At 49.2% G+C, this 45,334-nt stretch carries 40 protein-coding genes, 2 tRNA genes and 3 pseudogenes; 17 read left to right on the forward strand and 28 right to left on the reverse strand.

The annotated features are described in order from the left end of the window. Positions 1 to 60: 60 nt before the first annotated feature. Together HRU10_06565 and ggt are read right to left on the reverse strand one after the other, a co-directional pair. Positions 61 to 1,845 carry a hypothetical protein gene (locus tag HRU10_06565; GenBank protein ID NRA26898.1) on the reverse strand — a complete coding sequence of 595 codons (1,785 nt, stop codon included), beginning with the start codon at positions 1,843 to 1,845 and terminating at the stop codon, positions 61 to 63. Positions 1,846 to 2,058: 213 nt separating this feature from the next. Further along, a pseudogene (gene ggt, locus HRU10_06570) lies at positions 2,059 to 3,792 on the reverse strand (gamma-glutamyltransferase). A 258-nt stretch (positions 3,793 to 4,050) separates the two neighbouring features. Between ggt and HRU10_06575 the strand changes: the two are divergent. Continuing rightward, positions 4,051 to 4,127, forward strand: a tRNA-His gene (locus HRU10_06575). Positions 4,128 to 4,171: 44 nt separating this feature from the next. Here the strand turns inward: HRU10_06575 and HRU10_06580 are convergent. The 4 genes from HRU10_06580 to HRU10_06595 form a co-directional block, all read right to left on the reverse strand. Next, complete coding sequence (locus tag HRU10_06580) at positions 4,172 to 4,924, reverse strand: hypothetical protein (protein NRA26899.1); 753 nt, start codon at positions 4,922 to 4,924, stop codon at positions 4,172 to 4,174. A 170-nt stretch (positions 4,925 to 5,094) separates the two neighbouring features. Next, a complete protein-coding gene (locus HRU10_06585) occupies positions 5,095 to 5,877 on the reverse strand; it encodes a sugar phosphate isomerase/epimerase (protein NRA26900.1) in 783 nt (260 codons plus the stop codon). A 5-nt stretch (positions 5,878 to 5,882) separates the two neighbouring features. Further along, positions 5,883 to 6,974 carry a Gfo/Idh/MocA family oxidoreductase gene (locus HRU10_06590; protein ID NRA26901.1) on the reverse strand — a complete coding sequence of 364 codons (1,092 nt, stop codon included), beginning with the start codon at positions 6,972 to 6,974 and terminating at the stop codon, positions 5,883 to 5,885. An 8-nt stretch (positions 6,975 to 6,982) separates the two neighbouring features. Next, the gene (locus HRU10_06595; protein ID NRA26902.1) at positions 6,983 to 8,158 is read right to left on the reverse strand and encodes a Gfo/Idh/MocA family oxidoreductase; all 1,176 of its coding nucleotides are present in this window, start codon (positions 8,156 to 8,158) and stop codon (positions 6,983 to 6,985) included. Between the two features lie 157 nt (positions 8,159 to 8,315). On the opposite strand from HRU10_06595, the gene HRU10_06600 reads away from it, so the two are divergent. The 7 genes from HRU10_06600 to HRU10_06630 all read left to right on the forward strand — a co-directional run bounded on the left by HRU10_06600 (position 8,316) and on the right by HRU10_06630 (position 16,221). Continuing rightward, positions 8,316 to 9,023 (forward strand): helix-turn-helix transcriptional regulator, encoded by a 708-nt coding sequence (locus HRU10_06600; protein ID NRA26903.1) that lies wholly within the window; start codon positions 8,316 to 8,318, stop codon positions 9,021 to 9,023. A gap of 169 nt (positions 9,024 to 9,192) precedes the next feature. Further along, positions 9,193 to 10,632: a hypothetical protein gene (locus tag HRU10_06605; GenBank protein NRA26904.1), complete on the forward strand. Its 1,440-nt coding sequence runs from the start codon at positions 9,193 to 9,195 to the stop codon at positions 10,630 to 10,632. A gap of 132 nt (positions 10,633 to 10,764) precedes the next feature. Further along, a complete protein-coding gene (locus HRU10_06610; GenBank protein ID NRA26905.1) occupies positions 10,765 to 11,415 on the forward strand; it encodes a 3'-5' exonuclease in 651 nt (216 codons plus the stop codon). Between the two features lie 49 nt (positions 11,416 to 11,464). Continuing rightward, positions 11,465 to 11,538: transfer RNA gene (locus HRU10_06615), tRNA-Gln, on the forward strand. 41 nt (positions 11,539 to 11,579) lie between these two features. Next, positions 11,580 to 13,091 (forward strand): PLP-dependent transferase, encoded by a 1,512-nt coding sequence (locus HRU10_06620; protein NRA26906.1) that lies wholly within the window; start codon positions 11,580 to 11,582, stop codon positions 13,089 to 13,091. Positions 13,092 to 13,107: 16 nt separating this feature from the next. Then, entirely contained in the window at positions 13,108 to 14,463 is a 1,356-nt protein-coding gene (locus HRU10_06625; GenBank protein NRA26907.1) for a hypothetical protein, read from the forward strand. A gap of 27 nt (positions 14,464 to 14,490) precedes the next feature. Beyond that, a complete protein-coding gene (locus tag HRU10_06630; GenBank protein ID NRA26908.1) occupies positions 14,491 to 16,221 on the forward strand; it encodes an ABC transporter ATP-binding protein in 1,731 nt (576 codons plus the stop codon). Positions 16,222 to 16,300: 79 nt separating this feature from the next. Here the strand turns inward: HRU10_06630 and HRU10_06635 are convergent. Continuing rightward, positions 16,301 to 16,720: pseudogene (locus tag HRU10_06635) on the reverse strand (hypothetical protein). A 337-nt stretch (positions 16,721 to 17,057) separates the two neighbouring features. Beyond that, positions 17,058 to 17,387, reverse strand: coding sequence for an STAS domain-containing protein (locus HRU10_06640; GenBank protein NRA26909.1), 330 nt, complete (start codon positions 17,385 to 17,387; stop codon positions 17,058 to 17,060). A gap of 51 nt (positions 17,388 to 17,438) precedes the next feature. Between HRU10_06640 and HRU10_06645 the strand changes: the two genes are divergently transcribed. The 3 genes from HRU10_06645 (at position 17,439) to HRU10_06655 (ending at position 19,998) form a co-directional block, all read left to right on the forward strand. Beyond that, on the forward strand, positions 17,439 to 19,181 hold the full coding sequence (locus HRU10_06645) for a SpoIIE family protein phosphatase (protein ID NRA26910.1): 1,743 nt from the start codon (positions 17,439 to 17,441) through the stop codon (positions 19,179 to 19,181). Further along, complete coding sequence (locus HRU10_06650; GenBank protein ID NRA26911.1) at positions 19,160 to 19,549, forward strand: response regulator; 390 nt, start codon at positions 19,160 to 19,162, stop codon at positions 19,547 to 19,549. Before HRU10_06645 ends, HRU10_06650 begins: the two co-directional genes overlap by 22 nt. A 62-nt stretch (positions 19,550 to 19,611) precedes the next feature. Continuing rightward, positions 19,612 to 19,998, forward strand: a complete 387-nt coding sequence (locus HRU10_06655; GenBank protein NRA26912.1) for an Hpt domain-containing protein — start codon at positions 19,612 to 19,614, stop codon at positions 19,996 to 19,998. 52 nt (positions 19,999 to 20,050) lie between these two features. Here HRU10_06655 and HRU10_06660 read toward each other — a convergent pair whose 3' ends face one another. The 3 genes from HRU10_06660 to HRU10_06670 form a co-directional block, all read right to left on the reverse strand. Further along, positions 20,051 to 22,351, reverse strand: coding sequence for a polysaccharide biosynthesis tyrosine autokinase (locus tag HRU10_06660; GenBank protein NRA26913.1), 2,301 nt, complete (start codon positions 22,349 to 22,351; stop codon positions 20,051 to 20,053). Between the two features lie 15 nt (positions 22,352 to 22,366). Next, positions 22,367 to 22,978, reverse strand: coding sequence for a polysaccharide biosynthesis/export family protein (locus HRU10_06665; protein ID NRA26914.1), 612 nt, complete (start codon positions 22,976 to 22,978; stop codon positions 22,367 to 22,369). A 76-nt stretch (positions 22,979 to 23,054) separates the two neighbouring features. Then, positions 23,055 to 24,167: an outer membrane beta-barrel protein gene (locus HRU10_06670; GenBank protein NRA26915.1), complete on the reverse strand. Its 1,113-nt coding sequence runs from the start codon at positions 24,165 to 24,167 to the stop codon at positions 23,055 to 23,057. Positions 24,168 to 24,346: 179 nt separating this feature from the next. On the opposite strand from HRU10_06670, the gene HRU10_06675 reads away from it, so the two are divergent. Next, on the forward strand, positions 24,347 to 25,969 hold the full coding sequence (locus tag HRU10_06675; protein NRA26916.1) for a hypothetical protein: 1,623 nt from the start codon (positions 24,347 to 24,349) through the stop codon (positions 25,967 to 25,969). Here the strand turns inward: HRU10_06675 and HRU10_06680 are convergent. After that, entirely contained in the window at positions 25,966 to 27,246 is a 1,281-nt protein-coding gene (locus HRU10_06680) for an HlyC/CorC family transporter (GenBank protein NRA26917.1), read from the reverse strand. The two genes, HRU10_06675 and HRU10_06680, sit on opposite strands and share 4 nt — an antisense overlap. 25 nt (positions 27,247 to 27,271) lie before the next feature. Continuing rightward, the gene (locus tag HRU10_06685; GenBank protein NRA26918.1) at positions 27,272 to 28,381 is read right to left on the reverse strand and encodes a histidinol-phosphate transaminase; all 1,110 of its coding nucleotides are present in this window, start codon (positions 28,379 to 28,381) and stop codon (positions 27,272 to 27,274) included. A gap of 46 nt (positions 28,382 to 28,427) precedes the next feature. Between HRU10_06685 and HRU10_06690 the strand changes: the two genes are divergently transcribed. Together HRU10_06690 and HRU10_06695 are read left to right on the forward strand one after the other, a co-directional pair. After that, positions 28,428 to 29,339 carry an SDR family oxidoreductase gene (locus HRU10_06690; GenBank protein NRA26919.1) on the forward strand — a complete coding sequence of 304 codons (912 nt, stop codon included), beginning with the start codon at positions 28,428 to 28,430 and terminating at the stop codon, positions 29,337 to 29,339. Beyond that, positions 29,323 to 30,012, forward strand: a complete 690-nt coding sequence (locus HRU10_06695; GenBank protein ID NRA26920.1) for a hypothetical protein — start codon at positions 29,323 to 29,325, stop codon at positions 30,010 to 30,012. Before HRU10_06690 ends, HRU10_06695 begins: the two co-directional genes overlap by 17 nt. 63 nt (positions 30,013 to 30,075) lie before the next feature. Here the strand turns inward: HRU10_06695 and HRU10_06700 are convergent, their stop codons facing one another. From HRU10_06700 to rpmB, 6 genes are read right to left on the reverse strand one after another with little or no spacing between them, the layout of a single operon-like run. Further along, a complete protein-coding gene (locus tag HRU10_06700) occupies positions 30,076 to 30,324 on the reverse strand; it encodes a type B 50S ribosomal protein L31 (protein ID NRA26921.1) in 249 nt (82 codons plus the stop codon). Between the two features lie 23 nt (positions 30,325 to 30,347). Further along, the gene (gene rpmJ, locus HRU10_06705) at positions 30,348 to 30,473 is read right to left on the reverse strand and encodes a 50S ribosomal protein L36 (GenBank protein NRA26922.1); all 126 of its coding nucleotides are present in this window, start codon (positions 30,471 to 30,473) and stop codon (positions 30,348 to 30,350) included. Positions 30,474 to 30,494: 21 nt separating this feature from the next. Further along, entirely contained in the window at positions 30,495 to 30,872 is a 378-nt protein-coding gene (gene rplS, locus HRU10_06710) for a 50S ribosomal protein L19 (GenBank protein NRA26923.1), read from the reverse strand. Continuing rightward, on the reverse strand, positions 30,869 to 31,570 hold the full coding sequence (gene trmD / locus HRU10_06715; protein ID NRA26924.1) for a tRNA (guanosine(37)-N1)-methyltransferase TrmD: 702 nt from the start codon (positions 31,568 to 31,570) through the stop codon (positions 30,869 to 30,871). Before trmD ends, rplS begins: the two co-directional genes overlap by 4 nt. A gap of 50 nt (positions 31,571 to 31,620) precedes the next feature. Beyond that, a complete protein-coding gene (gene rpsP / locus HRU10_06720; protein ID NRA26925.1) occupies positions 31,621 to 31,899 on the reverse strand; it encodes a 30S ribosomal protein S16 in 279 nt (92 codons plus the stop codon). A gap of 12 nt (positions 31,900 to 31,911) precedes the next feature. Next, the gene (gene rpmB / locus HRU10_06725; protein ID NRA26926.1) at positions 31,912 to 32,142 is read right to left on the reverse strand and encodes a 50S ribosomal protein L28; all 231 of its coding nucleotides are present in this window, start codon (positions 32,140 to 32,142) and stop codon (positions 31,912 to 31,914) included. Here rpmB and HRU10_06730 point away from each other — a divergent pair. Further along, positions 32,141 to 33,439, forward strand: coding sequence for a PDZ domain-containing protein (locus tag HRU10_06730; GenBank protein NRA26927.1), 1,299 nt, complete (start codon positions 32,141 to 32,143; stop codon positions 33,437 to 33,439). The genes rpmB and HRU10_06730 overlap by 2 nt on opposite strands. Positions 33,440 to 33,482: 43 nt before the next feature. Next, entirely contained in the window at positions 33,483 to 34,565 is a 1,083-nt protein-coding gene (gene tsaD / locus HRU10_06735; GenBank protein ID NRA26928.1) for a tRNA (adenosine(37)-N6)-threonylcarbamoyltransferase complex transferase subunit TsaD, read from the forward strand. Here the strand turns inward: tsaD and HRU10_06740 are convergent. The 4 genes and pseudogenes from HRU10_06740 to HRU10_06755 form a co-directional block, all read right to left on the reverse strand. Beyond that, positions 34,541 to 35,863 (reverse strand): NCS2 family permease, encoded by a 1,323-nt coding sequence (locus HRU10_06740; GenBank protein ID NRA26929.1) that lies wholly within the window; start codon positions 35,861 to 35,863, stop codon positions 34,541 to 34,543. The genes tsaD and HRU10_06740 overlap by 25 nt on opposite strands. 316 nt (positions 35,864 to 36,179) lie before the next feature. After that, positions 36,180 to 36,677, reverse strand: a complete 498-nt coding sequence (locus HRU10_06745; GenBank protein NRA26930.1) for a hypothetical protein — start codon at positions 36,675 to 36,677, stop codon at positions 36,180 to 36,182. Between the two features lie 474 nt (positions 36,678 to 37,151). Further along, a pseudogene (locus tag HRU10_06750) lies at positions 37,152 to 37,253 on the reverse strand (prepilin-type N-terminal cleavage/methylation domain-containing protein). A gap of 55 nt (positions 37,254 to 37,308) precedes the next feature. Further along, a complete protein-coding gene (locus HRU10_06755) occupies positions 37,309 to 39,126 on the reverse strand; it encodes an amidohydrolase family protein (protein ID NRA26931.1) in 1,818 nt (605 codons plus the stop codon). Positions 39,127 to 39,574: 448 nt separating this feature from the next. Between HRU10_06755 and HRU10_06760 the strand changes: the two genes are divergently transcribed. Continuing rightward, complete coding sequence (locus HRU10_06760) at positions 39,575 to 40,708, forward strand: response regulator (protein ID NRA26932.1); 1,134 nt, start codon at positions 39,575 to 39,577, stop codon at positions 40,706 to 40,708. A gap of 353 nt (positions 40,709 to 41,061) precedes the next feature. Here the strand turns inward: HRU10_06760 and HRU10_06765 are convergent, their stop codons facing one another. The 5 genes from HRU10_06765 to HRU10_06785 all read right to left on the reverse strand — a co-directional run. Next, the gene (locus tag HRU10_06765; protein ID NRA26933.1) at positions 41,062 to 41,973 is read right to left on the reverse strand and encodes an ATP-binding protein; all 912 of its coding nucleotides are present in this window, start codon (positions 41,971 to 41,973) and stop codon (positions 41,062 to 41,064) included. A 171-nt stretch (positions 41,974 to 42,144) separates the two neighbouring features. Beyond that, positions 42,145 to 42,783: a hypothetical protein gene (locus HRU10_06770; GenBank protein ID NRA26934.1), complete on the reverse strand. Its 639-nt coding sequence runs from the start codon at positions 42,781 to 42,783 to the stop codon at positions 42,145 to 42,147. Between the two features lie 6 nt (positions 42,784 to 42,789). Beyond that, positions 42,790 to 43,635 (reverse strand): phosphate/phosphite/phosphonate ABC transporter substrate-binding protein, encoded by an 846-nt coding sequence (locus HRU10_06775; protein ID NRA26935.1) that lies wholly within the window; start codon positions 43,633 to 43,635, stop codon positions 42,790 to 42,792. A 13-nt stretch (positions 43,636 to 43,648) separates the two neighbouring features. Beyond that, a complete protein-coding gene (locus tag HRU10_06780; protein NRA26936.1) occupies positions 43,649 to 44,839 on the reverse strand; it encodes an HDOD domain-containing protein in 1,191 nt (396 codons plus the stop codon). Between the two features lie 30 nt (positions 44,840 to 44,869). Next, the coding region (locus HRU10_06785) for an IS630 family transposase (GenBank protein ID NRA26937.1) at positions 44,870 to 45,334 on the reverse strand (465 nt) is incomplete at its 5' end.

The raw sequence follows: 45,334 nt of genomic DNA on the forward strand, positions 1-45,334 counted from the left end.
CTGACTTCCTTGATCGGAAGTCCGCCAGAGCCAACCACTTTTTAATTTTTTAGCGCATCCCTATGGGATGGCTGTGACCTTAGTTAAGGTTTCTTCTTCGACCCGACGTCCCACAATCCGGAGGACACTCCAAGCCATGACTGGGAATAGAGCGAAATAAACGAGGGCGCTCATGCCAGTGACCGCGACCAAAGTATAGCCACACAGGCTCGCGATCACCATCGTCGTAACCGCATAGGGCAGTTGGGTCGCAACGTGGTGAAGATGATCGCTACCGGTTGCCAAAGAAGAAAGCACTGTCGTATCTGAAATGGGACTGCAGTGATCGCCAAAAATTGCCCCGTCGAGCACCGCAGCCGCCGTAAGAATGAAAATGGCCATCTGAGATGGATTATCCATGCCCAGCGTCCAAGCAAAGGGCAGCATGATCGGGATCATCACGCCCATCGTCCCCCAGCTAGTCCCCATAGCCATGGCCATACCGGCCGCCAGTATAAACGTCAGCAACGGCACAGCGGCAAGCGGCAGCACATCACCCACCAGCGAAAGTAGATAGTAGCTCGTACCCAAGGCTTCGCAAATCGATTTCATCGCCCAAGCCATAGGCAGAATGAAAAGCGTGACTGCCAGAGTCGGGATCGAGCCAGCATAGGCAAACACAGCTTCTCTCACTTTGAGTATGCGTTGAGCCACCGGCATCGCGATAGCGAGCACGCCGCCAACGACCGCAGCCCAAAAGAGGATTAACGGCACACCAGGCCCCCCTTCCGGCAGACTCGGGTCGTAAACGGTGATACCGAAAATATCGCGCAGCCCGGCAGCACTGAAAAATTCAGGATCAATCCCATCCCGAGCCAAACGACTCGCCCCCACATATAAGATGCCAGCAATGAGACAAAACATGACGGTCGCCAAGGGTAACGCAGCGTTGATCCAGCGGTAAGGCGTTCCTTCAGGTGGATCCAGTCGCTCACTATTTTCACGCAATAAAGGACGTGCATTCTCTGCGATGATGGCACCTGTATCCCGCGCGCGTTGCTCTGCTTTGAGCATCGGACCAAAGTCCCGGCGCGTCATAATATTGATGAAGATAAAAATCAGCGTTCCCCAGCAATAGAAACGCACTGGAAGCATCTGGACAAAGATCTCATACCCTCCCGTTTCAAGTCCCAGCGATTGGGCTGTCGAACCAAGTAGCCAGACCTCAAAAGCGATCCAACTGGAAATCAACGCTAAGCCCGCAACCGGCGCCGTTGTAGAGTCGACAATATAAGCAAGCTTTTCGCGCGAGATACGGAAACGATCTGTAAGAGTCCGCATCGTTTGACCGACCACGACCGTATTGGAATAATCATCAAAAAAGATCATTAGGCCCGCACCGAATGTCGCCATTTTTGCAGAACGCGAGCTCTTGGCCACACGCATAAAGATCGCTGCTAATCCCTGAATACCCCCGCTTTTATAGAGCACGTGAAACATACCCACGAGGGCGAATAGAAATCCAAAAATATAGAGTGAGAACTGCCCAAGTATATTGGCTATCAAAAACTCGCGAATCGAAGCCGGGACAAAGACCACCGGGTTCACACCAAATTGAAGCATCGCACCGGTGACGAATGCCAGACTGAGCGCGCCCACCAGGGAACGGAAACCAATAGCAAAAACCACGGCTACCAATGGTGGCAGCAATGAGCTCCAGTGCCCCTGTCCCTCAGTAACTCCATCAGGAATCTCGCCCGTTGGGATAGAGGCCAAGATGACACAGATTCCTGTCAGAGCCAGTATACTGATAACCCATCGAACTGGCTGAACCCATAGGTTTACTTTTGTCTGCGATTGAGACATTAGATCTGTATCAATCTGTTTTATATACAGCGCAACACTTTGCATTAATATTTACTGTAATCGGTTCACAAATATCCCATAATTTTGACCAGTAGAGTAGAGAGCAACAAGTTGGCGAAAGCCACTTGTTGCTCTCTACTCTACTGGTCCAGGAAAAATTAGAGTTCCTATGGGATGACTGTGTATTCGATTCAGTAAATGGCCTCAAACTGCTCAAGGAATCCCCACAGTCAGGGCATTTTCGCGACGGGTATCGGAGGCACCATAGAAGATACCATCGATGAGCATGATACTCTGGGTACTACCCGAAGCAGAGCTGCTCTCTTTAACGGTGTGACCCATGGCTTCCAGGAGGCGGCGGGTATCGTAATTAAGGGTCTTTTCAACCCCGAGGGCATCAGGAAGCCATTGGTGGTGAATTCGTGGAGCCGACGTGGCTTCCGCGATGTTCAGTTCGTGATCAATGACGTTCATGATCACTTGCATCACGACAGTGATGATGCGTGAGCCCCCGGGTGATCCAGTGACCAGGTGCGCTTTGCCATCTTTCAACACAATAACGGGCGTCATCGAACTGAGCATGCGTTTGCCGGGCTCGATAGCGTTAGCCTCTGCCCCAATGAGCCCAAAGGCATCCGCTGTGCCGGGCTTGGCCGCGAAATTACCCATGTTGTTGTTATAGAGAAAACCCAAGCCCTTAGCCGCGATCCCATTTCCATAGCTGAAACGGAGTGTCGTGGTACAGGAGACGGCATTTCCTTTAGCATCGACGACAGAATAGTGCGTGGTCTCCGGGCTTTCATTAAAGGGATGAGGGTCGCTCGGGCCCAGGTCAGCGCTGACCCTCGCCGAATCTATTGGGATGCTAGAGCGTAGATCCGCGGCGTAGGCCTTCGAGGTGAGTCCAGCCATCGGCACATCTACAAAGTCTGTATCACCCAAAAACCTCGACCGATCGGCATAGGCGCTGCGCATCGCTTCAGCCATAAGGTGTATGGTCTGCGCTGTATTATGCCCATATTCCGAGATGGGATAGCCCTCAAGGATGTTGAGCATTTGAATGAGATGCACACCACCTGAACTTGACGGAGGCATCGATTGGATTGTGTAACCCCGATAATCCCCTTCCACCACCGGACGCCAGGCTACTTCATAGTCTTTGAGATCCTTAAGGGAAATTAGCCCCCCATGGGCAGCCATGTCCTCAGCGATTTTTTCAGCGATATCACCTGTATAGAACGCATCAGGCCCCGCATCTGAGAGGGTTTGGAGCGTCTGTGCCAGATCGGGAAGTTTAAGCGTGGTTCCCACCGCCGGCACTTCATTGCCGGTGCCGTAATAGAGCTCTTGAGTGTAGCTACTCTTAGACAAACGCTCCTGAGCACGCTTTAAATTGTAGTGGAGGTCTTGGGTGACTGTGAAGCCATCGCGGGCGAGTATAAGCGCGGGTTCGATCACCTCGCGCCATGACATAGAACCATAACGCTCGAGTGCCGCTTGCATCCCTCTAACCGTTCCTGGGACTCCAGCAGACAGATAACTAAAGTTAACCGATTGGCGGTCCACATTGCCCTAGCTATCGAGATACATGTCACGAGACGCAGCCGCTGGCGCCGTCTCACGGTGATCCAATGCCCATGTTTCTCCCGACTCGGCATCGTGTATGAGCATGAATCCTCCCCCACCTAGGTTGCCTGCTCGGGGCAGCGTCACCGACAAAACAAAGCCAGCAGCCACTGCAGCGTCGACCGCATTGCCCCCTTTCTTCAATACTTCAGCAGCGGCTTCGGTTGCGTAGAAATTTTGCGTCGACACCATACCCTCATAGCCCACGACCGGTTTGAAGATCGAAGAGGTTTCATAGATCGGATCTCGACCAGACTGAGCGAAAGCACCGAATTGGGACAGAATCAAAATGCTTAAGCAGCCATGCAAAAGAGCCTTCATATTCAACCTCCATGCGAAAAGTGCGCCAGAATGGGCATCGGGGTATCAAATTTTGAGCTTAGATCATACGCGTGGAGTGATGGCGACAGCCATTGCTTGACTTGAACTTTGATCCGTTCGAAGGCAATCGCTCTCGCGATCACCCTACAAAACATGAGTATGCCCCGCACTTCTGGTCACACCCCAATAAGAAATCTTCAGATAATCAGCCATTGACACGCTCTTAGACCAGATATTTCCTCCACAAATCTTTTTATGGTGGTCGTAGCTCAGCTGGTTAGAGCACCTGATTGTGGTTCAGGGGGTCGCCGGTTCGAATCCGGTCTTCCACCCCATTTTAATTTGATGGAATCGGGTCTACGCCAGAGGTCAGCTTTGGTCAAAAATCATATTTAAGGCTAACCACAGCATAGGTGACATCCTCATCAGTCAGCTCGTCTGATAGCGAAAATTGATGATAGACTGCCGAAGCCAGTGAGAGGCTTTCAATAATCTCAAACTGGGTATCCAATCCAACGGTGACATGAGTCCACGCGTTGATACCCCCAAGTCCGTCCCTGTAGGCGATATCCGCAAAGAAACCGATAGGTGCTGGAATGCTTTCAAACTCAAAACTCTTAGAAATTGCGAATTGGTGCCAGAAATCCGCATCAGCGATGGTGTCGCCGATTCCGTGCTCGGCGGCTATCTTATAGGAAGGCACCCATCCACCAGGAAGTAATTTGGGGAACTTGAGAGACAGCTCCCATTCATGGTAGTTGGGGTAGACGCTTCCTCCATTGTGATGATGGTGATACACCCAGCCCATGCCATAATTGACCTGGAAAGCCTCGCCGTCGAAAACTGTGTTCCCGTATCCGATCTTGTAATCGATTCGCTCTTTTGCCGCAAACTCTCCGCCCAATGCACTGCGGTGGGCTACAGTAATGCCTAAGCCCGTGTCTCCAATGTTGAGATGGACCGACTGAAGGAGCGCGGCTTCGTCGCCATAATATTTGCCTCCTTTATCCATGAGGCGACTCATGTATGTTACATCAGCAGATCCGTTCAGATCGATATCCACAGCGCGCGCAGCTTGGATAAGAAATAGGATCGATGTTACAAGGCAGATAGTCGGCAGGTCTAGTTTCATGACATTAATTGATTAATTAGTACCTCGAATAAGGCCCCACGTAGGTCGACCTAGACGCGCCAAAATGTAATATATTAACCAGATCGATACTTAACTCCCGATCTGCCATGTACACAAAAAACGGACCCCAACAAAATCAGGGCCCGCCAAAAAGCTATACTCTCAAGATCTCAGCTCAACAGATCACTGAGGTAAGCATAACTCGTTGCGATTGAATCAAAGGGATCTCCATCACACGTGTCTTGCTCTACAATAACATACTTGGTGCCAGCCTCTGACGCTGCCTGTAGGATGCCAGGGATGTCCAGATTGCCCTCACCGATCTCGCAATAATCAGGGTCTTTATTTCCTTTGATTTTGTAGTCTTTAAGATGAAGTACGGGGAGTCTTCCCGTTAGTTTCTTGCACCAAGCAGCTGGGCTCTGACCTCCCAACTGGACCCAGTATGTATCGATCTCTCCTTGTAAATTAGCAGAGGTAGTTTCGGCATACAGATATTCCAAAATCGTCGATTTTGACCCAGGAAATTTGCGGAATTCCATAGCATGGTTGTGATACATGAGCACTTTACCCTGCTCCGACAAAACCTTCCCCGCACGCTCGAGATCTTGGGCAAATTTTTCGATTGATGAACGATCGTCCAGATCTACTTCAGCCGGATAAGGATAAGCTGTATAGCGGCATCCCAAACGCTTAAGGCGTTCTGCTACCAGTTCGGGCTCGTTAATTATATCGAGGGCTGGCTCATGCGTCGCTACGATCTTCAGATCATTCTCAGAACACAGTTCAACAAGTGCTTCTGGCTCGATTAAATCCTTAGCGATCCCACTAATTTGGACATTCTGATAGCCGATATCAGCGACACGCTTCAGGGAGTCTTTGAGATCTGGAAGCGTTCGCTGATATTCCCGCGTGGTGTAAAGGGTTAGGCCAATTTGATCTAGTGTTATCATAGCATCTAAGAGGATCGACTTTCGTCAGCAAACTTTTGGGCAAGCATAGAAAGCTCAGCTGCCTTGAACACATAGTCTTGGTCCATCGCGTGCTCGGTCCGATTTAAACAATCCAGGACAAACTGACCGTAAAATGGATAGCCGATACGCCCTTTACATGGAATTCTGTGCTCACCTTTGTGGTCACACAAGTAGATGATTTGTTTTTCGTGAGGATCTGTTGCTAGGTCGGTGTATTTCCGAATTTCAATTGATCCCTCAGTCCCAAGGACAAACACTCGGCCATCTCCAAATGCCCGCACTCCGTCAGCAGAAAACCAGTCGATACGTGTATAGCAAGATACTCCATTACTGAGAGTCAGCGACGCCTCACCAAAGTCCTCTAAACCGGGCTTATCGGGATTCTCAAAGTTGTCGACACGGGCGTAATTAATCGTGGCGTCTCGAGCACCTCCATAAGCTAAAAACTGTTCGAATTGGTGAGAGCCTATGTCAGTCAAGATTCCGCCATACTTTTCTTTATCAAAAAACCAATCCGGTCGGAGGTTCTTGTTCAAGGTATGTGGCGCTAAAATCAACACCTGCAAGACTCTGCCGATGGCTCCTTGGTTGATCAAATCCGTAGCATGCCAAGCAGACTCGGTGTGTAGACGCTCAGAAAAGTCACAGAAATACTTTTTCTTCGTATCCGCGACCACTTTTCTGACCTCCTCAAGCTGCTCCAATGTCGTAAATGGAGACTTGTCTGTGTAATAATCCTTGCCGGCTTGCATTACTTGAATCCCGATCGATGAGCGCTCGCTCGGGACCGCAGCGGCAGTGACCAGATGAACCTCAGGGTCTTCCAATATCTGCTCAAAACTGGAAGCTCGAGCGACTTCTGGGTGTTTCTCAAGAAATTGATCTAGCTTTTTCGGATCTGGATCCCACGCCCACTTGCACACGCCGCCCGCATCACGCAGACCATTAGTTTGACCGTTAATATGACCGTGGTCAAAAAACGCAGCGGCAAAGATAAATTCACCCGTCTCGACTACGGGCTCAGGCTTCTCAGCCTTGGGTGCCCGCATCATTCCTTTCATGTCGTCATCACTCATAATAATTTCTATGCGCCTCCAAACGAGTTCTCAAAATCTGCACTGCTTGCAGCATTTTTATTCACCTTCTTCTCAAACGTCGATTCATCGATTTTGCGCTGAAGTTCAGCGACATAAGCCTCACCGTCCAGAGGAAGTTCTACCGTCTGGTCGGTAAAGCTAGAGTAAAGCATCGCATTACATAGTTCGACAGCATCACGGCCCTCTGAGGCCGGTGCTATCAGGTCTTCGCCTTTTAGAATAGCCTCGGCGAAATTCTTTAGGATCCCGACATGTTGCTCGCCCTTACCTTTTACCGGAATGTCTATGTTCCAGACTCCCGGGCGCGTAAATCCTCCGGGTTCGTTATTAATATGCTCCTGAACGCTCGTTTCCGTGCGCGTCCAGCGGATGCCGCTTACTCCGGTTTCGATTACAACCTTGCCTCGATCCGCCGCGATTTCCAGTCGGTTGGTTCCAGGTGCCTCTCCTGTCGTCGTAATGAAAACGCCCGTAGCGCCATTTGGAAACTCCATGTAGGCCGTTGCAGAATCTTCGGTCTCAATGTCGTGAAATTTGCCATACTGGCAAAAGGCGCGAACTCTCTCAGGCTTACCAAATAGCCAGCAGAGCAAATCAAGCTGATGCGGACACTGATTCATCAATACAGCTCCGCCTTCACCTTTCCAAGTCGCTTTCCAGCCAGCTCCATCATAATAACTTTGCGTGCGGTACCAGTCTGTAATGATCCAGTTAACCCGCCGGACTTCGCCCAGTTCCCCACTCTGAATCAATTTGCGTAATTTCACATAATGAGGGTCGGTACGTTGATTCAGCATCGCTGCAAATACTTGATTTGTATCTCTGTGGGCGGCTAACAGCTGGTCGCAATCTGCGATGTGCACGGACACAGGTTTTTCCACGATCACGTGCAGGCCAGCGTCGAGGGCTTGGATGCCGACAGTCGTGTGTGCAAAGTGAGGGGTGGCGATGATGACGGCGTCAACTTCGCCCGACTCAAACATCTCCTTTGGGTCTGTGAAACGTGCAAACTCTTCGTAATTTGCAAGGCGTTCTTCATCTGCATCGCAAACAGCGGCGAGTTCCAATTGAGGAACTTCCCCAGCCTTTAATTTGTTGGCATGATTCACCCCCATGGCACCCATCCCCACTATTCCAAATCGAACGGTTTTCTTTTCTTCCATCCCACTAAGATACAATAGTACACCTAATATTTAGAATGGATTCACATGCTATTTTTTGCATTATTGAATCATGAATTCGTCGCCAATTGGGAATTTTACAATAAAGAGCCTGAACCTTTTTAGACATCCTAAACGCTATTGGACCTGGCGGAAGAAAATGAATAACCACTTCAACCTCTGGGTAGCCATTGAAGGTTCAGGGATTATGTCTATCGATGGCATAAGATACCCATTTCAGCCTGGAACAGGATTCATTTTGAACCCAGGAGCACAGATCAGTGCCGAACAAAAAGTCGGCGACTGCCTCTGGAATCTCGCTATTCACTTCCTCTTGGAAAAAACACAAGCCGTCCAAGGTGGGCCTCTCGTAGAAACTTGTCATGGATTTCAAATTCGCGACATGGTCACGTTTCGTGCGCTCGCTGACTATGGAGAAAGTCTTAATAATACCAATGATCCCGTAACAGTCTCACAAAAATCTGGGATAGGCGAACAATTGTTGCTCATGGCTTATAAGGATTTCAGAGAGGCTGGCCAGAACCCCATGAGCAGAAAGATGGATGAACTTATGGCGCATATATACCGCTCCTTAGGGGATACGATCAACGACGTGGATGCTATGGCACGCTTCTGCGGCCTTTCGCGTTCCCACTTTTCACGACTGTTTAAACAACATGCCGGTCAATCTCCAAACTCTTTTCTCATCAACACGCGCATCATGGCTGCACGCAACCGTCTCCGCAATAGCTCCGCGACCCTAGAAACAATCGCTCACGAACTCGGTTATCGCGACGTCTACTTCTTCTCGCGTCAGTTCAAACAAAAGACTGGCATCACGCCTAATAATTATAGAAATCATGCCTGAGGGCTGTTTGGAGCTTAAGCGGCGGGACGCGTAACGAGCGTTAGACTTCCTCTATACATCAGCTCCTCCACCACTGATTTCCAGTGACTTACCAAAGCTGCCTTCAATTTATTTTAACAATCGATCAAAGAGAATATTGTCATCCAAAGCCTTTTTCATTTACACAGTAATGATGATAAAAGGCCCCCTTAACACCTATTTATTGATCTCCCTTCTATTGCCTACGCTGGCTACTACCGTCAAAGCCCAAGAATCTAATCTAGGATTTTACCCGCAGCTCACTCAGCCCGAATGGACTGCAAGCGATAGATACAACAACTTCGGGGGTATCTCTTCATCGAACTCTGAAAATCTTTATGACGGTTCTGGAGTCCAGGTGATTTATCCAGGCATGGAAGGTGCGTTCGTTGTGCAGGATGACTCACTGGAGCTCGGTGGTTTCTCTGATTTCCCACTGACGCGGACCCAGCAAGACTACTCTCTCACGAGCGAGGGAGTCGCGCAATTCGGATTCCGAGTGTACTCCTACAATGCAAACACCCCAACAGATTCGACAGCTAGTTTCTTCTATGATGAAAACACTGAAGAGGTGGTATTGGGGCAGCGCACAGGCAACCCACCCATCATTATTTTGCCTACTGCTACCATCGGACAAGTCTACAGCTACGACACGGTGGGTGAAAGTATCACCGAGATCGAAGGGGAGGCTCTAAACCTGACCCTAGGAGAAAATCACGGCTTCGACCTATCGCGCACCACCACGATCAGTAATTCATCAGTGCGCTATGTCTATGCCGGCTTCCAGACAGTGGATAACTTGCTTTTGGGAGCCGAAGATCCGAGCGAAACGACAGACGCATATGTAGCACTCGTAAGAGTCACTGAAATTACTAGTAATACCACCACCACGACCGAGTTAATCGGCGGTGACCTACAGACAGACCCCCTCACTATTCCCGGAGAAGACATTACCTCAACCAGCGTGGAATGGCTGGTACACGGCTACGGTGCAGTACGCTTCGTATTCACTACGGATGGGGGCTTTCTTGACCGCATTTTGGGAGCGCCGGTATTTGACAGTGGCGACGGCATTGTAAGCACCACATCTCTTGAGGACATTACCGGCTATAGCTATGACGGGACTGGGATTCCGTTTGATATAGTGAAGGAGTCTCGCGGAGTCGACGCGCGTGCCAAACCGCGAGATGCTACTGATTTTGTAGACAGCGATGGCAAGATTTCAATTTTGGGTGATTACACCACCTCAGCGCAGCCGGACAATTGGTGGAGCCGGCAGACAGACTCTCTCGGAGAGAACTGGTTTTATTCGCCCATCTTTGACGCCCTCGTTCGCGTTCCTGTTTCGGTCAGTGCTAGCAATCAGGGTGATGGATGGATCTACGTCGACCCCATTGGCTATGTCTATTCCGTCGAGCAAGAGGATGGAGAAATTTGGTGGTATATTCCGGGTCAAAACTGGGTATACACCACGTCAGAAGCTTACCCGTATTTCTTCAGTGCGGATGACAACGCGTGGCTTTACCTGCAGACAGTCGATAACACAGCCTGGTTTTTCTCTTTCGACGATGCCTCTTGGAACCGACTCTAATACAAGATAGGCAGAGCCACCATTTCTCTGTCCCCTTGGCTATCACAGTAGCGTCACGGCGCTGAAGCTAAGTCAGGCTTTTCAACAGGATCGAGTTCGCTCAATAGTCATTTAAGACTCTAAAGAGTGCGTATGGCACCCAAAATTCCGGACATCCATTTCATCGACTTCGAGGGTTCGACCCGGACCGGGGTAGTCGAATTTGGCATTACGACGTTACGCATGGGTAGATTGGAGACAACGCACACACGCTTGTGTGGGGCGCGTGCAACGCTGTTTTCGCGCGAAATTGAAGTCCACGGAATCACAAACAATGCCGTCGAAGGCTGCGAACCCATGGAAAACAGTTGGGAGCTGTTTCGTTCATTGCGAGAAAACGGTTTATTTGCCGCACATAACCATGTGGTGGAAAACACGCTCATCAATCAAGTCTGGCCGCACGGCGGTATATTTCCTTCATTCGGGGATGAAGTCGATGCTTCTGGGTGGGGACCGTGGATCGACACACGGTGGCTCGTACCAAACCTCTTCCGCGATGTTGCTTCCTGTGGGTTGATGGATTTGGTCGCGCAATTCGATTTGATTGAGACTCTAGATCATCACACGTGCGCATTTTGCCCAACTGATCGATGCCAACCTCACTGTGCGTTGTATGACGCTATCGCCTCGGCGGTATTATTCCGACACATTTCTCATATGGAGGCATTTGAGACATTTGGCATCAACGATTGGCTTGCTCATTCGCGCCCATCGCCAAACACAAGCCAACTCGAGTTCTTTTGAATTTGTCTTGACTGAGTGACCCACAAAATCACTTTAGAGAATTTCCTACTCCCTGATGGTGTAATGGTAGCACAGATGGTTTTGGTCCATTTAGTTGAGGTTCGAATCCTTATCGGGGAACCACTTTTATAAAAGCCGCCTCAATATAGGCGGCTTTTTTGGTTATGCCACACTACCCTCTCGGTGCTCAAATTCCCGCGTCCGCTCATGCGGTCAGCTCGAGCTTGCCCGATATGAACGCGGTGATCGGATACGAAGAAAACGATCCACAGGTCTTAAATGAACTAAAGTCAGGCTATCCTCGATTCGTAGTCCATGTATACATAGAAAAGCTCAGGGAGATATTTAAGAAGGAGCTTGGATTCGAAGGTCATGAGCTAGCACTTCTCAATTCGGATCAATCGATTTCACGGCTCTGCCGTCATCTTGGTGGAGGCGATATATCCCATGGTTTTCATCACGAGGTTCCATACGTCGCATATCCAGGGCGAAGAAAGTATCGCAAACGCGCAAAAGAATTTCTTCAGCACACAGGCATCGGAATTTCTTCGAGGGAAGCTGAGCAAGTTCTTGCTAATCTAGGGCATTTAAAGCCCGAGGCGGCTCAGAGAGAATCGAGAAACTACGCTTATCCCGATCAATTGGTGACCAACGCAATTGCCAAGCATTCGGGGATCCACGAGGAACGCATAACGCTTACGAACAGCGGAATGAATGCCTTTTATGCGGGATTTAAAGCCGCGGAATCCATACAGGGCGAGGTCGGCAAATCTATCTGGATTCAACTAGGCTGGCTCTACCTCGATACCACTCACGTGATTAATAAGCTGGGCAAATCGCGCACTGAAGTCGTCACAATTTGCGACGCGAGCGATCTTGTAGCGGTTAAGTCTGCATTTCATGAGCATTCCGGAAAGATCGCAGGCGTCATCACTGAAGCTCCAACAAACCCGTTAGTTCAGACAGCTGAGCTGAACGCGATAAGACGACTCTGCGATGCTGAGGGAGCCATCCTACTGGTTGATCCAACCCTAGCGAGCATAGCAAATGTCGATGTCACCGATTATGCGGATATTATTGTCACCAGTCTGACAAAGTATGCTGCCAATGAGGGTGATATTATGATGGGTGCTGTGATGCCTGGAGTTTTGCAGCCATGGACGGAGCGCTGGCTCGCAGATCTACGTCATTACGTCGAAACACCGTTTACAGGTGATCTTGCAAGGATGGCTGTGGAAATCGGCTCCTGGACTCATTATGCACAGCTGATCAATGCCAATTGCCGCAAGTTAGCCAGATTTCTGGAGGCACATCGTGCCGTGCGACGGGTATTTTGGGCCGAGGCAGTGACGAATCATCGCCGATTCTCGAAAGTGCGAAAAAAAGGAGGCGGCCCAGGAAGCATCATCACTATTTACTTACGACGGCCCGATCGCATGGCCGAGTTTTACGAACGCCTTGCCCTCGCAAAGGGTCCGAGTTTTGGAACGCGCTTCACACTCTGTTGCCCTTTCATGTATTTGGCTCACTACGACCTTGTGAGCACAGAGTCGGGACGCAATCAGCTCTGGGAATCTGGTATAGATCCTGATCTGTTGCGCATCTCTGTCGGCAGTGAACCGATTGATAGCATTATCGAAGCTTTTTCAGAGGCTTTAGACCCACTCTCGGCTTAGGCCCTTAAACATACCTATGCGAATCATACTTCACGGAATCGCTTGGCTCATCGCACAAATGCCCGACTCTATCCTAGAGTCTATTTGCAAAGGTTTTGCCCGTATTATACTCCTTATCTCGAAGAAGCGGCGTCAGGTTATCTACTCTAATCTCGACCATGCATTTCCTCGGACCGACCGCATCCAGCTAGACGCATGGACACGGACGAGTACCGCCCGTATGGTCGAAATGGGACTGCTTTCATTTTGCTCAGGAGCGATTAGCGAAGGCGCCATACAGAGGCGATTTACCTTGGATCCAGAAGCGAGGGCAATCCACCTGGCGGCGCAGGCGAAGAAGAAGCCAATCGTCGTCCTAGTGCCTCATCTGACCGCAATGGAGATGATGCCCTGGCTTCCCCACGCACTGCCCGAGACCCTGGAGGCTCAAGTGTCTTGCATCTATCGTCCTCTTGAAAACAAAACTTTGGACTCACATATACGCAATAATCGGACGCGCTTCGGCATGCGTCTGTTGTCGCGTAAAAGTGGATTGAATGCAGCCATGAAAACGCTTCGTAGCAATGGTATGGTCGCGATATTATTCGACCAAAATGTAAGGGACTCAGGCGTCGTTACCTTGTTTTTCAATCGTGTGTGCACAGCGACAGATTTGCCGGGTTTAATGGCACAAAAATTTGGAGCTTCTGTCCTCTTCGCCTGGTTCGAGCGCACCGGTTTCTGGCAGGGCACCTACCGAGCAAAATTACTTGATGAGCGCTGGTTAGCATCACCACTGCACGTCACCATAGGGGCACAACAGCGTCTAGAGAGCTTACTCAAACAGAATACGTTCATGATTCCTGACTGGCTATGGTCGCACAATCGTTGGCGAGGACAGACAGAGCCCGTTAAACGGCTGCGCATTGATCACAAGAAGAACAAGCTTAATGAGACTTTGGCGTTGTTGGGATTAACAGAGGTGCCACGCACTTTTCGGCTCTGCTTGCGCCTACCCGATAATCATGAATTAGCGCCCCCCCTGTTTGAAGCTGTCTCCCAGATCCGCCAACATCGACCCGATGCCTGGATCATCCTAGTAGCGCATCATAAAGTCCTAGCGGAAGCCGAATCTGCCGGGGTGGGCGATGAATGGGTTTCCAAAGAAGATTTCCGCCTTCTTTCTTACCGATTTATCGATACCGTAATTACCTTTCGAAGCGCTACGGATGAAGATGGCTTAATCGCTCGAATGAAGACATCTCAACGATTCGCCGCAACGCCCAAAGCAAAGCCGCGCAAGGGATTTACCCATACGGCACCCATCCCATCGGAAACCGAGCCCATCGAAGCGGCAAAGTTACTCCTTGAGCATTTCGGTCTTCCGCAATGATGCTGCTCAGACTCCGCACACATTAGCATGCGACGCTTTTTTCCATATTTCAGACAACTAGCACCCTACAAACACATCTACATCCTGGGTGTAGTAGCTGGGATTATCCACGCCGTTGCGACAGGATTTGGACTGCCATTCATGGTGGAAAAGATTTTTCCGATCGTCTTCAGCGGCGGCACAACACTGAGGACTTGGGAACTTCTCGGCTATGCCGCAATTCTACCCGCGGTTTTCTTTATTCGTGGACTAAGCGGTTACGCAAATACCTTGGCGATTAACTACGTCGGGCTGCAATTCGTACGCTGGTTAAGAAACCATATGTTTGCCAAGATCCAGGCATTACATCTGGGCTTTTTCTCCAAGCGATCTACGGGTGAGATCCACGCTAGGCTCACCCAGGACACACAACTTCTCCAACAAGTAATCACCGAGAGTGCCAACGATTTAATCCGGCAACCTGTGGTTCTGATGGGCGCGTTCGGATTTCTCGTTTATCAGACCGTTAAGAACGACGACCTGCTGTTCATCCTCCTGGCTGCTTTGACCATCCCAATCTGTGTGCTTCCTATCCGTTTGATCGGAAAACGTATGATAAAAAAGGCCCGCATCCAGCAAGACAAAGCGGGTAACCTTTCCGAGCTCATCAATGAAAACCTCTCGGCAAGTCGAGAGATTCGAGCCTACGGACTCGAGGAGAAAGCAAACTCAGCGTTTCAGAGCCAAATGAAGAGCCTTGCCCAAGCCCAGTATCGAGTGCTCGCCAACTATCGATTGTTGTCCCCACTCATCGAATGGATCTCTACCCTGGGCATTGGCTTGGCGCTCTTTTTCGCAGCGCGCAATGGAACGACACTGGATCAGTTTACTGCCTTGGTGATGGCCCTCTACCTCTGCTACGACCCGGTCAAAAAACTCGGCGTGGTGCATAACAATATCAACCGCGGCACCGGCGCATTGGATCGAATAGAGGCCATTCTAAACGAGCCAATCACGGTCGAGAATACAAGTGATGCAAAGACTGACATCACGCTTTCCGGAAAAATTTCATTCCACGGGGTAAGTTTCGGATATGGCGATAAACTGATACTGGAAGAATTAAATCTGGACATTCCCGCTGGACAAACCGTGGCAATCGTGGGTCCGAGTGGAGCTGGAAAATCCTCCTTCGTCAGTATGGTGCCACGCTTTTTTGATCCAACCGACGGTGAAATCCGATTTGATGACCAGTCGGCTCAATCGATACATCTGCATACGCTTAGGCAGCATATAGCTCTGGTGAGCCAGGAGCCCATATTATTTCAGGATAGTCTGCGTGAGAACATACGCATGGGTCGTCCAGATGCAACGGATGATGAAGTTGAAGCTGCCGCTCGCGCGGCCCATATCCACGACTTTATTCTTTCACTGCCTCATGGTTACGACTCCAGCTCTGGTGAGCGTGGGAGCCTACTGAGTGGTGGACAGAAGCAGCGTATTGCATTGGCCAGGGCGTTTTTGAGGCAAGCCCCGGTTCTCATTCTGGACGAAGCGACTTCTGCTCTAGATTTGGACAGTGAATTAGCTATCCAGAAAGCCCTTAAGGAAATTAGCCAAAATCGAACTGTCCTTATTGTAGCTCACAGATTTAGCACCATTCGCGACGCCGACCGCATTCTATTATTTGATCAAGGCAGAATAGTCGCCGACGGATCTCCTGACTCTCTCATGGAGCATCCTCTTTTCAGGCGTTTACACGAAAATCAGTCATTTAACTGAAGGTCGCAGCCAATTTTTCTGCCGATGCTTCGCGACTAAACCACACCATCCGGTGCGGATTTACTGGGAGCGAACGACACTAAGCTGCGATGCTAATCTGGGAGCCGAGATCCTTTCCCGGATCTGCGACTCCAGCTCCGGCGGCGTATGCGGCCTGCACGGTCGCTGCGCCTCCACTGGTCAATGCAGCACGTTGCTCCTCAGCTATTTCTGCCTGTGCCTTCGCCATCATGGCACGCGCTTGGGCAGCTACGCGCAGATCTTGAGGACTTGGATCTGAAGGTGCCGTCGCAGCAGAGATAATCTGTTGCGCCTTTTGCAAAGTCTCTTAGGGCGTTGAACCCTCCGAAGTATCTATCTGAACAGACCCACCTACGGCATAGGCTTTGCCATCGGGTCCGACTTGATACTGAAGCTGCATGCCACCACGAGCCAGAGACCCAGCAGCAGCGAGATGCGCCATCTCATGAGACCGCACCTCGTTATCTCGCTGTTCCAAATCGCCCACTGCATCACCGCTACGAGCACCGCCGTTAGCCTTAGATATGAATTCGTTTAGACCGTTAAGACCACTAGCACGCTCTGATCCGAGACCCGTGTCAAATTCCTGCCCAGTCACATATCCAAAACGAGCCAAGCCCGGCTGAATCTGGAGTGGGTCTTGATAGTAGGGATTTCCGTCTGGATCTGCCTGCCGAGCATTAGTCTGAGAATCTAGGACTTGCTTTGCACCGTCGTTAGACTGGCTAGATTTGATACCATCCGCAGGTCCGCTTTGACCGTAAGGATTGGAGTAATCGTAGCTCGTATATGCTCCTGTGATTTGCACCAAAAAACTATTCAGAGATAATGTGGAAGACGCGTTGTAGACGGAGCAATTCTAGAATGGAGATCACATTGCTCTGACTCGTATGTAGCTCAATGGCCTCGTTTACTTCGGCGATTTTTTTCTGAACCGCCAGTAAAGCTCCTATGCCTGAGCTGTCGATAAATGCTACATCACCCATGAAGATCCTCACTCTTTCTATACTATTTTCCCATGCCTCTTCTAGCTGAGCCTGGAATACAGGCACGCGTGCCGCGTCAAACTTTGGGACTGAAAGGTGAACGTCGAGTAGCGTGCCATTGGCTCCTAGCTCAAAATCATATTCCTGGGTGGTACTCATGAGGTCATAAAATGTGTCGACAAGCCAACGCCCAAGTTAAAGTTTTCTGCTATGGCATTGTCGGTTTCTGAGTCTGTATCGCGCGGAAAACGTATGATCCTGCCTGCTACCCTGGAAGCCATAGACCCAGCTCGCGACGCTTTTGAAGATTTTTTAAATGATGCTGGCATTTCACACGAGGACTGCCACGCGTGGCTCTTGATATTCACCGAGGCGATTGTAAACGCAATCCGCCATGGTTCGAACCTAGATCCTGAGAAGATTGTTTCTATTAGTTGGAATCAGGAAGGCGATGTAGTCACGGTCGCGATCCAGGACTCGGGAAACGGACCGCCAGCCAACAGGCTAAATGAGCTCGAACTAGAAGATGACGGGAATCCAGAGTCCACCTCTGGCCGCGGTCTGTTCCTCATCCATCACTTTTGTGACCGCCTTGAACACTGGAATGGACCTCAAGGTTATCAACAGGTCCTCTACAAACGCCACCCGGGCATTCCAGCTCCGACAGATGGAAGTGACCAGGACGGTATCCTCGAACAAGCATTAGCCGAGATCTCCTTGTGCTATGAGAGCCTTGCAGCATTTTATCGCTTGGGCGATGCGCTCATTCACTCAAATACAATCGCTTCGTTTATCGAGAAGGCCTTGAAGGACTTGAAGCATGTTGTTCCAGCTGACGATTACATCCTTTCTTACTCAAGCGCACTGCAGCAGTCGATTCGGGATGAGTTAAACACCATCCCCGGAAGCCAGCTCTCCACTGATGAGAATGATCCGGAATGTGTCAGAGAGGCACTCAAAAAAGAGCTGGACATCATATGGGATGCAGAGGATCCAGAACGATTTCGTTTGGAGAATAATGATACGAGCTACCAGTCGGGATCGTGCATACCGATTCGGGCAGGAGATACCACGCTCGGCGCACTCACATGGCTAAGAACGGAATCTTATATGCCTTTTAATGCTGCTCAGATCAATACGCTTCGTACCTTCTCAGATTTGTTTGGAATAGCCATCGCCAACGCAAACCATGCCGTTGTGCGAAGCCGAGAAAACCAGGCACTCAAGGAGCTTGAGATCGCATCAACCATTCAAAATACTCTCCTCCCGACTCGGGTTCCAGATGACTATGATGCATCCAGATTGATTGTCCGGCGTGTAAGCGCACGCGAAGTGTCCGGTGATTACGCCGAAGCACTCTATTCACCGAATGGCTCCCTTCATCTCGTCATCGTTGATGTAATGGGAAAAGGAGTCTCGGCGGCATTCCTAGCGGTGATGATACGCACTGCAACTCGTATCCTCCTTGAGAATGATCTTAGTTTGACTGACCTCAGCCAAAAACTAAACAGAATCGTCTGCAGTCTGGTAGGAGAGATGACGCTATTCGCTACGGTCGCAGTCGCGAAAGTTGATGCTATCTCCGGTCGTATTGACGTAATCAATGCAGGTCACTCAAACGTCCTTTTATTTCCCAGAGATCAAGGCGAACCTTACGGAGTTTCTCCATCAGGCCCACCCATGGGCATCTTCGATGACTCGGTATATCCAGTGGAGTCTTTCAATCGCCTGGATATATCCAGCATCATCCTTGTTACTGATGGTCTATTTGAGTGGGAGACGAATGACGAGATCTGGGGCTGGGACGCATTCTACGATTTCACCCTTGAGCACATCGATGACGAGCCAGATGTATTCTGGACTCGAATACAAACACACATAAGCCAATATTCTTCGCCTCAATCACTTGCGGACGACCAAACCTGCATAATATGGAAGAACAAGAAAAATTGACGATTCTCGTTGCTGAAGACGATCCAGTCATGGCAAAGCTACTGGAGTTCAATCTAATGCGTGAATCGTACTCTGTTGTCATTTGTCGGGACGGCCGCGATGTTTTGACGAGGATCGAAAGTATCCGACCTGCTCTGATATTACTCGACTATGTTATGCCTGGAGCAACAGGAATGGATATTCTCAACGAACTCAGGATTAGAGAACATTTGACCAACATCCCAGTGCTCATGGTTACTGGTCAAGGGAGAGAGACCGTTAAAAATAGCCTCTTGAATGCCGGCGCACGTGCCGTTTTCACTAAACCCTTCAGCACGATAGAGTTGTTGCAAGAAATTCGTAATCAGCTGGCTACATCACCCACGTGATCTAAGCTATGTAAGCGTTTTGTTTTAATTATCGGATACATGTCCGACTACACCCTGTATCAATGATCGATACAGTGATGCTAGCCGATTCCAACATTCCATTTATTGACGATAGCCAACTCACGCCAATCGTTGGAGACGACCTCGATAGCGCCGGGCCGCTTCTTATTGAGTTAATTTCTCTCTTCGAAGAGGAAAATCATCCAAAACTCGCCGAAATCAGAGAAGCTTGTGGTAAGCGAGACCTCCCAGCGTTGGCGCGACACATACACTTTGTAGCAGGCAGCTCGGGTAATATGGGCTTACAACGCTTGTCCATGTTATGCCGTTCTATAGAGAAACGATGCCACCAAGGGGACCAAACACTTGATCTGGATGAAGTCTTTGCGAGTGTTCATTCGACATTTAGTAACTCGTTGGAGTCGTTTCACGCACGATTCACGGCGTAAAACGACAAGCCTCTTCATCCTCATTAATCAGCGAGAGAAGTATATTGTTGTCCTAGGCTTGTTCGTTCCTAGCTAAGATCTCACCGCGTTGGTCCTCATCTATTTTCACATAGTAGTCACTGTAAGCGCTATCGTAGTAGTGGGAATAGTAGTAAGAGGAAATATTCAGGCCTATATTATTAAGAATTGCGCCGAAAACAGGTGTATTGGAATCCAACAGTCGACGCACATTCATCTTGGCGCTGCGTCGCTTAACGGTATTAAATTTGATTACGTAGATCAGGCCATCCGCATGACCCAAGAGATTAAGAGTATCAGAGACAGCGGCCAGCGGCGGTGTATCGACGATTATTTTTGTATATTGCTTCCTAAGATCTGTAAATAACTCCTCTATGCGGGGACTGTTCAGGATCTGCGTCGGATTCTTCGCCTTGGCCCCAGCCGGCAATACGTCAAGATTCGGATAAAGCTCCTTTACGATACACTTATCTAGATCGTCACCTTGTTCGAAGTGCGTAACAATACCATGCGATACTTCCATTTCGAGAGACTTGGCAACATTGGGAAGCCGAAGGTCGCCGTCTAGAAGCAAGACTTTTTCACCGTGAGTGGCGTAAGTGAGCGCAAGATTGGTTGAGCAAAATGACTTCCCTTCACTGGGGACAGTCGACGTTGTGATAATTACCTGAGCATCTCGGCTATCTTCATTCAAGCGAAGTGTGGAGTGAATAGACCTAAACGCCTCTGTCACATGCCGGTCATGATTACCCGCTGCAGCCTGTGGCTTCTCTGATGCATCTAAGCGCTTGATCCGGGGAACAATACCAACCAGCGGCACGCCTACGACTGCCTCGATGTCAAAAGCAGTTTTCACTTTGTCATCTAGAAAAGCGAGTAGGAAAACCAAGCCCAAACCAGCGGCTCCACCTCCAACGAGGCCCAAAGCAATATTCAGCAAGGGCTTCGGCGACGATGGTGATACAGGGGGCCGCGCTCGATCGACGATGCGAGCATTTGGATTCTTGATATTAACCTGTGTGCTTTCCTGGGAATATCGGGCAACAAGATCCTGATAAAACAATTCTTGAACGCGAAGGTCCGACTCTAGTGACTCATACTCAACCTTGAGTTTAGATAACTCGATCAACTCAGTCTCTTGGGCTTGAAGGCGTTGTTGAGCCGACTCGTAATTATTCTGGGTCTGCTCGTATGCCGAAAATGCCTCTCTCACGGCCGTCTCCAAAGCTCGATCGAGCTCAACTTCGGACTCTCTCAAAGCCTCGCGAGCCGCAATCATCTTTGGGTTTTTGTCCCGATAACGCTTCGCAAGAGTGGAAATCTCGATTTTGTTAGCGGACACTATACTGAGCAACTCAGCGACGCGTTGATTTTGAGCGATAAACGTAACCTCCCAAAGATCTTGGCTTTCTTTTTGATACTCCTGGATCTGTTCCCAGAGAGTGAGGGCTCTATCATAATCACTTTTTGCTGAAACCACCAAGTCGTTGATGCGGACAAGTTCCTGGATCGCGATATTCTCTTCGCTGTCCAAGGAAACTGAATTGTAACGCTCGCGAAAGTCAGCTAACTCACGACGAAGTCGTTCTACCTCCGAGCGCTGTTGTGCCGCTTTGACTTTGAGGTCCTCAACAGCTTTCATAGACGTGTCGATACTGCGTGACAAATTATAGCTTATAAATTCTTCCGCAAATAAGTTCGCGACGCGTGCCGCCATATCCTGATCTGGGTGTCGATAACTAATTCCCACCATCAAGCTCAGTCTGAACGGGGTTACTTCTCTGTTATCTCCGAGAACTGACAAGGGAGTCACCGGCCCAGACATGAAGCTATTTTGGTAAGGCCCAAGAAATCGCTGGCGTTCATCTGGCGTCATCCGTTGTTCTACCTTTTCGATGATTGCGATACTCTCAAGGAGACCCACTTGAGTATTCAGGTCTTCCGCGCTACGGATCTCGTTGATATCTAAATCAATAGCCTGATTCCCTAAGGCGTTTGGATCATCCCTCAAGATCTCAACCGTCGCTATCGACTCATAAATCGGGGTAGCATTATAGGTATAGAGAATTGAAGAGGAGAGGACCAGAGCGAAGGTAACGATAAAATACCATATCCGCTCGCGGAACATTACCAAATAATCCTTGATCGATCGATGGGGAGTCTTTTCTCCCGCGCCATAGCCACCATAACCATAGCCAGGGCCTTGGGCACCATATTGAGCATATCCGTAACCATATCCATATCCGTAACCGCTTTGATCACGACTCGACCTGTTTGAACCACCCTGTTCGGGGGGTCGATTAGGCTGGGGATACTGAGGAGGAATGTTTGTCATAGAGGATGTTAAAAATTAAAATACACGTTCGGGGACGAAGAGAGTATCTCCGTCTTCAAGAGGAAAGTCTCTTGATTGGGGGTCAGAGAGAATGCGTTCCATATTAAGCTCACGAGAAATAACTTCGCCATTGTTCAGTGTCCGCTTGAGCTGAATCTTTTTCATATTGGCCAATCGCGTTGGACCCCCAGCGCCGGCCACTGCATCCGTCAAAAAAAGAGGCCTATCGGGCGGGATCAATACAAAGCCAGGGCCATTCACTTGTCCAAGAACATTAACTTTTCGTTCTGCGAACTCAAGAACCTGAAGATTTATTTGTGGGTTTACCAGATAGTCAGCGTCATAGAGTTTGAAAAGTAGCTCCTGAGCATCTAATAATGTCCTTCCAAAAAGGCTTACGTCACCAATGAGCGGTAACCTTACGCTACCGTCGGCTTCTACTCTGACTTCCGAGTCCATATCGGGCTCTTGGAAGACACGAAACAACAGTAAGTCATAAGGCTGGATAACATAATTAACAGAGCTACCCCCACCTGATCCCTGGTCCCTTGATTCTCCAATTCTTTGGCCCCACAGACCAGACGATGTAAAAAGAGTTACGACGAATAAAGTGAAAGAAATCTTCATAAACAAAAAGAGATTGCTGCGGTGCACAGCAATCTCAAGACATTAACGGAAGGACCTAGTTTCAGACCGCGACAAATCAGTAGCGCAAAGTGGCAGTGAACTCCACAACGGTCTTATCAAAGTCCCGATCTTCATTAGAATCCATATTGGCGTAGTAAATAATAGCACCCAAAGCTAAGTATCCATTTGGAGTGTATTGTCCTGAGACTCCGAGAGTGATAGTCTCATCCTCACGATTAGATGCCTTAAAATCATCATAAAGCAGACCCAAATTCCCAGAAATTGACCAGAACTCATTATAGGAATAGTTCAGTTGAAAATTTGCGCTAGTCGACTCGATAGGATTTCCATCAGAGACACTTTCGAAGTCGCGATTGGCAGAGAATACCAAGCCTAACTTGGGTGAGAATGCATACTCGAGAGCAGCTGCGAGCGTAAGCGTATCTGTGTCATCAAGACTCCCAGTCTGGAAACTACGTTCTTGGTAACCGACGTCTACAGATCCGACAAGTTTGGGTAACAATTCTCCTTCCACACCCACCGTAAATTGGATGTCTTCCGGATCATTTCCAATTACTGTTCCCAGGTTGTCTATGTCAGCATTGCGATAACGAAATCCAGCCGTGATATCGAGTTTGGGGGAGTAGGCGTAGAAGAATTTGAGCGGAAGTGTTACAGTTTCGCGATCAGGCAGTTGGTCATCGAAAACCCCAACATAGTCTAAATTAGTGAACTGGGCGCCGATGCGCACGCCGACCTTTTGGGTAAAATCATATCGAAAATAGCCGCTAACATCAAAAGTTTCACTCTCAAGCAGCCCATCTAAGTCGATTCGCTGTGTCGTTGTTTGGTCCTCCACGAAACTGAGTGCACCCCCAAATGAGTAGACCACATCTTCATAACTGCCATTGGCGAAAACACCCAAATTCTCAGCGTTATAAATCTCGTTATCAGAATAACGCAAATTCGTAGACTGAACGATTAAAGATCCATCTGCCTGCGACTCACCGCGAACAAGATCAAGCTCAAGGCCGGGACGAACTGTAAAAATAACGTCATCCCGCTCGTTGGCAGCGGCAGCGGTAACGTTAGAGTCGGCCTTGACCCCTGTTTGCAAATTGAAGAAAACGTCGGCGTTATCACCTAATGAAAAAAGCGGGGCGGCATTTGATACCGACACAGCAAGCATAAAAGGTAGCACGCAGTAAATTTTGTTTCTTATATCAGTTAGTCGTGTTTTAGCTCGCGATGGTTGAGATCACTGGTATTGCAATTGCAAGTCCAATTCTGGTTCAATCCTCATTATCCTTATCGTTCAGCAAGAAATGCGCCCTCAATACCCCAACCTCATACCCGACTTATTATCGCATGGCCAACCATTATAAGCCGAAGCGCGAGCTGCTATTCGGTCTCATCTATTTAAAACGCAAACCGGACCGTAAATGGTCTGTAAACTTTCGCTGGGGCCGGATTGCAGCAGCTTTTGGAATCCTAGCTCTAGCAGGCTGGCTAAGCTGCGGTGCGTTCCTCTATTTCTTCTTCAAAATCAAACGTGACTTCGAAGACGTTAGCTTCGCAAAAATGCTGATCCTTCCTCTGCGCTACGAGGAGCACAAGCGCGAGATGGGAAACTACCACATAGAGCAAGCCAAGAAGCTGATGGAAGAAAAGGAATGGCAGGAAGCTCATAATTTTCTCAGAGCTGGTGTTATGAGGTCTCCCGCAAACATCGAGGGGCGGCTCTTACTTGCTGAATTTTACGTTATGGGCTTCAAACAGCCCAATCTCGGTATCGAGATCTTAAAACGCGGGATGCCCTACGTCCCCGATGACAATCTAGACTATATTCGGACACTTGTAGGCCTGATGCTCGGACAAGAGCAGGATCTCGAGATGATTGATTTTGCTGAATCCGAACTTGAGAATCGTGATCCGCAAAATGACTTTAGCCGAATTATCGGATTAGCGGCAGCACGATCTGCGTTTTTCCGAGGGAAATATGATACGGCACACGAATACATTGATCGATACAGCTTAGACAAAGACCCCAGTGGACTTTCGCTCAAAGCGAAGATCCTGGCGGCACAGGATCAAATTGAAACCGCAGTTGCCCTGTTAGAGTCTAGCATCTCTCAATTTGAGCAAAAAGATCAGTTGTTCATTGAGCTCATTAAACTCTACCGTGAACAGGAAGAATTTGATAAGGCGCGCCGGTATGCCCTCCTGCGCAACCTCAACAACCCGCTCAATCCGGGCCCCAGAGTCGAACTTCTCTACGCATACGATTACTCACAAAGACGAGACCGCCTAGAATCTGAGATAGAGAAGTTTATCGAGCAATTTGGCTCAGAACCTAACGCACTCGCTCTACTAGGACAATTCGGTGTCGATACGGGAAACGCAGCTTTAAATCGACGCCTCTACAACAGAGCTATCAATCAAGGCTTTGATCCGTCCTTATTCTCGTTTTTCCTCATAGAATCTGAAGTTGTCGCCGAAAACTACGCTTTAGCACTTGAATTAATTGAAGATATTTCTGCTGAAAACCCTGAATGGCTCGAGGAACGGACGATCATCTTCAGCTCATTGCGTGCCGTTGCCTACTTTGGCGCGGGACGTGACGCGAATGGCTCTGTATACCTTCAGGACGTCCTGCAGAATCCTGACATACGAGTAGAAACGCTAATCGCGCTCTCGACACGCCTGGAACGGCTCGACCGTCCAGATAAAGCGCGTGCTGTTCTTCAAGCCGCCTTCGATGCAGACTCTAGTAATCAGGCTGCCCTAACAAATCTAATTCGTCTCGATATCGAACTTGGACAAATCGATGATCTAACTCAAAAAGTAGAGACGCTTTTGGAAATGCGGCGTCCAACAAAAGCGCTAATACAGTCAATTTATAACAAACTCGGTAGCGATAAATTTCTGTTCGCTCAAAATCGTCGGGCAATTCTTAATGAGCTCGATCAAATCCTGAGACAATCGAGTTAAGAATCGTCGACTTCCTTGTGACTGGCATCGACAAGGATGACCTCACCATAGAGCACGCGGGTCCCATCAACCTCAGTGACGATAATCTCCATGCCGGGATATGACATCTTATATCCTGCCTCTGGAATCTTTCCCACCTCCTGGGTAATGAGACCGCCAAAAGTCGAAACATCCTCGTTTTCGATCTCGACACCAAACTCCTCTTCCAAGTCATGGATTGGAGTCAGTCCAGATACGCGAAATAGCTTTTCGCCTAATTGAGTGACTAACTTTTCTTCGACGTCGAACTCGTCTTGGATGTCACCTACGAGCTCTTCTAATATCCGCTCAAGCGTAATTACCCCACGAACTCCTCCAAAATCATCAGAAACTAAAGCCATATGGGCCCGGTGCTTTAGTATTCTTTGAAGAGCATCTTCAATACGAGTACCCTGGTGAACAGTTATGATATTGCGCTTAATCCGATCGAAATTGATTCGGAGCGGATCCCCTCGAAAGCGGAAAATATCCTTGATGTGAATGATGCCGAGACACTTGTCGAGGTCGCCATCACATAGAGGGAAACGGGTATGTCCTGTCTCACGCGCCAGTTTCAGATTTTCTTCATTCGACGCATTGATATCGAAGATCTTCACCTGACTCCGCGGTAAGTTCACATCATAAACTTCTAGATCGCTTAACGCTACGGCGTTAGAAATAATTTTCCCCACGACCTCGGAAACCGAATCGCTATCGTGCGAAATACTGGCGAGGATGAGACTCGTATCGAGAGATTCGGTTTGCTCCTTGCTTTCTACAGTAAGCTTTGATTCCAACCAGCTGTGCACCCGAGATTGAGGTACCCGGATCGGCATGAGAAGGTAATGAACAATCAAACTGACGGGCCAAAAACGTTTTGCCGTAACAATGGGTGCTCGACGCGCTTGAAGGCGCGCCCATGGAATGCCCAGAAGCTCTAGTACGACGAAGCCAGAAATAGACGCGAACCCGATCACCCAAGTGATCGGAATGCCTTTAGTTAGCTCCTCCCCTTGGCTGATTGACAGAAAGACAACCACAATCACCCCCAACAACGCATAGGCTGCATGTCGGGCAAATGCCGCAGTATCAATCACACCTGCAATCCGGTTAGAGTCACTTCTTAAAAGTGCCTCGAGTTCCCCTCTTAGCTCTAGGTCTCGACGAATTCCCACGATACTCGTCTCGAACCCACATAGACATGCGTTCAAAATGAGAATGCCAAGCAGAAGGAAAAGAAAGATCAGAAGCTCAATCATTTGAGCACCCAATGATTACAAATAGTCATTTTGTGGTTTTCTGGAGAATGCTTTTCATTTTTGCAAGCAACCGCTCGTTCTCTTCATGAGAACCCACCGTAATTCGCAGATGATTCTTCAAACCATAGGGAGCCAATGGCCTCACAATCACACCCTCTTTCTGTAAAGCGACAAACTTCCCTTGTGGATCCTGAACTTCACACAACACAAAATTCGAAGCCGCAGGATATATTTTGAGACCGAGGCGTTTGAGCCCTTCAGTCAATTGCTGGATACCCGAACGAGCACCTGCCCGCGATCTCAATACGAAGTCCTCATCATCCAATGCTGCCTCTCCAGCCGCCAACGCCAGCATGTTTACATTGAAAGGTTCACGAATCCGGTTCAAAAGCGCGATCAAATCAGGATCCCCATAACCATAGCCCAATCGCAGTCCACCAAGACCATAAATCTTTGAAAATGTCCGGGTGCATAGAATCTTTCGACCTGATTTTATATAAGGCAGCAAGTCAACTGGGGCATCGAGATACTCGGCATAAGCCTCGTCATACACGAGCAACACATGGTCAGGTAACGCCTCTACGAAACGATAGACATCGCCTGGATCGTCGGGCAATCCCGTCGGGTTATTCGGAGAAGCGATAAAGACAATGCGCGTCTTCTCAGAAATCGCGGCGAGCAGCGCATCAAAATCATGAGCATAACCATGCATAGATACTGAGGTCACCGCAGCCCCGTGAAGCAACGTCACAAGGCGATAAACAATGAAGCCATACTCTCCAAAAACCGCCTCATTCGTATTGTTAAGAAAAGCTCGAGCCACGAGTTCGAGCACTTCGTTTGAACCATTCCCCAAAATAACTTGGTCGGGGCTCACTCCGCGCTTCTTGGCGATCGCTTCTTTGAGAAATGTCCCATTACCATCAGGATATAGATGAACCTTTTCTAGGGCATCCTGCATCGCACGAACCGCCATAGGCGAGGGCCCGAGAAAATTTTCATTCGAGGCCAATTTGGCGACGTGAGAGGGGTCAAGACCAAACTCAGCGGCCACGCGCTCAATCGGCTTACCTCCCTCATAGACAGGCTGTGTTAAAATTTGCGGATTTACCCAATCGCGGAATGTCGCTGACATATATCCTCTTAATAGGGTCACCTTCTATCGCCCCTTCAAATTTAATATGAAAATTCTTGTCACCGGAGCATCTGGATTGCTCGGCTTCAATATCATTCAAGCCTGCTTACGCCGTAATCATACTCCAATTGCTCTCACCCACACTCATGCTCTGGATGCGTCCCTATCGATGGATCAATTCTCGCTAGATTTGTCAGAGTTTACCACACTCGAACGTCTTGCTTTAGATCACTGGCCCGATGCCATCGTCCACACGGCGGCGATTTCCGAGCCAGACATAGTGGATAAGAACCCCCAATTCGCCGAACACCTAAATGTTGCTTTACCACGGCGATTGGCGCAGATAGCTCATCATATAGGCGCACTTTTTATCCATATCTCTTCTGACATGGTATTTAGCGGCAAACAAACCGAACCGCACCGAACCACAGACTTACCCGAACCCACAACGCTCTATGGCCAGCAAAAGCTTCAAGCCGAGCGCGAGGTATTAGAGCACTGCACAGATCGACCCATAGTGTTACGAATCCCGATCTTGAACGGCAATGGATGGACCGGAATACGGTCGGTGCATGAAAAACTCTTTGCATCCTGGAGCAGAGGCAAACGCCCGACTCTTTACACAAATGAGAGACGGCAACCGACCTCTGCTAGCGACACCGCAGAAGCCATCATTGAACTGTGCGAACGGGGAAACTTAACCGGCATCTTTCACTGGGCTGGACTACACACGGTTACACGAGCACAAATGGGTCAAGCGATCCTGAAGCATTTTAACTTACCCGTGGAACTCATCGACACGGTCGAATGCACGGAATCCGAACGCCCACTCAATTTGTTGCTTAATTTACACCCCATCGCGGGGAAGCTAAAGACGACTCCCTTGAGCCTCGACCAACAAATCGAGCAGCTCACCGTCCCCAAGCCAGCCTACGCATGGTATGAGTCTCAGTTCTAAGGTTCAAATCGTCGATTCAGTTCCAGCAAATGCCGCTGGTAACATGGCGTGGGATTTAGCTCTCTTGGCACAATCGTCACTTGTTTCGACTGCAAGTTTACGGGCTTACACTTGGGAGAACCCAGAGGCGGTGACAATCGGCAAATACCAACCCACTGCCCTCATTTCCTCCACAACTCGGGACTGGGCAAGACGCCCAACCGGTGGCGGTTTGGTAGACCACACGGACGACTCACTGACCTGGAGCCTCATCATCCCAAATTCCTTAATACCCATAACGGGTCCAGGTGTAAAATGGGTCTATGCAATACTCCAAGATGCGATGCGACAGACCATCGAAACATCCCTTAGATTCAAGACAGATCAAGTAAAGACATCGCCATCTAGTAGGCCAGAAATCTGTTTCAGAGAACCGCGCGTCGAGGACCTTATCAACGAGAGAAGGCAAAAAATCTCCGGCATGGCCCTCTACCGCAACCGTTCAGGCATCCTTGTTCAAGGCAGCTTGCAACATCTTCCATACAGAATGGATACAGATGCATTTCTGAGAAAATTCGCACAACAGATCTTCAAAACAAAATCGCTACGCTCACCCGTGATCACAACACTCATTTGTAATGATGCTTATCAATCCGAACTCCAAAAAGTACTTTTGGCGGCTCAGATAGAGTAGATATTAAAAAAAACGCCTCCCAAAACGGAAGGCGGTTTCTAAATCTCGTTGTTCTTCTACGAACTAGCGGCGGCGGCGGCCAAACTTGTTCTTGAATTTCTCAACACGGCCTGCGGTGTCTACGAAGCGCTTTTCACCAGTGAAGACAGGGTGTGAGTCCGACGTAATATCGCACACAAATACGTTATACTCCACGCCATCAATGTTCTCTGTCTTTTTAGACTTTTGAGAAGAGATAGTGAGAAATTTCTGTCCGCTCGATACGTCAACAAACGCAGCGGGAAATGCTTCTGGATGGGTATCAGTTTTCATGGATGATCCGAGCTCTTTCGCAATTATCCCTGACGCGCTTTGAAGCGTGGGTTGGTTTTATTGATCACGTATAGGCGACCCTTGCGGCGGACGACCTGGCAGTCAGGGTGACGGTTTTTCAGAGTTTTGATGGATGAAGCTACTTTCACGGCAGTCTATGTTATTAAAGGTTATACGTTAGTGCGACGCTTGGCCTCATAAACCCGGCGTTCTTTCACCTGGTTGGCAGCTTTGCCGATGCGGTCACGCATGTAATACATCCGAGCACGCATGGTGATCGACTCGCGGTCTACCTCGACTTTGGCAATATTCGGGCAGTGCACAGGAAATACACGCTCAACTCCTACACCCGAGGCGATACGACGGACGGTGAAAGATTCGTGGATGCCGCTACCTTTACGCGCTATCACGATGCCAGCGAAGATCTGAATACGCTCTTTATCGCCCTCGCGAACACGCGTGTGCACCTTGACGCCGTCGCCCACTTTGAAGTGGTCGCGCTCTGGGAGGAGCTGATCCTTAGAAATTTCGTCGATGATGGAACTCATGGTAAATTCTGTTCGTTGCTAAGATCGGGACGCAGTTTCCGGGTTTTTGACTCCCGTTGCTGCTGCCGCCATTCTGCGATCACTGCGTGATTTCCACTGAGTAACACCTCAGGGACTGTCATACCGCGAAAGCTTGCAGGCCTGGTAAATTGAGGAAAAGAAAGGAGATTGCCGTTGAAGGCATCTTGTGTCAAGGAGTTTTCCTCTCCCAAAACACCAGGTATATAGCGGGTTACGGCATCGATCAAAACAGCCGCCGGCAAGGTTCCGTTGGTCAAAATATAATCCCCGATTGAAATCTCCTCATCGATGAGCGCATCTCTTACCCGTTGATCGATGCCTTCGTAATGACCGCTGAGGATAATTAAATGTCGCTTCTCTGAGGCGAGCGCCTTCACCCGAGGCATGTCGAGCACAGGGCCGTCCGGTGACATATATATGGCGTGCGTGTCTTTGCGACGCAAAGCGTCGAAAGCCTCAAAAATGGGTTCTGGCTTGAGCACCATCCCTGCACCTCCTCCAAAGGGACGCTCATCTGTCGTTTTGTGTCGATCGTGAGTCCAATTGCGCAGGTTATGCACCTCGCAGCGAACCAACCCTTTCGTTACGGCACGCCCGACAATACTTTCAACAAGAAAACCCTGCACCATTTCTGGAAACAGGGTTATCAAATCAATCTCGAGATGCGGTTGCTGCATCGGCTCAAATCCCGACACACTGTCAGGTGCATCCCAAAAATACTCGGGGCTTATACCTCAGCAGTAGGCGCTTCAGCAGGAAGCTCACGCCGGTAACGATTGATCAGCGTGCGTGCTGTATCAGTCGGCTTCGCTCCTACACTTACCCAATAGTCAATGCGATCGAGCTTGAGGTTAAGCTCGGTCTCAGTGGGTTTGGCCTGTGGGTTGTATTGACCAAGAATTTCCACGAAACGTCCATCACGACGAGCGAGCGCCTCGGCGACTACTACACGATAACGAGGACGGTGCGCGTTTCCTCCGCGCTGAAGTCTGATTTTAAGTGCCATAATAAATTCTCACTAAGCTTTTTGGACTTTTCCTGCCTTGATCGCTTTTACAGATACCCACATACGCTTCACCTGACCGCTGGGGAGCTTCACTCGAATGCGCTGCAGATTGGGGCGGAATGTGCGCTTGTTATTCTTAACAAGCTGAAGACCGATACCACCGCTTTTCTTGGATTGACCTTTGCGAACGATGCGGCCGCCCACTTTGGGTCGCTTTCCTGTAATTGCGCAGATTCTAGACATGACAAATGTGTTTTGGGAAAAAGCTGAACAACAAGATGTTTTCGAGGGATGCTGGCAATCCAAAAATCAACACATCTGGTTTTTTAGCCATTTATCGATCCAAACAGCATTCAAAAACCTCATCCTCTTCGCAAAGCTTACGACTTTTGGGCCTGCAGTTTGCATGTGTGGAGTGGATCAGTTTTATTTTTCTAAGGTTTCATCTGAAATGAAGGCCACCCTTTCCATCGCCCTATTCTCATTTTTATTCGGATTCGTCTTTTCACCGACCCTAGACTCCAGACTTTTTGGTGGTGATATCGCCCAGGCTAGATCCGAAACCAAAATAGCTCAGTCACGCGGAGAGGATCGCTATCGACAGTTTTTCGACGCGGACAGCTTTCGCGGGGTACAGGAAGAGATTTCTCAGACCTATCGAGGAATCGGTGTGCGCATTTCCCAAAACGATTCCGGCGAAATCGAAATCCTCGAAGTATTCCCAAGATCCCCAGCAGAAAATGCACAACTCAAGACTACAGACATCATTACCTCCGTCAATGAGAGGTCCACAGTAGGGATGTCTCTCTCCGAAGTGGTCGACGAAATCCGTGGCGTGCCCGGCACCAGCCTAACTCTTGAGCTGAAATCAAAAGATCAGTCCCCGGTGAAAAAAGAAATACTCCGCGAGCAAGTTATTGTCCGCACAGTCTCTCCACTCTTAACATTAGATGACAGTATCCATTATCTAAGAATAAGGGAGTTCGGTAACTGGACGGACGATGAATTTGCCGCCGAACTCATCAACTTGAACGAGCCCTATTCCCTTATTGTCGATTTAAGAGGCAACACTGGGGGCATTCTGGATTCCGCATTCGACATTCTCGACATGTTGACCCCTGCAAATGTTGAGGTGCTCTACGTAAAAAACCAACGGTCTGGTCGAACCGATATCCGTAAAACTAGCCAAGCTGCATCGCTAGACCCAAAGAGGGTGATTATTTTAACCGATCGCCTCACCGCGAGTGCTTCAGAGATTCTTGCTGGCAATCTCAGGATCTTAAATGATGCCATCCTCGTCGGCGATCAGACCTATGGAAAAGGCTCTGTGCAGAGTATTTTCGCATTGGATAACGGCGGAGGGGCAAAAATGACAACTGCTTACTTTTATTTAGCTGACTACAGTAAAGTTGACGGTAACGGACTGAAGCCGGACTACACGGTCTCCACGCGCGGCCTTGGAAATCGCAGTATCAGTCCAGAAATGCTCACAACAGATGATGCTGTCCTCAAGGCCCTCGAGTTACTAAGCATCAATTAGTTCTTACATTGACGTGGCCGGAAAATCGGTCGATGAGACCAAAATGATTCTCGGAATCGAATCCTCATGCGATGAATCGGCACTTGCTCTGATTGAACCCAGCACAGGCATCATCCACGCCGAACTTATCGCCAGCCAAGTCACCCTCCATGCTGAGTATGGAGGCGTGGTACCTGACCTCGCAACCCGGGCACATTTGGATAATTTCCCAAATTTGCTCGGCGAGCTCGCTAGACAGGTCCCTCACTGGCAGGAAAAAGTAGATACGATCGCTGTCACCTCAGGCCCCGGACTCGCGGGGTGTCTTGCCACTGGGATTGCCACTGCAAAAGCCCTCAGGATCGCCCATCCCACTACACGCGTCGTGGGAGTCAATCATCTCCGAGGCCACGCTTATTCTCCATTCATCCCGAACTGGATTGACTATCCTGGCTGCGTGAATGCGCGAATCGCGCCATATCTCCCCCATCTCGGATTGATCGTTTCCGGCGGCAACACGCTATTAGTGAAAATTGACGAACACCTCCGAATCAAAGTGCTCGCAGAAACCGTTGATGACGCGGCAGGCGAGGCCCTGGACAAAGGAGCAAAACTCTTGGGCATGCCCTACCCAGGCGGGCCTCATATCGAGCGAGTCGCCCTTGAGGGCAACACGGCCTACCATCCCTTTCCCGTAGCAGCTGGAGCACGCAACGATCGTCGCTTTTCCTTTTCTGGTTTAAAGACAAGCCTACGCTATCTCTTAGAAAAGACAGATGATGCGACTCTCCGGAAGCACCTCTCCGACATCTGCGCCAGCTACCAGTTCGCCACCATCGAACAGCTCGCTCGCAAGACGACTCACATCTGGGACACCCTCGGACCTTTTAAAAGCATCGGTCTCTCAGGAGGCGTTTCAAATAACGGTGCACTCAGAGATCGCTTCGCAGCGCTCACCAAAAAACTCGAAACACCCCTCCTTTTAGCGGAACGTCGACACACCGGCGACAATGCCACCATGATCGCCTTTGCAGCGCACCTAGATTCCATAGGCTGCGACCATTCAGGGCTCGATGGCTTGAGCTTCAACCCGTCGTGGTCGATTGACCATGACGTCGTTGATCAACCTCCCCAAACATCTAGATAGTGCAGCGCGAACAAGGCAGCCAAAATATAGGTCACGACTGAGACATCTCGAAAACGGCCTAAGGCCATTTGGATACCTACATGCGTAATGAACCCCAAACCGATCCCCTCACTAATACTGAAGGTTAACGGCATAGCCAGAAGCGTCACAAACGCCGGAGTCAGCAGCGCCACATCGTCTAAATCAAGATGACGGACACCTTGCATCATGAAAACGCCTACCATAACCAATGCTGGTGCTGTGGCTTGGTTCGGAATTATCAAAATAATAGGTGTAAACAGGAGCGCTATCAAGAAACAGGCACCCACTGTGATCGCAGTAAGCCCCGTACGCCCTCCCGCCTCTACTCCAGCTGCAGATTCAACGTAGGAAGTCGTCGTCGAAGTACCAAGTAGAGCTCCAATAACAGTAGCGCCAGCGTCTGCCGTAAGTGCGTTACCCATCTTGGGTAGCTTGTCATTCTCATCGAGCAAGTCGGCCCGACGTGACACGCCGATTAAGGTGCCGATCGTATCGAACAGATCTACGAATAAAAGCGAAAGAATAAGCGGATACACCTCTCCAAAATTCTCGAAAGGAAACCATAGATTTAGGGAAAGAAACATGTCTCCAATTCCTGCGGGTGCCGACATTATCCCATCAGGCATTGCCGTAACGGAACCGTCACCCATCGGCAAAAAGAGACCCACAAGTGTAATTCCTAAGATCCCCAAAATTATGGCTCCGGGCACTTTCTTGATCACCAAGAAAGCCATGAACACGAAACCAACAATCGTGAGAATCGAAGATGGTTTAGAGAGGTCTCCTACCGTGACAAGTGTCGCTGGATTATCGACGACAATTCCAGCGTTCTTCAAACCAATGAACGCGATGAATAAGCCAATACCGCACTGAACACCTACTCGCAAATTAGCTGGAATCGCATCGGCTATCTTCGACCGCACACCTGTGAGCGAAAGTACCAAAAAGAATATCCCATTCCAAAATACCAGCGCGAGCGCATCAGCGGGCGCAATCCCAGCACCCAAAACAATTGTAAACGCAAAATAAGCGTTGAGCCCCATACCCGGAGCCAGCGCAATTGGATAGTTGGTCAACAGCGCCATCAGCACACAGCCAATTGCCGCAGCTAGCCCTGTAATTGTGAGCATCGTTGCTGCATCCAATCCGGCATTACTCAGAATCCCCGGATTGACCGCCAAAATATAGGCCATTGCGGCAAAGGTTGTGATACCTGCAATGACCTCAGTTTTGACGTCTGTATGGTGCTCTTTGAGCTTAAATATTCGATCTAGCATGGGAATCTAGCATCCAGCATTTGTCTTGCCGTCAGCGAGATCGAAAAAAACTGAACTTTCTCAAAATATTTTGAACGGAATCCGATGTGCGGAAACAAAGTATACAGAAGCAGTAGTATTACACAGTTTCAGTCTAGTTTGTAGTTTGTTTCGTGAAGGCTCGTCGGCTACCCCGGCGGGCCTTTTCGTTTCTAAAGACATCAAAGCAGTCCAAACTTAATTTGAGGGACAATATCCAAGCAACTCCTCCTGTGGCACCGCGGAAGTCTCTCATTCAGAACACGAGCCCACTCAACCGATAGATCCTATCGCTGCATCAAAATACTGCCTTCAGGACACGGTTTTTCCGAATGTATCGCTTAAGCGGCACCACTCTTCCATTTTCCCCCTCTACCGTCATCCATCCTCGATCAGTGCGGATCAGAATCAATACATGGCGCACATCTAAGAAACGTCCTACATCTGCACAGAGGACGCCTACCGCGGAGTTGGCTTTGGAAATATTGCCCGACTTCACATTTTGCTGAAATAAGGCAGACTGGAAGAACACACAGAAATTATCACAATCGATGCCTTCACTCTGATAAAAGGCCCGGCTACTCTGAAGATAGCGTTTATAGAACGGTAAGAATTCCTTTTTGATCCAGCGATATTTAGGCTCTTCGTATTTTTGTGCGCTGAATTCTGTGGAATGTATTCCATAAGGCTTCAGCTCATCACTAATTTGCCTAGCTGATATAAGATTATCAGCCCTCACTTCGCCGAGCGTTGCAAAAGCAATTACCAAAAGATATAGCTGTAGAAAAGGTCTCATCCGACTCGAGATGGCACGCACGCACCATCGCTTTAGAAAGTCGCCCGATCTGTCGAAGACAGTAACTTTACTTAGAAATCACTTTGGGTTATCTCTAAAATAGTGCGGCAAAGGTCAGTTAGCCAAGACCATATAAATGCGATCATCCTCGGGCCTGCGGATCAAACCCGTATCAGCATCGCCATCATCGTAAATTTGATCTACCTCGCCAGCCTCTTCTTCAGTGATTGTAAAGCCTATGACACCCACCCCATGGAAACCATAGTCCGAATCCCAATCCCAACTTCCGCCGATAGGCGTACCTGCATCCCAGGCTGTCTCGTTGATGTAGCCTTCCAACTCATTTGGCAATATCCCCGTATTAGCGTCCTGAATCTTTTCTGCGCCGGTTTCAAACAAATAGATCATACCTGCCTCAGCATAGGCAGTGGAATCGTTCATGAAGGTCGAAAATTTTGAGTTCAGCCTTATTTTCTGGAAAGCTGGGATGGCAATCGCGGCGAGCAAACCAATGATCACCACCACGATCATAATCTCTATCAAGGTAAATCCCAAAGGCTTTTGCTTCGTGACCATTCTGGAGATCCAGCCGACAGAAAATGAAGAACCTTGAATATTTGAATGAAAGGGTTTATGAGAGCTTATTCTCAAACAATGAAACGATCTCCATTTGTGGCACCAGGATGAGCCCTTTATCGGTTATGCGGATCTCTGGAATGACTGATAAGGGAATCAAGTTATAACCCATGTATGGCAGAGAACAACCCGCAGCATCCCACACCTGTTTCAGCTCAGTCGTCAGCTCAGCCACCTCTGTAGCCCGTTTATCAGAGATTAATCCAGCGATGGGAAGAGGGACACAGGCTTTGACATCGCCAGCGTCGACCACCACCACGCCGCCTTTCTCCGCTTCAATCGTCTTAAGCGCGAGCTGCATATCAGCAGCATTGTGGCCAGCAACGATGATATTGTGCGCATCATGACCCACTGAACTAGCTACCGCACCTGACTTGAGCTTAAAATTTTGCAGGAGGCCATGAGCAATCTCTCCAGATTTACCATGGCGCTCTACCACAGCGACGAAACAGCAATCGTTTTCCTCAAGAACAGCTTCCCAAGACTCCGGAGCAGCAGTCAGCTCAATTTTGCGATGCAGAGTTAGGATACCAGGAAGCTCGGTCCGGATAATGTTAAAGGCACCAGCGCTCTTCGGAAGCGGCGGAATGACGTCAAGAGATTCAGGGAGTTTTACCGTGTCGTAAGCGGCAGCAGGATAGACGTAGCGCTCGGACTCGAGTTGCTGTTCTAATTTCTCAGTAATCTGTTTGTCCTCAACAACCAGCGCACCCCCATACCACGTGCATTGGGGTTCATGAGCGTCATTGAGCAGCACGATGTCAGCTCGACGACTATGCCCCAGAGCACCCAACTCATTATCCATGCCAAAACGAGTCGCTCCATGGAGCGAGCCCATAGACCAGGCTTGCTCCGGCGTCATACCCGCGACCATGGCTTGACGCGTTACCCAATCGAGGCCGAAGAGAAAGAGATCATCCGCGTCACGATCATCGGTGCACACGCAGACACGCTTGTGTGAAGCACCCAACTCCGTAACCGCTTTGATAGCCTCTGGCAAAGAATGCCACGGCGTGGTCGGTGGACCACCACGGAGAAAGACCCATATCCCCGCCTCGATGAAATCCTTCGCAATATCCCTGTCGATAGCCTCGTGCGTATCTGTTACACCCGCAGCGGCATAAGCTGCCACAAATTCCCGCCCATAGATATGCCCAGAAACCGGGCGCCCCCGCTTCAACGCCTCACCTATGATCGCATGGCTCCGCTCATCGCTGAGACACACCGGAACAAAGTCCATTTTTTCGCCCAGTGCGACCGCCTCTGGCCAAGCGTCGAAAATCTCACCCACCTTATCCGGCGTCAAATCACCTCCAGCGGTTTCCAGCCCCGAATGGGTAGCGGGCACTGTACTGGGGACCGTGAGGAAAATGTTTAACGGGGCCTGGCGTGCATCCTCCAGCATCCACTCCACTCCAGCACTATCGCATACATTTCCTATTTCATGGCTGTCGCAAAAAATCGTCGTCGTGCCATTGAGGAGCGCCGCCTCAGCATAGGCACAAGCACTCATCATACTCGATTCAATGTGAATATGCGGATCGACCAGCCCAGGAGCCAAGATCCCGCCCTGCGCGTCAAACACCGACCCCGGCTTCTTCGCTAAATCTCTGTAACTGCCTGCCGCTTTCACTGCCGCAATTCGTCCGCTATGCACCCAAATCTCATGATCCGGCAGCATTGACTCCGAATAAACACTCAATATCCGCGCACCCGTTATGACCGTATCGGGTGCCATCCGCCCCGAAGCCACATCGGCCAGGGTGCGCGTTACTGAGTGCAAGGGCGGGACAGAGAAACGGGAATAGGTCATGCAGTCTGTTAAATAATGGGTCTCAGGATTGTCTGGCTTCACACATTCCAAACGCAGGTCAGACATGCCCTTGGAGCTTATGGTGAATACACTATCTCCAAACATAGCGACTGCTTTGCCGATTCGCGAGCAATCAACGAAAATCCGCGCGCGGGTTTCTAATTCACCGCACCCAAAAATCATTTGCCATCAAGGCCTTCTCTGGGAACAAATAATTTTCAAAGTTTGCGATAGAGCCACTTCGAAACGCAACCTGAAGTCCATAATCAGATTGCTAGGGTTGCCCTAACCCAGGGTCTGAAAATTGCTTTTTGGTGGCATTAGATCCCCTCAAAAAGTTTCCAAAAGAGCTCGGAAATAGAAAAATAATAGACTCAATTTCAAGGCACGCTTGGCGAATCTTAACCCCAGACATATTATTCAAAAAAACGACTAATTTTTAGCTCAGATGAAAGCAAACGGGAAAATTCTTTGCGTCGACGACGAAGAGAATGTCCTGTCCAGTTTTCGCCGTCAGCTTCGGAAAAAGTTTGAAATCGTCACCACAACGCGCGTTGACGAAGCCTTGGGGTTTCTGAGCTCCAAAAAAGACATATCAGTCGTCGTATCCGACATGCGAATGCCGGAGATGCACGGCGCTCAGTTTCTTTCCAAAGCCAAAGAAATCGCACCCTTTGCGACGCGCATCATGCTCACTGGGAACGCCGACCAAGAGACTGCGGTTCAAGCAGTCAATGAAGGGGAAGTATTTAGATTTCTCAACAAACCTTGCGAAGGCGACCAACTCGAGGACGCACTCAGAGCAGGCTTAGAACATCATCGCTTGGTCAGGCTCGAGCATGACCTGCTCAATAAAACGCTTACGGGCAGCATCCAAATGATGTTTGATATCCTGTCGATGACCAACCCGCTCGCATTTGCTCAATCGGTCCGCCTAAAAAGCTTCGTCATCGCCATGGGAACCTACATCGGGGTGAATAATCTCTGGCAACTCAAAATCGGAACCATGCTCGCCCAAATCGGTTGTTTGACGATTCCTGAAGATGTCTTGGATAAACAACACCATGGAGAGCTCCTAACAGACGCCGAAAATCAAATGCTCTCAAAGCGGTATCGCGTAGCTCAAAAAATCATTAACCACATCCCCAGGCTCGATACAATTGCTGACATCATCGCCCTCCTTGAAAAACGTATCACACCCGAGGAAATTACATCCCAAAAGAGCATACACTTTATAGCCGCCATCATCCAAGCAGCCTACGATTACGACCTCCTTCTCTTGCAGGGATTGAGTCATGTCGAGGCCTATGAAAGCCTGTATCAACGCGAACACAACTATCATCCCAAAATCCTTTCATCATTCGTCGCGGTAAAACCCAAAGAGAAAAAAGTCTCCATTATCGAAGTGCCCATACAGGCCTTGCGCCCCGGCATGGTCATCGCAGAAGAATTGAAAAATGATTCAGGCATACTCCTCGTCCCCGAAGGCTTCAGACTGAACGAAGTCTTTTGCGAAAAGATAAAAAACTTGGGCATCCAGCGAAAACTAGGCAGCTCCAAATTCAAAGTCTTCGACCAGTGAGCACGCGAGCAACGCTAATATAGACAGAGCTCCAAGACATCAGGCACTTGGGTTACGACTGCCCCAAAAGGCATTGGCCCCAGATCCCAGCAAGACTTTTTAGCGCGGCAGACTGTGTCTCAGTTGCCGCGATCTATTGCATAATCCAGGTTTAACGGGCCGTGTTTGCTACGCGTCGATGACTTTTTACGGATCCGTGAATTTTGGTTCTACTGTGGCCAAACAGTCAGTCGTCTCGGTGAGACGCCCCTACCATCGAGGCCCGTGCTTACCTAGATTGTGAGGTTTAGGACACTTTTTCTAAAACATCTGAGTTCGTGGCATGTACCAGCCTTTCTTTGTGTAGTATCAAATCAACCCGCAACGGCCTCGTGCGAATCCCCTATCGGCGAATCCTGTTCACAGGGAAGCATGACGCGAAAGGTAGTCCCCACACCTTTCTCGGTCGTGAATGTAATGTCCCCACGATGTCGATTTACAATAGAGTCGTAACAGATCGAGAGGCCCTGACCTGTTCCCTTACCCACTTCCTTGGTCGTGAAGAATGGATCGAAGATGCGTTGCTGGGCGTCCTCTGGGATACCGGCGCCATTATCTTCAATAGAAAAATTAACCACACCGCTATCCCCTGACCACGTCCTGACTTTAATCAGGCCTTGTAGGCTGTCATCCGCTTGCTTCGATTCTTCGATGGCATGGGCAGCGTTGACGATCAGATTGAGGATGACTTGACTGATCTCGCTGATGCTACACAGGGAATCGGGTAGACCTGGCTCGAGCTCTAAGTCCATCCACGCAACATACTTCCATTCGTTCGTGGAGAGCGTCTTGGTGTCATTAATGATCTGATTGATGTTCGCTGTCGCAAAACTCTCGGTCGATGGATGAGAGAAGGTCTTCATGGCTTGGACGATGGTAGACACACGTCGCGTGCCTTCGATCGATTGCTCGATTGCCTTGGGTAACTCTTCTTCGACAAACTCAAAATCGTGCTCATCCAGGATATCGGCCAAGCTGGTAATCTGACTCTCTATCGCTTGCGCTGCTTCGGCATGGGGAGCTTGGGCTTTTAGTTTTCCGATGATGTCAAAGAGATCATCCTTAGACTCTTGGATGAAACTGAGATTGGAGGAGATGAACTGAATGGGGGTGTTAATCTCATGAGCAATGCCCGCCGCTAGCTGACCGACAGACTCCATCTTTTGAGCATGTAATAACTGAGCCTGCGCCTTTTTCTTTTCTCTTATTTCATGTTCGAGCTCCACGATCGTCTCCGCCAGATCCTGCGTTCTCTCTTGAACTCTATCAGATAGTTCATCCCTCGCCTTCTCTAGATCACGCCGATTTTCTTACAGTTTCTTCGATGTGGCATTCAGCGTTAAAGCCAGTTTCTCGGTCTCATGGGTTTGGTGCTTTATCTCAAGCGTATCGCACTCTTATCCCGTCATCCGAGAAGCGTAGTCTGTAATCTGTTCAATCGCCTTGAGCGGACCATCAAAGAAACGCCAAAAGACGAGGGTGGATAGGAGCAAAAAGACAGCGAGAAAGGAGACTCCTTGTTTCCAGAGTGCGGCGTTCATGGAATTGAGATCATCCATGGATGTAATCAACCTGACCCATCCGATGCGGTCTTCAGACTCGATGGCAACCCACGTGGTTATGGTATCATCATGAATAGACTGGGAAAAACCGTCTCCTGGAACCTCTACCTTATCCAAGCTGAAGACTTCCTCAATCTCTCCCGTATCGCCTTTCCTCGCCGCGCAAATGAGGAAGCCCTCAGGGTCATAGACCCAGATCGAAGTCACGCGTGAAAACTCAGCCGTACGCTCTGCGGTTTCCGAGAGTTTGTCGTAATCCTCATTCAGGATCCATTCCAGGACAGACCGAGATAAATTCTTTGCTAGGATACTCGCCTCATGCAAATACTCCTTCGAGAGCGTCTCTTTATGCTGATTTATAAATGTCGTCGTCACCCCACCTAGGGCTACCGTAAGCGTTAAGATACACACGGCGATGACCTGGACCCGTAGACGCTTCCAGGAGAAAAATCTGAGGAAAGATGACTCGGCCATAAACAATCACCTCATCGAACCCTCAACATACTGAGACAGGTTTAATGCTCCCAGTGGAAAGTAGTCGGTGTCATAGTCACTCAACACTGGCTCTGGAATCCCAATTGCCCTGAGCCTCTCGATACCGCTTTCTCCAGAATTAAAGAGTTCAATCACTGCTTCAGCAAACTGCCGCTGGACCGCCTCCGGCACTCGGGGATGAACGCATATCGGATGAGGGCGCACCCCTGGCGTTTGATAAATGAGGCGGAGCTGTTGCCTCAGATTTTCCGGCTCAGCGTTATAAGTGCGAGCGACACCCCCTCCGGCCTCACTACGGCCCATCGCTACGTGCCGGTAGACATTGCTGTGCGTCTTCACATACTTTGCTCGGAAATTGATGCCTTCTTTTTCCCTCAAAAGTGCGCGCATATAAAGCGATGCACCGAAAGCATTGGGAGCAGGAAATACGATCAAGCCCCCATCTAGATCCTCTAACGATTCGTAGCCAGATCGCTTATTCACCCAAAGCTGACCAAACAGCATCTTGGTGCGGTCTCTTATAATCGGTGTATAGCCTTGAAGCTCTTTAGCTCTAAACGCGTGAAATGGATTCATATACGCGAAGTCAACTTCTCCAGCCGCCACGCTCTCCTCAAATTCCTCGATCGAAGCATGGTGGATTATTTTAAATCCCACCCCAACCTCTTGCTCAATAAATTCCAATACAGGGCTCCACCTGTTTTCGATTTTGTTAGCGCTGATCTGTGGAACGATAGATATCGTATACTCAGCATACACGACACTGTGTAATAAGCAGCATACCAAGCCAATGGATAAGTATTTTCCGGTATCTTTAAGAGTTAAAATCATAAATGTAATGCTTTCAGTATTGAGTATAGGACAATAATTCCTGTTCCGGGATATCAGATATCTGATTTAGGTCTTTAATAGAAAATAGCGCTGCTTCAGGATCGTTGGCTTCCTCTATTGCAACCAATCTATCCGCCAGCGTGCTCGCTTCTCGGATTCCTATTAAATCATAGGTTAATCCGTCCATTGAGTGATGTGAAGCCACGGCCTCTCCAACCTCATAAGCGAAGCCCCAAAGCTGTAACAGGTAAGCACCTACCGTCGCATGGTTTTCTCCAAATATTTCTTCCTCAGCCCTAAACTTCTTATCAGAATCCTGCGGGTATGTGTCATGAAGGATGATGTATTTATACGGATTGTAAGTAAGCAGAATTGTCTCTCCAATATTGAGTAACATTCCCGCAATAAACGCATCGTCAGCGAGGGAATTGTCTTCGTTTTTATCTTTAAAAATAGACCTTGATAGCCGTGCTACTTTGAGGGAACGTGAGCGCCATTTTTCGAGATCGAACATCTGAGAAAGAGAATCGGAAAGGATGGAGAAGACTTCCTCCTTGAGGATCAAAGCGCGGATTGTTTCGACACCCAAGGCAGCCACAGCCTGCTCGCAATTCGAGATCCGACTACCGAACCCAAAGCAGGACGAATTGACTGTCTTTAAAATCTTTCCAACGAGCGCTGGGTCAGACTCGAGAATTCTACTAATCTCAGAGACATCACATGCCTCGCCTTGAATCGTATCCACGAGATCGCGATATAACTTAGGAGGTGTGGGCAATGACTCTGTCTGACCGATAAAGCCCTTCAATTGATGGCTGCTCATTGATTCGAGAAGCCAACTTGTTTGTTCAATACGGGTCCTAAGTTCATCTGGATCGCAGGGTTTCGAGATATATTGATGGGCTATATTAAACGTCTTCACCAACTGCTCCTTGTCAGAATATCCAGACAAGACAAAACGGACGACTTCAGAGTGCTTGCTTTGCACAATTTTAAGGAGTTCCGCCCCATCCATCTCAGGCATGCGCATGTCAGAGATTATGATGTCAATATCCTCGTTTTCGAGGATACCCAGTGCGGTTTGGGCATTATCACAGAAGTTCATATCCCACTGCTTTCTATAGGGCCTTAACGATCTTCGGATCGCTCCTAATACATAGGGTTCATCATCGACGAAAAAAATTCTATTTTTTCGCTCCATCATTTTATTACTCCGCTAATGCAAAAGGTGACTTCATGCGGCGTATTTGGCATGTGGGTGTTGGAAGCATGAAATGATCTTTTTCGGGCGTATGGAGAGCATATACATGGCGACGTCCACCTTGGCTCTTAGGGTTATTGCGTCGTTAGCCGGACCGCCTTTAAACGCTTCATGCTTGAGGGTTTGGTTGAGGTATTCGTCTGGGTTGAGCTCCGGGCTATAACTAGGCAAGTAGAACAGTTCGATGCGGTGCTTATGGTTTTCCAGCCACTCTTTGACGAGTTTGCTGTGATGGACACGGAGGTTGTCGACGATGAGGAAGATCTTACGTTTTCGGTGCCGGATGAGCCGTTTGATGAAGTCGATAAAGATGTCGGCGTTGAGGGCCTGTTTCAGGGCCATCCACTGCATCTTTCCTTGATTGTTGATCGCGCTTATGACGCTGGCATGAAAACGTTTGGCAGACTGGCGCACGACGGGAGTTTGCCCTTTGGGAGC

It is taken from the genome of Opitutales bacterium (genome assembly GCA_013215165.1).
In the GTDB taxonomy this organism is placed as follows: Bacteria; Verrucomicrobiota; Verrucomicrobiia; order Opitutales; family JABSRG01; genus JABSRG01.

Coding starts and splice junctions, on each gene's coding strand:
- HRU10_06565 (NRA26898.1), bottom strand. CDS start 1,845: ATGTCTCAATCGCAGACAAAAGTAAACCTATGGGTTCAGCCAGTTCGA.
- HRU10_06580 (NRA26899.1), bottom strand. CDS start 4,924: ATGAAACTAGACCTGCCGACTATCTGCCTTGTAACATCGATCCTATTT.
- HRU10_06585 (NRA26900.1), bottom strand. CDS start 5,877: ATGATAACACTAGATCAAATTGGCCTAACCCTTTACACCACGCGGGAA.
- HRU10_06590 (NRA26901.1), bottom strand. CDS start 6,974: ATGAGTGATGACGACATGAAAGGAATGATGCGGGCACCCAAGGCTGAG.
- HRU10_06595 (NRA26902.1), bottom strand. CDS start 8,158: ATGGAAGAAAAGAAAACCGTTCGATTTGGAATAGTGGGGATGGGTGCC.
- HRU10_06600 (NRA26903.1), top strand. CDS start 8,316: ATGAATAACCACTTCAACCTCTGGGTAGCCATTGAAGGTTCAGGGATT.
- HRU10_06605 (NRA26904.1), top strand. CDS start 9,193: ATGATGATAAAAGGCCCCCTTAACACCTATTTATTGATCTCCCTTCTA.
- HRU10_06610 (NRA26905.1), top strand. CDS start 10,765: ATGGCACCCAAAATTCCGGACATCCATTTCATCGACTTCGAGGGTTCG.
- HRU10_06620 (NRA26906.1), top strand. CDS start 11,580: ATGCCACACTACCCTCTCGGTGCTCAAATTCCCGCGTCCGCTCATGCG.
- HRU10_06625 (NRA26907.1), top strand. CDS start 13,108: ATGCGAATCATACTTCACGGAATCGCTTGGCTCATCGCACAAATGCCC.
- HRU10_06630 (NRA26908.1), top strand. CDS start 14,491: ATGCGACGCTTTTTTCCATATTTCAGACAACTAGCACCCTACAAACAC.
- HRU10_06640 (NRA26909.1), bottom strand. CDS start 17,387: ATGAGTACCACCCAGGAATATGATTTTGAGCTAGGAGCCAATGGCACG.
- HRU10_06645 (NRA26910.1), top strand. CDS start 17,439: ATGGCATTGTCGGTTTCTGAGTCTGTATCGCGCGGAAAACGTATGATC.
- HRU10_06650 (NRA26911.1), top strand. CDS start 19,160: ATGGAAGAACAAGAAAAATTGACGATTCTCGTTGCTGAAGACGATCCA.
- HRU10_06655 (NRA26912.1), top strand. CDS start 19,612: ATGATCGATACAGTGATGCTAGCCGATTCCAACATTCCATTTATTGAC.
- HRU10_06660 (NRA26913.1), bottom strand. CDS start 22,351: ATGACAAACATTCCTCCTCAGTATCCCCAGCCTAATCGACCCCCCGAA.
- HRU10_06665 (NRA26914.1), bottom strand. CDS start 22,978: ATGAAGATTTCTTTCACTTTATTCGTCGTAACTCTTTTTACATCGTCT.
- HRU10_06670 (NRA26915.1), bottom strand. CDS start 24,167: ATGCTTGCTGTGTCGGTATCAAATGCCGCCCCGCTTTTTTCATTAGGT.
- HRU10_06675 (NRA26916.1), top strand. CDS start 24,347: ATGGCCAACCATTATAAGCCGAAGCGCGAGCTGCTATTCGGTCTCATC.
- HRU10_06680 (NRA26917.1), bottom strand. CDS start 27,246: ATGATTGAGCTTCTGATCTTTCTTTTCCTTCTGCTTGGCATTCTCATT.
- HRU10_06685 (NRA26918.1), bottom strand. CDS start 28,381: ATGTCAGCGACATTCCGCGATTGGGTAAATCCGCAAATTTTAACACAG.
- HRU10_06690 (NRA26919.1), top strand. CDS start 28,428: ATGAAAATTCTTGTCACCGGAGCATCTGGATTGCTCGGCTTCAATATC.
- HRU10_06695 (NRA26920.1), top strand. CDS start 29,323: ATGAGTCTCAGTTCTAAGGTTCAAATCGTCGATTCAGTTCCAGCAAAT.
- HRU10_06700 (NRA26921.1), bottom strand. CDS start 30,324: ATGAAAACTGATACCCATCCAGAAGCATTTCCCGCTGCGTTTGTTGAC.
- rplS (NRA26923.1), bottom strand. CDS start 30,872: ATGAGTTCCATCATCGACGAAATTTCTAAGGATCAGCTCCTCCCAGAG.
- trmD (NRA26924.1), bottom strand. CDS start 31,570: ATGCAGCAACCGCATCTCGAGATTGATTTGATAACCCTGTTTCCAGAA.
- rpsP (NRA26925.1), bottom strand. CDS start 31,899: ATGGCACTTAAAATCAGACTTCAGCGCGGAGGAAACGCGCACCGTCCT.
- HRU10_06730 (NRA26927.1), top strand. CDS start 32,141: ATGACAAATGTGTTTTGGGAAAAAGCTGAACAACAAGATGTTTTCGAG.
- rpmB (NRA26926.1), bottom strand. CDS start 32,142: ATGTCTAGAATCTGCGCAATTACAGGAAAGCGACCCAAAGTGGGCGGC.
- tsaD (NRA26928.1), top strand. CDS start 33,483: ATGATTCTCGGAATCGAATCCTCATGCGATGAATCGGCACTTGCTCTG.
- HRU10_06740 (NRA26929.1), bottom strand. CDS start 35,863: ATGCTAGATCGAATATTTAAGCTCAAAGAGCACCATACAGACGTCAAA.
- HRU10_06745 (NRA26930.1), bottom strand. CDS start 36,677: ATGAGACCTTTTCTACAGCTATATCTTTTGGTAATTGCTTTTGCAACG.
- HRU10_06755 (NRA26931.1), bottom strand. CDS start 39,126: ATGACCTATTCCCGTTTCTCTGTCCCGCCCTTGCACTCAGTAACGCGC.
- HRU10_06760 (NRA26932.1), top strand. CDS start 39,575: ATGAAAGCAAACGGGAAAATTCTTTGCGTCGACGACGAAGAGAATGTC.
- HRU10_06770 (NRA26934.1), bottom strand. CDS start 42,783: ATGGCCGAGTCATCTTTCCTCAGATTTTTCTCCTGGAAGCGTCTACGG.
- HRU10_06775 (NRA26935.1), bottom strand. CDS start 43,635: ATGATTTTAACTCTTAAAGATACCGGAAAATACTTATCCATTGGCTTG.
- HRU10_06780 (NRA26936.1), bottom strand. CDS start 44,839: ATGATGGAGCGAAAAAATAGAATTTTTTTCGTCGATGATGAACCCTAT.